Source organism: Streptomyces sp. NPDC029836 (genome assembly GCF_055574495.1).
This window is the reverse complement of the sequence record NZ_JBVHZI010000006.1, coordinates 57,672-113,998: the sequence shown is the minus strand read 5'-3', so window position 1 is coordinate 113,998 and position 56,327 is coordinate 57,672. Positions and strand designations below refer to the sequence as shown.

Genomic DNA, 56,327 nt, shown 5'->3' with positions numbered 1-56,327 from the left:
CGAGCAGTTCGGCCCACTGGTCGAGCCGTTCGTCGGCGGCGGCCTGGTCCTCGGGGGCGAGGCGGGGGTCGAGGCGGACGGCGTAGGCGAGCAGGGCGCCGACTTCGGTGCGGTTCATCGGTGGTGCTCCTGGGGGGTAATTCCGGCGGCGGTGGCGAACATGGCGGCGGCGTTGGCGGCCTTGCCCCTGCGGGGACCGGCGAGGGGGATCACGTCGGCTCCGGTGCGGGGCGGCGGGATGGTGCCGGGTGCGGCGGCCGGCGGGAGGTTGAGCCATGCCCGCAGGAAGTACCGGGCGTGGGAGACATCGCGCTTGCTGGCGGCTTTGACGGCGACGGCGGCGAGCATGTCGACCCCGGACCGCTTGAGCAGGGCGTCGACCTGGAACCACTCGCCGGGGCGCAGGTCCCATGCGGGGTAGACCTGGGCGGCGGTGATCTTGTCGACCAGGTCCCGGGCGAAGTCCGGCGGGACGCTGGTGGGCGCTCCTTCCCTCACTCCTTCATTCACTCCATCTATGGATGAGTGATGGGGCCCGGATTCCGGGCCAGTAGGGGCCCGGTTCTCGGACCACAAAGCGTCTTCGGGGTCCTGGGCCAGGGGCCCGGATTCCGGGCCGGTAGGGGGAGCCGTAGGGGCCTGAGTTTCGGGCCGGTAGGTGCTAGCGGCCCGAAATCCGGGCTCCTGAGCCTCGACCGGTTGGGGCCCGGGATTCGGGCCGGTAGGGCGGCGGTACCCGACGGCTCCGGGGATCTTGTAGCGGGCGGCGCGGCTTCCGGCGGCAGGCTGGTCGATGACCAGCTCGCCCGACTTGAGGGCGGCGTCGACGGCGGCCTGAACGGTTGAGCGGGCTCCGTTTACCCGGCGGACCAGCTCGGTCGTGCCCATGCGCACGGTGGCCGTGTCGTCGGTCGTGGCGTCGGCTACGGCGAGCATGACCACTCGTACGTTCCCGCGCGAGCGGCTGTGATTCCACACCCAAGCTTGAGCGTCGAGGGTCACGGGTGGGGCTCCTTCGGGGTGGGGCGCCCGGGGCGAGGGGCACGGGGGCCGGCCTCGCCCCGGGGAGGGCGCGGGAGTCAGTACGGGCGGGTACGGGCGGGCTGGTGCGCGTCGCACCGGAAGCCGCACGGGTAGGGCCGGGCGGGCGCGGCGCCACAGGTGGGGTTGCCGTGCTCGCAGGACGGCGGAGGATCGTTTCTGCCCCGACGGATGCTCACTGCTCGGCCTCGGCGGGCGCGGCCTCGATGGCGAGGGGCGTGTCGAGGTCCAGTTGCCCTGCCTGTACGGCGTTGGCGACCAACTCGCGCCCGTCGAGCGGCTGACGCTTCGATGCGCGGGTGAACGTCCACCGGTAGTAGCGGCTGCGGGTCGGCTTGATCATCACGCCCGGCACGTCATGAACCAGGCCCGACGTCGTGTCGGAGTACTGAGGAGATCCCGCCGCATCGACGGCGGCCAGGACGGCGGCGGCGAACGTCTCGTCGACGACGGTCTCGGTCCGCGCCGGGACGATTCGGTAACTCCAGTGGTCGGGGTAGGTGTCGCGCACCCACGCGGCGAACGCCTCGCGGTCGATGACCTGCGCTTCCGCCTCGCCCCCGACACGGGTCACGTTGGCGAACTTCGTGTCGTCGTCGAGCGTGACGTCGGCCTTCGTGCTGCGGGTGGCCTGGTACTGCTGGTCGAGCAGCTTCCCGGCCTCGCGGTTGACGTCCTCGTACAGGACTTCGGCTTGGTCGAGCTGGGCCCGCATCGCCTGGCGGCGGCGCAGGACGGCGGCAAGGTGTACCGGGTCGGGCGCCTCGACCTTCTTCTCGGTGACCGTCATCGCGCACCCCCGGCGGCCTCGATCTGGGCGCGGAACTGGTCGAGCTGGGCCGCGGTGGCCTGCTCGACGGGCAGGCCGTAGACGCGCTCGAAATCGGCGTCGAGGGTGACCAGGTGCGCCCGGCTAGCGGCGAGCCTGAGCCGCTGCTCGGCGTCGGCGGCGGCCTGCTCCGAGGTGACGGCGGAAGCAGGCACGGCGCCCTCGGCGGATGCGGAGTGCGGAACGCCTTCGGCCGGGGTGTCCTGCTGCCTGGCGCCCGGCTTGGTTCCCCCGATGGTGGCGAGGCGGGCGAGGTGCTCGCGGTCGGCCCCGGCGATCTGCGCCGCGTCGTACAGCTTTCGGACGGCGGTGACGTCGTGCGCCCCGTGTGCTTCGAGGATGTCGTCGAGCTGCGACAGGTACGGGCCGGGCGCGCCCTGCTGGCGGGCGGCGTCGACGATCGCGGCGAGGGCGGCCTCGTCGGTGGTGGCGAAGGCTTCGGCGAGGTAGTCGCGGGCGGGGCCGGCGGGTGCCTCCTCGGCGGGCCGCTGGATGACCGTGGCCTCCTGGCGGACGGGCGCGGTGGCACGCTCGACGATGACCGGGTTGCCTTCCTGGTCGACGACTTCGCCCAGTTCCTCAGGGGTGTAGATGGCGCCGTGCAGGACCTCGGGGCAGGCGGAGCGCACGGCCTCGGCTATGGCGCGGCTGCGGAGCATGGCGCGGGGGTACTTCTCCCACGGCTGGGGCTGGTTCTTCTGGTCGCGTGAGTAGGGGCGGCCGTTGCGCAGCTCGCACAAACCGGCGGTGACGGCGTCGTCGAGGGTCCACTCGATGACGGTCTCGTCGTCGGGGTCGTCGTGCCGCATGATGCGGACCTCGCACCGTTCGCGCTCCGACTTGATGCGGACGCGGTGGCCGGCGGTGCGGGCGCGGCCGAGCATCAGGTCGGCGGACTGGGTCGGCTTGCCCTTGATCACGTGAATGGTGGTGATGGTGGTGACGACGTCGAGGCCGAGTGCGCGGCCGTACTCCATTGCCCACAGGACGGATGCCGGCTGCTTGCGGTAGGCGTCCGGGAGGAGCGGGGTAGCCGCCAGGGACTCGCAGAACTGCCACGCCTCGTACGGGCTCATGTGGGAGAGGGAGAGGGCGCCGCCGCGCTGTACGGGGGCGAACGCGGCCGGGGTGTGAGCGACGGGGAGAGTGGTCACGGTCATGTGCGGGGGGTCCTGTTCTTGGCGTGGCGGGTGCTGGCGGCGAGCTTGGTAAGGCGGGTGGCGTACGTGATCGCGTCATCCGGGCTGAGCAGCACGTCGACTTGCGGGACGCTGGGCAGCTCGTCGAGTAGGGCCTCGCGGGTGGCGTCGGCCTGGGCGGCGCGCATGCACCGCTCGTACTCGGGCATGTCCGGCGAGCACTGGGCGAAGTCGAGGGCGTCGACGTGGGCGGCGTGCGCGGCGAGCAGGTAGCCGATACCGATGGGATCTTCGGCGTACGCGGCGGCAAGGTCGTCGAGCAGGGGCTCGAAGCGGTCGGCGACCGCGATGCGGATTTCGTTGCCGGAGGCATATACGGGAAGCAAAGCCGTCCCTTTCTGCTGTTCAGGCTGCCGAAGGCAGCGGAGCGGCGGCGGCCTGGGCGGCGCGCTCGGCGGCTTGGCGGCGTTCGATCCGGCGGAGGACCAGTTCGGCGGCGGGGTCGAGGCGCCCGGCGGCGCGGTCGCGGTCGCGACGGTCCCGAGCGATGTCGAGGACGCGGCGGGCGTTGATGAACGCCTGCTCGCGGCTGATCACGTCGCTCATGCGGCGGCCCGCCGGGCGAGCAGGGTGGCGGAGGTCAGGCCGTAGGCGCGCTCGATGGCGGCCAGGCCAGCAGGGCCGGGCGTGGTGCGGCCGGTGGCCCACCGGTATGCGGCCAGGTAGGACACACCCATGCGGCGTGCCATGTCGGCGGTGGTGTGGTCACCCCGGTTGTGCGCTGCGGAGAGCAGGGCGGCGGAGACGTGAGACATGGCGATTCCTTCCGTGAATCGAACTCGTTGGTTTTGATCCATGGATGGAACGTAGCACGTTTGTTTCACGTGCGAAATCCGTAGAGCGTGCAACTGTTTGGTCTCGAAACTAAGATCCAAAATTGGACGTAACCGGTCAGTAAGGGCGTTTTCGGCTCCGTACCGTGTACGCACAGTTACGCAGGTGACAGTGTCGGCGTGGGGTCGTATGCTCTGTTCGAAAGAGCGTTCGAGTTGGCCGAGACCCGGAATTCGTCGTTCCGCAGGCTGAGGGGGGATCCGGGCTATGCTCGTCGTCTGTTTTTGCCATGCCCACGTTTCACGCGCGATACATTTCACGCATGACACAAGATCCCGACGTGCACCCTGCGGTGCACACCCCCGCCACCTTCGTCGCCTGGCTCAGAACGATGATGGAGCGACGCGGGTACACCGGAATCGGCGCGCAACGCCGATTCGCGAAGGACTCCGGCCTCAGCCAGGCGACGCTATCCAGAACACTTCGAGCTGAGGGCGCGGCCGACGTACGCACCCTTATGACCCTGTCGGTCGCGCTGCGCGTTCCCCTGCCGGAACTGCTCGTAAGAGCCGGCGTGATCCAACAACAAGACCTCGACGCCCTGCGCCACGTGGCACCCGAACCACTCACCACAGAGCAGGCCGCCGCAGAACTCGGCATCACCAGCCCCGAAGGCATCGCCGCCTTCGACCGCACAGTCAGGGGCCTGCGCGCTACCGAGCCGCCAACCCAACAGCCCCACGCGCCCCCGCAGTAGCGCACAGCACCACCGAAAGGCCGTCACCGCCATGATGATCACCCGCGAACAGTTCGCCGCCGCCGCAGCCGGCGCGACCCTCCTGGGCAGCGTCGCCCTGGTCGTTCAGGGAGTCCGCAGTAACCCGCGCCCCGGGCGCAACTGCATGGTGATCCGATCGGCCTTCGGAGTTCTAGCGCTCGTGCACATCACCCGCAGCATCCGCGCGCGGCAGCATGCCGACACGGCCGCCGCCGCGAAGCACTGGGACGGCTACCGGCTTGGACTCAACCACGCAGGTCGCGGCCTGCTCGTTACCCCTTCCCCGGACATCGACGGCCAGGGCGCCCCCGCACAGGACGCACCTGACCACCTGTCCGCAGACCCCTCGCCGAAGTAGGCAGAGGGGCCCACCAGCCAGAAGGAACAGTGAGAAGCCTCAACACACCCCACACATTCCGGGGGGCACCTCCCCCCGAGGGCGAAGCCAATTGGCTCGCCTACCTGCGCGTATCCACGTGGCGCGAGGACAAGATCAGTCTTGATCTCCAGCGCACCGCCATCCAGGCATGGGAACGGCGCACCGGATGCCGCGTCATCGAATACGTCGAAGACCCCGACGTCACCGGCCGCAACTTCAAACGCAAGATCATGGGATGCATCCGGCGAGTCGAGGCTGGCGAAGCCAATGGCATCGTCGTCTGGAAGTTCAGCCGGTTCGGCCGCAACGACATGGGCATCGCGGTCAACCTCGCCCGGGTCGAAACAGCGGGCGGCGAACTCATATCCGCCACCGAAGACGTCGATGCGCGAACCGCTGTCGGTCGCTTCAACCGGCGGATCCTCTTCGACCTCGCCACGTTCGAAAGCGACCGCGCCGGAGAGCAGTGGAAGGAAACCCACCAATGGCGGCGAGCCCACGGCCTACCCGCCACCGGCGGCAAACGCCTGGGCTACATCTGGCACCCCCGCCGCATCCCGCACCCCACCGACCCCGGACAGTGGATGGTGCAACAGGAGCGGTACGAGATCGACGAAAACGCACGCCTGCACATAGAGGAGTTGTACGCGCGCAAGCTCGGGATGGGCCAGCCGGCCCCCGACGGGTACGGCAGTCTCGCGATCTGGCTCAACCAGCAGGGCTACCGGACAGGGGACGGGAACCCGTGGCGGGACGACAGCCTGCGCAGCTACATGCTCGCTGGGTTCGCCGCTGGCCTGCTTCGCATCCATCACCCGGATTGCCGATGCGACTACACCGCCAACGGCGGCCGGTGCACTCGATGGGTGCACATCGACGGTGCACACGAGGCGATCATCACCCCGGAGACATGGGAGCGATTTGAGGCCCACGTCGCCGAACGGCGGAGTATGGCGCCGCGGGCCCGGAATCCCACCTACCCACTGACCGGGCTTGCCCGATGCGGCCACTGTAGGGGAGGAGCCGGCGCCACGTCGGCACGCCGCAAGGAGGGGCAGATCCTCGGCTATGCCCTGATGTGTGGCCAGAGCCGCAACGGCGCCTGCGATAACCCCGTATGGGTCCAGCGGTACATAGCGGAGGACGAGGTACGCGCGTGGCTCGCCCGTGAAGCGGCCGACCACGTGGACAACGCCCCGCCCGCCCCCGTGCCGACCGCGCCGGACAATTCGGCATTGCGTGATGCTCGGGACCGTGCGCGGCTGGAAGCGGAGCACACCCGTACGACCACGGCGCTTACCAATCTCGCCGTAGACCGGGCCATGAACCCGGAGGCATACCCGGACGGCGTCTTCGAGGCCGCGCGGGAACGTCTTGTCAAGCAGAAGGCCGCCGCCGCCGAAGCGTTGGAAGCGCTGGCAGTGGCAGCAGCAGCCCCCGCCCGAGCCCAGCTGATTCCGCTCGCCGTGGGCCTGCTCGAAGAGTGGGACTCGTTCGAGCACGCAGAGAAGAACGGCATCCTGCGATCGCTGGTCCGACGTGTCGTTCTCACGCGCGGGGCCAAGGGGAAAAAGGGCCTGGAGGGTAGCGGTCAGACCGTGGTCACCGTGCACCCCGTATGGGAGCCGGACCCGTGGACCGAGCACTCCCAGTAGTAGGACAACTTGTTCACTAGTCGTAGCCACTCGTTTTACACGTCTCATCTCTCGACGAGGCCGCCGAGTTCAGCACCAAGGCCCTGGACGCCCTGCGCCAGCCTCTGGAGGCGGGGCACGTGGTCATCGCCAGGGCCGCCGGAGTCGTACGGCTGCCGGCCAGGTTCCTGCTGGTGCTCGCGGCCAACCCCTGTCCCTGCGGGAGGCACACGGCGCTCGGATCCGGCTGCGAATGCCCCGCCTCGGTGGTGCGGCGCTACCAGGCCCGGCTCTCCGGTCCCCTGCTCGACCGGGTGGACCTGCGGGTCCGGGTCGAGCCGGTCACCCGCTCCGACCTCCTCGGCCGGGGCGGCAGGGGCGAGAGCAGCGCGGCCGTCGGCGACCGGGTCAGGGAGGCCCGTGAGCGGGCCGCCGGCCGGCTCGCCGAGACGCCGTGGAAGCTCAACAGCGAAGTCCCCGGGCACGAGTTGCGCACCCGTTGGCCCGCCGGACCGGGCGCCCTCGCGGCGGCCGAGCGGGACATGGAACGCGGGCTGCTCACCGCCCGGGGGCTCGACCGGGTGCTGCGGGTCGCCTGGACCGTGGCCGACCTGCGGGGCCGGGACCGGCCCGACGCGCTGGACGTGGCCGCCGCGCTGGAGCTGCGCACCGGGATCCCCCGTGGCGCGGTACTCGCCGCGGAGGTGGCGTCGTGAGCGCCGACGGGCGGGAGGGGGGCCGGGGGACGGGCGGGCTGCGCGGGCCTGACGGGCTGCGCGGGCCGAACGGGCCCGACGAGTTGGACGGGCTCCCCGGCCCGGGCGGGGCGAACGGGCTCCCCGGGCCGGATGGGCCGGATGGGCCGGACGCCGAACGGCTGGCCCGGGCCGCGCTGACCCGGGTCCTGGAGCCCGGGGACGAGCGCGGCGGGCGCTGGCTCCGGGACCGGGGCGCCGTCGGGCTGATGCGACTGCTGACCGGCCCGGGGCCGCAGGCCGCCGTCCTGACGGGAGTCGGACCGGAGCGGCTCGCGGGATACCGCAGACGGGCCGCCGCCGCCGATCCCCGGCGGGATCTCGCGCAGGCCGCGGCGGCCGACTGCAGGTTCGTCTGCCCCGGCTCCCCGGAGTGGCCGACCCAACTCGACGACCTGGGCGACGCGCGGCCCGTTGGCCTGTGGCTGCGCGGCAGGCCCAACCTACGGACCTGGGCCCTGCGTTCGGTCGCCGTCGTCGGAGCCCGCGCCTGCACCCCGTACGGGGCGCACATGGCGCAGAACCTGGCGGCGGGACTCGCCGAACGGGGCTGGGTCGTGGTGTCCGGCGCGGCGTACGGCATCGACGCCGCTGCCCACAGGGGCGCGCTCGCCGCGGGCGGAGCCACGGCGGCGGTACTGGCCTGCGGGGTGGACGTGGCCTACCCGCGCGGACACGCCGAGTTGCTCGGGCGGATCTCCGGCCAAGGGCTCGTCCTCGGCGAACTGCCGCCGGGCAGCCATCCCACGCCGAGCAGGTTCGTGCTGCGCAACCGGGTCATCGCCGCCCTCACCCGGGGCACCGTCGTCGTGGAGGCGGCGCACCGCAGCGGCTCCCTGGTCACGGCCCGGCGGGCCCAACAACTCGGCCGCCTGACCATGGGCGTCCCCGGCCCCGCGACCAGCGGACTGTCGGGCGGGGTGCACGAACTCCTGCGCGGTGAGGCCCTGCTGGTGACGGACGCCGCCGAGGTCGTCGAACTGGTCGGCGCCATCGGGGAACTGGCGCCCGAGCGACGCGGCCCGGTGTTCGCCCGCGACCTCCTGGACCGCGACACCGCACGGGTGCTCGAAGCCCTGCCCGCCGGCCGGCCCGCGGACCTCGACGCGATCTCCCTCGCCGCGGGCACCGGCACCGATGAAGTCATCGGCAGACTGTACGAACTTCACTCCCTGGGGTTCGTCGAACGGCAGGGCGACGCATGGCAGTTGACCAGGCGTGGGCCGGGAGCGGGGGTGCAATCGGAAGCCACCCGGCGAGGCGGTCGTTGACCTGGGGCGTTCCGGTGAAAGAGTGACGGCGATGAGAGACGCGGTCTTCCCGGTGCCAGCCGCCGGGGCCGAGCGCAGGGCGCCGGTCCCGGGCCGCCCGCGCGAGTCCGGGCGCCCATACGGCCCCGCGTCATCCCGTACTCTTCGCGCACCGCGACACTTCCGTCACGCTACGCTCCCAAGGAATCCCGCTCCGGCAAAGGCGAAGCATGCCCCAGCACACCTCAGGGTCCGACCGCGCCGCTGTGCCCCCCGCTGCTCGTGGCAGCGTGCGGTCCACCGCGCCCTCGTCCCTGGAGGTCCTCTGGCGCTCATACAAGGACTCGGGTGACGAGCGGCTGCGGGAGCAGCTGATCCTGCACTACTCGCCGCTGGTGAAGTACGTGGCGGGCCGGGTCAGCGTGGGCCTGCCGCCCAACGTGGAGCAGGCAGACTTCGTCTCCTCCGGGGTCTTCGGCCTGATCGACGCCATCGAGAAGTTCGACATCGAGCGTTCCATCAAGTTCGAGACGTACGCGATCACCCGGATCCGCGGCGCGATGATCGACGAACTGCGGGCACTGGACTGGATCCCGCGCTCCGTGCGGCAGAAGGCGCGGGCCGTGGAGCGCGCGTACGCCACGCTGGAGGCCCAGTTGCGGCGCACCCCCTCCGAGGGTGAGGTCGCGGCGGAGATGGGCATCGCGGTGGAGGAACTCCACACGGTGTTCAGCCAGTTGTCGCTGGCCAACGTGGTGGCCCTGGAGGAGTTGCTGCACGTCGGGGGCGAGGGCGGTGACCGGCTCTCCCTGATGGACACCCTGGAGGACCACGCCGCCGACAACCCGGTGGCGGTGGCCGAGGACCGGGAGCTGCGGCGGTTGCTCGCCCGCGCCATCAACACCCTGCCCGAGCGGGAGAAGACGGTGGTGACCCTCTACTACTACGAGGGCCTCACCCTCGCCGAGATCGGCAACGTCCTGGGCGTCACCGAGAGCCGGGTCAGCCAGATCCACACCAAATCGGTCCTCCAGCTGCGCGCGAAGCTGGCCGATGTCGGCCGCTGAGCCGAACAGCCCGTGATGACCCCTCGGAACCTCCGTAGAGTGGTCACGTGCCCAGGATTCGAGCGGCCTCCGTGGCCGAGCACCGGTCGATGCAGCGCGGCGCCCTCTTGGACGCCGCTCGCTCCCTGCTGTCCGAAGGCGGGACGGAAGCGCTGACCTTCCCCGCCCTCGCGGAACGCACCGGCCTCGCCCGGTCCTCCGTGTACGAGTACTTCCGGTCGCGCGCGGCGGTCGTCGAAGAGTTGTGCGCCGTGGACTTCCCCGTCTGGGCGGCCGAGATCGAGGCCGCGATGGAGTCGGCGCAGACGCCGGAGGCGAAGATCGAGGCGTACGTGCGCAGCCAGCTGGGGTTGGTCGGGGACCGGCGGCACCGGGCGGTGGTGGCGATCTCCGCGAGCGAGCTCGACGCGGGCGCGCGCGAGAAGATCCGTGCCGCACACGGCGGCCTGGTGGCGATGATCGTGGAGGCCCTGGCGGCGCTGGGGCAGAGCGAGCCGCGACTGGCCGCGATGCTGTTGCAGGGCGTCGTCGACGCGGCGGTGCGTCGTATCGAACTCGGCGCCGCGGAGGACCCGGTCGTGGTCACCGAAGCCGCCGTCGCCATGGCCCTCCGGGGCGTCCGCGGCTGAGGTCCCGGACCGGCTCGTGCCCGGGTCGGCGGCCCTTGAGCCGCCGGCCGACGCGGAGCTCCCACTCATGGCCCCGCTCCGTCGACCCAAGGCGAGCCCCCGCCCCGATGGTTCGCCGTGGCGAGTTCCCGCCCGCCGTTGCGGGCGGGGCCGGCTTCCCGTGCCGGCCGGAGACGACCGCGCCCCCTGCCACGGCCCGCGAGCGGTCGCCGGCGTGCCGGGTCACGACGGGGCCCGTCTGCCGGTGCCCGTGCAGGTGCAGGTGCAGGTGCAGGTGAGGCGTCGGCTCCGAGCTGTCCGGCAGGTTCGTCGGGAGAGGCACCGTTCGCCGTGTCCTCGCTGGAGCCCGGGGCGGTGCGCGGTGGTGACGCGGGCGGGTCGGGCGGCTCCGCCGGGTCGGTCGGGAGGAGGCGGGGGGTGGGGCGGGGGAGCAGCGTGAGCGGGTTGCGGTAGAGGTCCTCGCCCGCGAGCAGGCCCCAGTGGAGGCACGGGGTCGTGCAGTGGGAGCCCGCGGTGAGGACCGCCACGACCTGGCCCGCTTCCACCGTCTCGCCCTCCGCGACCAGCGGCCGGACCGGCTCGTAGGTGGTGCGCAGGCCGCCCGGAAGGGTCAGTGAGAGCACCCCGCGGCCGGCCACCGGCCCCGCGTGGTGGACCCGACCCGGACCGACGGCGCGCACCCGCGTACCCACCGGAGCGGACAGGTCGACGCCCCGGTGCCCGGCCGCGTACGGGGTCGGCGGCGGATCCCACCAGCGCGCCACGGACAGCGGCGGCGGTAACGGCCGTCCGCCCGGGGCCGGCGCCCCGGGCGGCGGGCCGACCCCGGGCGCCCGGGACACCGGCGCCGCCCGAAGGGGTGTCGGCGGGGGCCCGTTCCCCGTAGTCAGGGGCAGGGCGGTCAGGGTCAGGGTCAGGAGCAGGGTGAGCAGCAGTTTCGGCATGTCGCCCAGCGTCCCGCCTCCCCGGTCCCGGATCGGCGGGCCTGTGGACGGCCGGCGGAGTGTGGACAACGGCGTCACCCGGCATACCGGTGGGTCCCGTACACTTCTTGTGGCGATCCGGGTCACCGGGTCGACTTCGCACGCCCCAGCACCGACCCCTGGCAGGTCGGGTGAAAGCGCCTCTCGGTCCCTTTTCGGGGCAGGGCGCGTCGGGGCGTCAGGAATCAAACCGAGAAACCAAGGAGATGGCCATGGCCGTCGTAACGATGCGGGAGCTGCTGGAAAGCGGCGTCCACTTCGGTCACCAGACCCGTCGCTGGAACCCGAAGATGAAGCGCTTCATCTTCACGGAGCGCAACGGCATCTACATCATCGACCTGCTCCAGTCGCTGTCGTACATCGACCGCGCCTACGAGTTCGTGAAGGAGACCGTCGCGCACGGTGGCTCCGTCATGTTCGTCGGTACGAAGAAGCAGGCCCAGGAGGCCATCGCCGAGCAGGCGACCCGCGTGGGCATGCCGTACGTCAACCAGCGGTGGCTCGGTGGCATGCTCACCAACTTCTCCACCGTCTACAAGCGCCTCCAGCGTCTGAAGGAGCTTGAGGGCATCGACTTCGAGGACGTCGCCGCCTCGGGTCTCACCAAGAAGGAGCTCCTGGTCCTCTCTCGCGAGAAGATCAAGCTGGAGAAGACCCTCGGTGGTATCCGCGAGATGTCGAAGGTCCCCAGCGCCGTCTGGATCGTCGACACCAAGAAGGAGCACATCGCCGTCGGTGAGGCGCGCAAGCTCCACATCCCGGTCGTCGCGATCCTCGACACCAACTGCGACCCCGACGAGGTCGACTACAAGATCCCGGGCAACGACGACGCGATCCGCTCCGTCACCCTGCTCACCCGCGTGATCGCCGACGCCGTCGCCGAGGGCCTCATCGCCCGCTCCGGTGCCGCCACCGGTGACTCGAAGCCGGGCGAGAAGGCCGCTGCCGAGCCGCTCGCCGAGTGGGAGCGCGACCTGCTCGAGGGCGAGAAGAAGGCCGACGACGCCGAGGCCCCCGCCGCTGAGGCCGTCGCTGCCGACGCCCCCGAGGCCGACGCTCCCGAGGCCGAGGTCGCCGTCGAGGCTGCTGACGAGGCCCCCGCGGCCGAGGTCGAGGCCGTCGTCGAGGCTCCGGCCGCCGACGCCGAGCAGGCCTGACCCTCTGAGAGAGCCCGGCGTTCATCCGCCGGGCACTCGCAGCACGGACGATGACGGCGGGGGAGCCGCGCCACGAGCGCGACTCCTCCGCCGTTCACCCGTTGATCCACGACTTCGAGAGAGAATCACAGACTCATGGCGAACTACACCGCCGCTGACGTCAAGAAGCTCCGCGAGCTCACCGGCGCCGGCATGCTGGACTGCAAGAACGCGCTCGTCGAGGCCGACGGTGACGTCACCAAGGCCAACGAGATCCTGCGCGTCAAGGGCCTGAAGGGTGTCGCCAAGCGCGAGGGCCGTTCCGCCGAGAACGGTGCCGTCACCGCCCTGATCGCCGCCGACGCCACCTCCGGTGTGCTCGTCGAGCTCAAGTGCGAGACCGACTTCGTGGCCAAGAGCCCGAAGTTCCTGGCCGTCGCCGACCAGCTCGCCGCCCACGTCGCCGCCATCAAGCCGGCGGACATCGAGGCGCTGCTGGCGTCCGAGATCGAGGCCGGCAAGACCGTCCAGGCGTTCGTGGACGAGGCCAACGCCAACCTCGGCGAGAAGATCGTCCTGGACCGCTTCGCGTCGTACGAGGGCGCCTTCGTGGCCTCGTACATGCACCGCACCATGCCCGACCTGCCCCCGCAGATCGGTGTCCTGGTCGAGCTGGACAAGGCCGACGCCGAACTGGCCAAGGGCATCGCCCAGCACATCGCCGCGTTCGCGCCGAAGTACCTGACCGCCGACGAGGTTCCGGCCGACGTCGTCGAGTCCGAGCGCCGCGTCGCCGAAGAGGTCACCCGCGCCGAGGGCAAGCCCGAGGCCGCGATCGCCAAGATCGTCGAGGGTCGCGTCAACGGCTTCTTCAAGGACGTCACGCTCCTCGGCCAGCCGTACGCGCTGGACAACAAGAAGTCCGTCCAGAAGGTTCTGGACGAGGCCGGTGTCACCCTGAAGCGCTTCGCGCGCATCAAGGTCGGCATCTGAGTCCGTCCGTACGCGACGGACACCGGACCCCGGTAGGGTCTGAAGCAGTCGTCCGCGCACGCGCGAGACGACCGCAGATCTGACGAGGAGGCCATTGCCGAAGAGGGAACCGCGAGGACCCACCGGCAATGGCCTTCTTCGTATGTGCACGAGGAGATCCCCATGAATCAGGGCGTGGACCCCCACACCGCTTCCGACGACAAGAGCGACCACGGCAAGAAGGGTCGCCGCTTCATGCTGAAGCTGTCCGGCGAAGCCTTCTCCGGCGGCGGCGGACTGGGTGTCGACCCCGACGTCGTGCACGCCATCGCCCGTGAGATCGCGGCCGTGGTCCGTGACGGCGCGGAGATCGCGATCGTCATCGGCGGCGGCAACTTCTTCCGCGGCGCCGAGCTGCAGCAGCGCGGCATGGACCGCGCGCGGTCCGACTACATGGGCATGCTCGGTACCGTCATGAACTGCCTCGCCCTCCAGGACTTCCTGGAGAAGGAAGGCATCGACAGCCGGGTGCAGACCGCCATCACCATGGGCCAGGTCGCGGAGCCGTACATCCCGCTCCGTGCCGTGCGGCACCTGGAGAAGGGCCGCGTCGTCATCTTCGGCGCCGGCATGGGAATGCCCTACTTCTCCACCGACACCACGGCCGCCCAGCGTGCCCTGGAGATCGACGCCGAAGCCCTCCTCATGGGCAAGAACGGCGTCGACGGTGTCTACGACTCCGACCCGAAGACCAACCCGGACGCGGTGAAGTTCGACGCGCTGGAGTACAGCGAGGTGCTGTCCCGGGACCTCAAGGTCGCCGACGCCACCGCCATCACGCTGTGCCGCGACAACCGGCTCCCCATCCTGGTCTTCGAACTCCTCGCCGAGGGCAATATCGCCCGCGCCGTCAAGGGTGAGAAGATCGGCACGCTCGTGAGCGACCAGGGCACCCGGGTCTGAGCCCCGTGGCCGGGCCCTCACCGGGCCCGGTCCGGGCGGCCCGAACCGCCCCGCCCCGCCTGAACCATCCATATCTGACATGCAGGAGCACGTGGTGATCGAAGAAATCCTCCTCGAGGCCGAGGAGAAGATGGAGAAGGCCGTCGTCGTCGCCAAGGAAGACTTCGGCGCGATTCGCACGGGTCGTGCGCACCCGGCCATGTTCAACAAGATCGTGGCCGACTACTACGGCGCCATCACGCCCATCAACCAGCTCGCCTCCTTCGCGGTGCCCGAGCCGCGCATGGCGATCGTGACGCCGTTCGACGCGTCCGCCCTGCGCAACATCGAGCAGGCCATCCGCGACTCCGACCTCGGTGTGAACCCGAGCAACGACGGCCGCATCATCCGGGTGACCTTCCCCGAGCTGACGCAGGACCGCCGCAAGGAGTACATCAAGGTCGCGCGCACCAAGGCCGAGGACTCCAAGGTCTCCATCCGCGCCGTGCGCCGCAAGGCGAAGGACGCCCTCGACAAGCTCGTCAAGGACAAGGAAGCCGGCGAGGACGAGGTGCGTCGCGCCGAGAAGGAGCTCGACGACACCACCGCGAAGTACGTCACGCAGGTGGACGAGCTGCTCAAGCACAAGGAAGCCGAGCTCCTCGAGGTCTGATGAACGACTCTCCCTGGGCCACGGAGCCGGTTCCGGCGGGTCCCGCATACGATGCGCTGGTGGGCCCGCACACTCGGCCCATGCCCATCGTGCCCGATGCCGCCGGCCGTGCCTTCGACGACCGGGAAGCACGCGATCGGGGGGCCGCCTTCGCGGGCGGCCCCCCGCTCCGCGCCGAGACGCCGTTGCAGGAGCCCATGCCCAGCCCTCCGCCTCCGCCTCCGTCCTCGCAGGCACCGCAGGACGCCTCACCGCCTCCGCATAAGAAGCGCGCGGGGCGGGATCTGCGTGCCGCCATAGGGGTCGGCATCGGCCTCGGAGCGGTGATCTTCGCTTCGCTGTTCATCGTCAAGGCCGTCTTCGTCGGTGTCGTCGTCGTCGCGGTCGTGGTGGGTCTGTGGGAGCTCACCTCCCGGCTCCAGGAGAAGAAGGGCATCAAGGCGCCGCTGGTCCCGCTCGCGGTCGGTGGCGCCGCCATGGTCATCGCCGGCTACGTCCGCGGGGCCGAGGGTGCCTGGGTCGCGATGGCCCTGACCGCGCTCGCGGTCCTGGTGTGGCGGATGACGGAACCGCCCGAGGACTACCTCAAGGACGTCACCGCCGGCGTCTTCGCGGCCTTCTACGTGCCGTTCCTGGCCACCTTCGTCACGATGCTGCTCACGGCGGACGACGGCCCGCAGCGCGTGGTCACGTTCCTGGTGCTGACCGTCGTCAGCGACACCGGGGCCTACGCGGTGGGCTGGCGCTTCGGCAGGACGAAGCTGGCGCCGCGCATCAGCCCCGGGAAGACCCGCGAGGGACTGTTCGGCGCCGTGGCCTTCGCGATGGCCGCCGGCGCGCTGTGCATGGAGTTCCTGATCGACGGGGGCTCCTGGTGGCAGGGTCTGGTCCTCGGCCTGGCCGTCGCGGTCAGCGCGACCCTGGGCGACCTGGGCGAGTCGATGATCAAGCGCGACCTGGGCATCAAGGACATGGGCACGCTGCTGCCGGGCCACGGCGGCATCATGGACCGGCTCGACTCGCTCCTGCCGACCGCTCCCGTCGTGTGGCTGCTCCTGGCGGCCTTCGTCGGCACCGGCTGAGGTCCGCCGCTCCGCCGCTGATCGGCGGCCGATCCACCGGTCGCCGCGGTACCGGGGCGGCCGGTGGAGGAAAAGCCTCGACCGGGCCGGGCGGTTACCCTTGAAGGGCGCGCTGCTTCTGCGGCGCGCCTTTCGTCTTACAAGGAGTACCTGCCATGGCCCGCCCCGTTCCGGGAGAGCTCACCTTCGTCGCCCCTCGTGGGGTCAAGAAGCCGCCCCGGCACCTCGCCGACCTCACCCCGGCCGAGCGCCGGGAGGCGGTGGCCGCGATCGGTGAGAAGCCGTTCCGGGCCAAGCAGCTCTCCCAGCACTACTTCGCCCGCTACGCCCACGACCCGGCGGAATGGACCGACATCCCCGCGGCCTCCCGGGAGAAGCTCCAGCAGGAGCTGCTGCCCGATCTGATGAACGTCCTGCGTCACATCAGCTGCGACAACGACACCACGCGCAAGACCCTGTGGAAGCTGCACGACGGCACGCTCGTCGAGTCCGTGCTGATGCGCTACCCCGACCGGGTCACCATGTGCATCTCCTCGCAGGCCGGCTGCGGCATGAACTGCCCGTTCTGCGCCACCGGCCAGGCCGGTCTGGACCGCAACCTGTCCACCGCCGAGATCGTGCACCAGATCGTGGACGGCATGCGCGCCCTGCGCGACGGAGAGGTCCCGGGCGGCCCGGCCCGGCTGTCGAACATCGTCTTCATGGGCATGGGCGAGCCGCTCGCCAACTACAACCGCGTCGTCGGCGCCATCCGCCGCCTCACCGACCCGGAGCCCGACGGCCTGGGCCTGTCGCAGCGCGGCATCACCGTCTCCACCGTCGGCCTGGTCCCGGCCATGCTGCGGTTCGCGGACGAGGGCTTCAAGTGCCGGCTCGCCGTCTCGCTGCACGCCCCCGACGACGAGCTGCGCGACACCCTGGTCCCGGTGAACACCCGCTGGAACGTCCGTGAGGTGCTGGACGCGGCCTGGGAGTACGCCGAGAAGTCCGGCCGCCGGATCTCCATCGAGTACGCCCTGATCCGCGACATCAACGACCAGGCCTGGCGCGGTGACCTGCTCGGCAAGCTCCTCAAGGGCAAGCGCGTCCACGTCAACCTGATCCCGCTGAACCCGACCCCGGGCTCGAAGTGGACCGCCTCGCGGCCCGAGGACGAGAAGGCGTTCGTCGAGGCCATCGCCCGCCACGGGGTGCCCGTGACCGTACGGGACACCCGCGGTCAGGAGATCGACGGCGCCTGCGGCCAGCTGGCCGCCTCGGAGCGATAGGGCCGAAATTCGGCCATGGTCGATCACATTCGGACGCGGGGTACCCTGTGGCCGAACCAATTTCATATTCCGACAGGGGAGCGCCACAGCGCTGAGAGTGCGGTATCCGTCATCCGCAGACCCTCTGAACCTCGCCCCGGTCATTCGGGGTAGGAAGTTCGGTCACCACTCATGCTGTTGCGCCCTGCCCGGCGTCCGCTCTCGCAGAGCGCCGGGCAGGGCCGCGTCTTCTCCTGGTCATCCCAGGAGGAATCAACCAGTGAGCACCACCCAGAGGATCGCGGGCGCCGCGCTCGTGGCCGCGCTCGGCGTCACCACGCTCAGCGCCTGCGGCGGCGGCGACGCCAAGGACAGGACCGCCGGCGCGAGCGACGCCCCGAAGTCCAAGACGGTCACCCTCGTCTCCCACGACTCCTTCAACGTGACCGACTCGGTCCTGAAGGAGTTCGAGCAGCAGAGCGGCTACACCGTCAAGCGACTGAAGTCCGGCGACGCCGGCACGGCGCTCAACCAGGAGATCCTGACCAAGGGCTCCCCGCGCGGCGACGTCTTCTTCGGTGTCGACAACACCCTGCTCTCGCGGGCCCTCGACAACGGGATCTTCACCCCGTACCAGGTCAAGGGCATGGACGGGATCAAGTCCGAGTTCATGCTCGACCCGCAGCACCGCGTCACCCCGATCGACTCCGGTGACATCTGCGTCAACTACGACAAGCAGTACTTCGCCGACAAGAAGCTCGCCCCGCCGCAGACGCTGGACGACCTGGTCAAGCCGGAGTACAAGAACCTGCTGGTCACCGAGAACGCGGCGACGTCCTCGCCCGGTCTCGGCTTCCTCCTCGCCTCCGTCGGCAAGTACGGCGAGGACGGCTGGAAGGACTACTGGAGCAAGCTCAAGGCCAACGGCGTCGAGGTCGTCGACGGCTGGGAGCAGGCCTACAACGAGCGCTTCTCGGGCTCCGCGGGCGGCAAGAAGGCCAAGGGCGACCGTCCGCTGGTCGTCTCGTACGCCTCCAGCCCGCCGGTCGAGGTGCTCTACGGCGAGCCGCAGCCGGCCGAGGCCCCCACGGGCGTCTCCACCGGAACCTGCTTCCGCCAGGTCGAGTTCGCGGGCCTGCTGAACGGCGCGAAGAACCCCGAGGGCGGCAAGGCGCTCCTCGACTTCCTGGTGAGCAAGAAGTTCCAGGAGGACATGCCGCTCCAGATGTTCGTGAACCCGGTGGTCAAGGACGCGCAGCTGCCGGAGGTCTTCACGAAGCACGGTGTGGTGATCGAGAAGCCGGAGAACGTCACTCCGGACGCCATCGCCAAGAACCGTGAGCAGTGGGTCAAGGCATGGTCCTCGCTCGTCGTGAAGTAGCACGCGGGAGCTCCCCGAAGGAGGGCGGGCGGACCACCGCCGTCAGGCTGGGCCTGATGGTGGTGCCGCTCGTCTTCTTCGGGCTGTTCTTCGCCTACCCCGTGGCCGCGATCGTCGGCCGCGGGCTCAGGACGGACTCCGGTTGGCAGTTCGGTCGGATCGGCGAGGTGCTGGCCCGGCCCGACATCGCGGACGTGCTGTGGTTCACCACCTGGCAGGCGCTGGCCTCCACGGTGCTCACCCTGCTGATCGCGCTGCCCGGGGCGTACGTCTTCGCCCGCTTCGAGTTCCCCGGCAAGCAACTGTTGCGCGCGGTGGTCACCGTTCCGTTCGTGCTGCCGACGGTGGTCGTCGGCACGGCGTTCCTCGCGCTGGTCGGGCGCGGCGGACTGCTGGACGAGCTGTGGGGAGTCCGCCTGGACACCACGGTTTGGGCGATCCTGCTGGCGCACGTCTTCTTCAACTACGCCGTCGTCGTCCGGACGGTCGGCGGCCTGTGGGCCCAGCTCGACCCCCGTCAGGAGGAGGCGGCCCGGGTCCTCGGCGCGGGGCGTTACGGGGCGTGGCGGCGGGTGACGCTGCCCGCGCTCGGGCCGGCCGTCGCCGCCGCCGCGCTGATGGTCTTCCTGTTCACCTTCACCTCCTTCGGCGTCGTGCAGATCCTGGGCGGTCCCGCGTACTCCACCCTGGAGGTGGAGGTCTACCGGCAGACCGCGCAGTTGCTGGACCTGCCGACGGCCGCCGTCCTGACGATGGTGCAGTTCGTCGCGGTCGGCGCGATCCTCGCCCTGCACGCATGGACCGTGCGCCGCCGGGAGACCGCGCTGCGGCTGGTCGACCCGGCGCGCACGGCGCACCGGCCGCGCGGCTGGGCCCAGCGGGGGCTGCTCGGCGGGGTGCTGCTGACGGTGGCGCTGCTGATCGTGCTGCCGCTGGGCGTGCTGGTCGAGCGGTCCTTCGACGCCCCCGGCGGCTACGGGCTCGGCTTCTACCGGGCCCTGCAGGACGCGGGCTCCGGCGGCGGAACGTTCCTGGTGCCACCGCTGGAGGCGATCGGGAACTCGCTGCGCTACGCGCTGGCCGCCACCGCCATCGCCCTGTTCATCGGGGGGCTCGCCGCCGCCGCGCTGACCCGGCGCGGGGGGCGCTTCGTACGCGGCTTCGACGCGCTGCTGATGCTCCCGCTCGGGGTGTCCGCCGTGACCGTCGGCTTCGGCTTCCTGATCACCATGGACGAACCCCCGCTGGACCTGCGGACCTCCTGGATCCTGGTGCCGCTCGCGCAGGCGCTCGTCGGGGTGCCCTTCGTCGTACGGACCATGCTGCCGGTGTTGCGGGCGGTGGACGGACGGCTGCGGGAGGCCGCCGCCGTACTGGGTGCCTCGCCGCTGCGGGCCTGGCGCGAGGTGGACCTGCCGCTGGTGCGGCGGGCGCTGCTGATCGCGGCGGGCTTCGCCTTCGCGGTGTCCCTCGGCGAGTTCGGGGCGACCGTGTTCATCGCCCGGCCCGACAGCCCGACCCTGCCCGTCGCCGTCGCCCGACTGCTGGGGCGGGCCGGTGAGCTGAACTACGGGCAGGCCATGGCCCTGAGCACGATTTTGATGCTGGTGTGCGCCGTGTCCCTGCTGGTGCTGGAGCGGCTGCGCCCCGACAAGACCTCGGGAGAGTTCTGATGACCCTGCTCCGTCTCGAAGGGGTGACGGTCCGCTTCGGCGAACGCGCGGTCGTGGACGACGTCGACCTGGAGGTCGCCGAGCACGAGACCGTGTGTGTGCTCGGACCCAGCGGGAGCGGCAAGTCCACCCTGCTGCGGGTGGTGGCCGGTCTCCAGCGGGTGTCGGCCGGCCGGGTCCTGCTGGCCGGCGCCGACCAGGCCGGGGTGCCCGTGCACCGGCGGGGCGTCGGGCTGATGTTCCAGGACCACCAGCTGTTCCCGCACCGCGACGTCGGCGGGAACGTCGCCTTCGGCCTGCGGATGCGCGGTTCCACCCGGCACGCCTACGAGGGCCAGGTCGCCGAGTTGCTGGAGCTGGTCGGGCTCCCCGGAGCCCAGGGCCGGGCCATCGCCTCGCTCTCCGGGGGCGAGCAGCAACGGGTGGCGCTGGCCCGGGCCCTGGCCCCCTCCCCGCGGTTGCTGATGCTGGACGAGCCGCTGGGCCAGCTGGACCGGGGGCTGCGCGAGCGGCTCGTCGTCGAACTCCAGGGGTTGTTCTCCCGGCTCGGCACGACCGTGCTGGCGGTGACCCACGACCAGGGGGAGGCCTTCGCGCTGGCCGACCGTGTCGTGGTGATGCGGGACGGGCGGATCGCCCAGGCGGGTACCCCGCTGGAGGTGTGGCAGCGGCCCGCTTCGGAGTTCGTCGCCAGGTTCCTCGGCTTCGAGAACGTGGTCCCGGCGACGGTGTCGGCGGGGGGCGCCGCCACCCCGTGGGGCGAGGTCCCCGTACCGGCCGGGTCGGCGGAGGGCGAACGGCGGCTGCTGATCAGGCCCGCCGGGGTGCTCCTGGGGGACGAGGGGTTGCGCTGCGAGGTGCTGTCCCGCACCTTCCGCGGCACGCACGTCGCGCTGTTGCTGCGGCCCGGGGCGGGTCCCGACCTGGAGGCCGAGTGCGGGCCGGTCGGGGCGCCGGCGGTGGGCGACCGGGTGTCGGTGGCCTTCGCCCCGGCCGAGGTGGTGCTGTTGCCGACGGGAACCGGCTGAAGCCCGGGCCCCGTGGTGCGGCGCTCCGCAGGCATCCGGTGGACCCCGGCGGAGGGCCGCGGCGACCGCCAGGGACGGTGGACCCCCGGCGGAGGGCCGCGGCGACCGGGTCAGTCGCGGATGCCGTCGCAGGCGATCGGCAGGTGGCGGGGGCCGCGCAGCACCGCGTTCTGACGGTACGTCGGCGGGTCCTCCAGCAGCCGCGGGTTCTCCAGCCGGCGGGCCAGCTCGCTCAGCGCCAGCTGGGCTTCGAGCCGGGCCAGCGGCGCCCCGAAGCAGCTGTGGATGCCGCTGCCCAGGCCGAGGTGCTGGATGTCCGCGCGATCGGGATCGAAGCGGTCCGGGTTCTCGAACTTCTTGGGGTCGCGGTTTCCCGAGGCGAGGACCAGCCAGAGCGAGGCTCCCTTCGGGATGGTCACGCCGGCGACCTCGATCTCGCAGAGCGTGGTGCGCTGCGGCAGCAACTGCACCGGCGGTTCGAAGCGCAGCAGCTCCTCGACGATGGGAACGGACAGTTCGGGGTCCTGACGCAGCCGCTCCAGGACGTCCGGGTGCCGGAGCAGGGTCAGCATCCCGTTGGTGATCAGGTTGACCGTGGTCTCGTGTCCCGCGATCAGCAGCAGCGCCGAGGTGCTCAGCGCCTCGATCGTGGTCATGGCGCCGTCCGGCCCGTCCGCGGTCGCCAGGTGCGACAACATGTCGTCACCGGGGTTCTTGCGGCGCTCCTCGATCAACCCGGCCAGGTACATGCCGAGTTCCATCCGGGCGTCGGCCGGAACGCGGCGCTTCGTCGGGTCGGCGTCCGGGTCCGGGTCGAGGCTGGCGGCGATGGTGTCGGCCCACACGTGGAAGCGCGGCTCGTCCTCGGGGGGTACGCCGAGCAGCCGGCAGATCACCGTGACCGGGAACGGGTAGGCGAACTGGTCGACCAGGTCGATCCGGTCCGGCGAGTCGGCCGCGACGATGCCGTCGATCAGTCCGGACACGATGCCACCCAGCTCGTCCCGCATGTCGTGCACCTTGTGCGGGGAGTGCGGCGGGCCGAAGGGCCGGTTCGTCATCCGGCGGAGCCGGTCGTGGTCGGGCGGGTCGAGCTTGAGGAACGACGGCGGCAACGTCGTCCCCTCCTCCTCGCCATCGGCGAGCGGGTCGCTCGCGGTCGAGGCCAGATTGGCGGCGTCGGAGCTGATCCGCGGGTCGTGCAGGAGGCTCTGGATCTCGTAGTACGTGCTGATCACGTACGGCCCGTCCCCGTCGTGGGCCACCGGCGTCTCGCGGAGCTTTTCGTACAGCGGATACGGATCTGCGCGGTTCGCGTAGTCCATGATCTCCCGCAGGATGGCTTGTGTCATGGCAGGTCCTCGTGCTCCTCAAGGTCCACGGGCCAGGGAGTGCGGTGCGCGTGCGGTCAGAGGCGGGCGGGGGTGAAGGTCATCTTCCGGTCGTCCGGGGAGTAACCGCTGAGGGTGATCGTCGGGCCGTGCGTCGGCACCGACGGGTCCGGGAAGTCCGCGGGCATCGGCTTCTGCCCCTCGGGCCTGCGGTCCACGGTCGGGAACGGCGGCGGGAACGGCGTCGTGGCCTCGATCATCTGCTGGTAGAAGGGCAGCCAGCGGCAGTTGTCGAAGGTCACCGCTCCGATCACGCGGCCCTGGTAGCCGTACACGCCGACGAAGTGCCGCTCGGCGCGCGAGCCCTGGGTGATCATGAGCTCGGTCCCCATGGAGGGCACCCCGACCGACTTGATGTTCACGCCGAACTGGGAGGACCAGAACGCCGGCACCCACATGTGGGGGCGGCGGTCCGCGCTCTCGCTGAGCATGTTGTGCGCCGCCGTCCCGGCCTGGGCCACGGCGTTGCCCCAGTGCTCCAGGGAGAGGAACTGGTACCCGAACAGGGCGTGCGGGGAACGGGCCACGTCGCCCGCCACGTAGATGTCGTCGGTGACGATGCCCCGGATGTCGAAGGCCCGACAGCCCGCGTCGCAGGCGATCCCGCGGGGGCCGGCGCCCAGTCCGGAACCGGCCAGCCATTCCGTGTTGCGCTGGGCGCCGAGGGAGACGACCACGACGTCGGCCTCGATCGTCGACCCGTCGGACAGGTGCGCGGCGCGGACCCGGCCGGCCGGGTCGCCCTCCAGGCCCGTCACCATGATCCCGGTGCGCAGGTCGACGCCGTTCTCGCGGTGCATCTCGGCCGCGACCTCGCCGATGACCCCGCCGAGCGCGCCGACCAGCGGCGCAGCCCCGCGTTCGGCGACGGTGACGGGCAGGCCGCGTTCCCGGCAGGCCGAGGCGATCTCGGAGCCGGTGAAGCCGGCCCCGATCACCAGCACCCGGCGGGGACCGGCCGCGAGACTGCGCTCCAGTGCGACGGCGTCGTCACGGGTGCGCAGGACGAAGACGCCGGTGAGCGCGCCCTCCTCCTCGTTGGGCCACGGCCTGGCCCGTACCCCGGTCGCGATGAGCAACCGGTCGTACTCCACCGCCTCGCCATCGGCCAGCAGGACCCGGCGCCCCGCCATGTCCAGCCCCGAGGCGGGCACCCCCAGCCGCCACTCGGCGCCGATGTCCCGGCGCCGGGGCAGCGCGGTGTGGTCCGCGGCCGCCTTGCCCAGCAGGACCTGTTTCGACAGCGGGGGTCGATCGTAAGGTTCGTACGGTTCATCGCCGATCATCGTCAGCGAACCGGTGAAACCCTTGTCGCGCATGGTCTCGGCGGCCCGTAGGCCGGCCAGGGACGCGCCGACGACGACGATGCGTCCGTCGCGCTTGAGCCGTTCCAGGTTCCCGTCAGCGCGCACCGTGCGCCTCCGGGGTGAGCGCCGACATGTCCCGATCTTCGAGCTCGATGAGGATGGCCCCCACGGGGCAGGCGGCGACGGCGCGCATGACGTTCTCGCGCTGCTCCTCGCCCGCCTCGGGGTTGTAGAGCAGCGATTCGTCGCCGTGCATGGAGAACACATCGGGGGCGAGGAACGCGCACTGTGCGTATCCCTGACAGCGGTTGAGGTCGACGACAAGCCTCATGAGGCACCAGCCCTTCCGTGGCCCGAACATCCCGTTCGTCCCCGAGCCCCCGCAGCTTCCCCATCCAATATGCACGGGGCGGGCGGGGTCCGCCTGCCGGGCCCGGGGCGGCCCGACGGGCGGCTAGCGCCGCGCGGAGCGCACGATGTAGGCGCCGACGATCAACGCCCAGGCGGGGAGGATCATCTCGCTCCAGGGCACGCCGGAGCCGATGACGATCAGGACCAGCCCGGTCACGTACCCGAGCAGGGCCAGGGGGCGCGGGAAGATCCCCAGCCGGCGTCCGATGCTGGAGGTCGCGAAGACGAAGACGGCCGCCATGCGCATCGCGTAGGTGGTCAGGATCGTGTACGCGTAGTCGCGTCCGAAGGCGGTGTCGGTGCCCTCCTGCAACACGGTGCCCGCGGCGCCGGCGGCGACGAACAGCGTGGCGACGAAGACGATGCCGCTGCCGAGGAAGACGGTGGAGACGAAACGGTCCTCGGCCTCGCCGGCATGGGCGCGCAGGGCGCCCATGAACCACAGGAACAGGATCCCGGCGAACGGCACGATCTCCAGGGCCAGCCGTACCGCCCACCGGTCATCGGGATCGACTCGGGCGTCGGGGGAGCCGCCTTCGGGAACGGCGACGCGCATCAGCGCGATCGCCACCGCGAGCAGTACCGCGAAGGCGATTCCGGCCGTGCCGGCGGCCCGGGGCGTGCGCAACCGCGCGGTCGTGGACTCCTCCATGGACCTCTCGCTCTCTCCCCCGTCCAGCAAGCGCCGGCGGCCGCCCGGCTGCCACCAGGGGGCGGCCGGGCGGGTGAGGGGAGAGCGGGAGCCGGTTTACCGCACCGGTTCGGGGACGGGCGCGGCGGGCGCCCCCGCCGCCTCGTCCTCCTCGGCCCCGTGCTTGCCGAACCAGGCCACGGCCACCGCTCCGGCCACCGCCAGGACGAAGCCGAGTACGGCCAGCCAGGCCAGTCCCGGCCGGGAGGCGTCGCCGAGCCAGAGCACGCCGATGGCGCCCGGGAGCACGGTCTCGCCGACGACCAGGGCCGCCGTGGCGCCGTTCACCGAGCCGATCTGCAGGGCGACGGTGTGCAGGTACATGCCGCCGAAGCCGGCCGCCAGGATCGCGTACAGCGCCGGGTCGCCGAGGAGGGCGCCCAGGTCGAAGGGGTCGACCCCGTTCAGGATGCGGACGCCGACGCCCAGCGCGCCGAAGCCGAGCCCGGACAGCAGACCCGCCAGGATCGCCGCGTTCCCGCCGAGGAGCCGGACGGCGACCGTGCCGCCGATCATCAGGAAGAGGGTGATCCCCAGCAGCCACCAGTGGGTGGACATCGGCGCGTGGTGACCGCCCTCGTGGCCCGCCGCCGTGGCCAGCAGGACCAGCGCCGTGCAGACGACACCGATGGACGTCCACTCCTTGCGGGTGAGGCGGATGCCGAGCATCTTCACGCTCAGCACGGCCGTGATCACCAGGTTGGCGCTGATCACGGTCTGCGAGAGGAAGAGCGGCAGCATCCGCGCGGCCAGCGCGCCGAGCCCGAACCCCACGAAGTCGAGGATGGTGCCGACGATGAACTCCCAGGTCATCGCGGCTTTGGCGGTGGAAGTCAGGTTGGGTCCGCCGTGCGCGGTCACCCCGGCGGCGGCCGGGGACATCCGGGCCGCCCGCCGCGAGCCCACGGCTTGCAGGACGGATCCCGTGCCGTAGCAGATGGACGCCGCGACAGCGGTCAGCAGGCCTATGAGCACAGAAGGCTCCGTTCACGTCTGGCAGGTTTTCGCGTTACCTCTGCCAGACGTGGGAAACGGACGCGAAGTTGCCTCCGGAGGTCAGCCCATTGCGGCGAGGGCCGCCGGAACCTCGTCCACCGAGTCCACCAGCGCGATCCGGGACTCCATCGCCCGGCCGCGGGCCAGCGCCGTGAGCAGCGGCCAGGCCGGCAGGTGCTCGGTCCAGTGCGTACGGTTCACCAGGACCATCGGGGTCGGTTCCCCGCGCGACGAGTAGTAGTTCGGCGTCGCGTTGTCGAAGACCTCCTGGACGGTGCCGGCCGCGCCCGGCAGGAACACCACGCCCGCGTTGGATCGGGCCAGCAGCCCGTCCTCACGGGTGGCGTTCGCGAAGTACTTGGCGATGTGGCCCGCGAACGCGTTCGGCGGCTCGTGCCCGTAGAACCAGGTCGGGATCCCGGTCGAGTCGCCGCCGTCGGGCCAGCGCTCCCGTACGGCGAAGGCCGCGCGGGCCCAGTCGGAGACCGACGGGACGAAGGAGGGGACCTCGGCCAGCAGCTCCAGCGCCTCGGGCAGCGCCTCGTCGGCGGCGGGAGCCAGGTAGGCGCCGAGGTTGGCGGCCTCCATGGCGCCGGGGCCGCCGCCGGTGGCGACGGTGAACCCGGACCGGGTGAGGTTTCGACCCAGCTCCGCCGCGCCGCGGTAGTCCGTACCGCCCCGGGCCATCGCGTGGCCGCCCATCACGCCCACCACCCGGGCGCCGGTCAGGTGCTCGCCGAGGGCGTCGGAGACGGCGTCGTCGTGAATGGAACGCAGCATCGAGGAGAAGACGTCGCCGTCGGTCCCGGTCTCCTGGAGCCAGGCGTAGGCCTGGGCGTCCGGGGTGGCCTCGTAGCCCTCGTCCAGGCCGGAGAACAGCTCCTCGGCGGTGTAGAGCAGGCCCCGGTACGGGTTGAACGGCAGGTCCGGTACCGGGGGGAAGACGAGCGCGCCGTCGGCGCGGACCTTCGCGGAGGCGTCGGGCTCCATCGGGCAGCCCAGAAAGACGGCCGTGGAGGTGTCGGCCGACAACAGCGCGAAGGTCCGCTCCAACAAATTGACCGACTGGATCCGGTAGCCGCTCAGGGAACCCCTGGCGACGACGCGGTCGAATTCGGCGAGCGTCTCGATCTCGATGTCTGCGTTGACCATTCGGCCCACACTAAGGGCCGTTTCCGTCAGCGCGTCAACGCCAGGGACGTCAGTTGCGCCACACCCCAGCTGAGCGGAAGGCACACCGCGAGCAGTGCGCCGGCCCGCACCGTGGCGGCCGTACGCAGCACCGTTCCGGGGGTTCCGAGGTCGAGGAGGGCGGCCCGGGCGGCCGACCGGGACTGCCTGGACTCGACCGCCGATGTGAGAAGGGTCGCGGCCGCGCACAGCGCCACCAGGGTCGCGGCCGGCCAGGTCAGGGGACCCAGCGGGGGGAGCGGCCCGGTGCCGTCGCGCAGGGCCAGGGCCGTCAGGACGGCCACGGCGACCGCGCACAGCACCCCGAGGGGGCGACCCAGCCGGGGCGCCTCCTCCTGCAGCGCCCGTCCGGCCAGCAGCCGCAGCGCGCCCGGGCGGGCGGCCTGTACGAGCGTTCCGCAGGTGTAGGCCAGTCCGGGTCCGGCGAGGGCGAGCCCGGCGACGATCAGGGCCCAGCCGGCCGGCATCGCGGCGCCGTCCGGGCCGGTGTAGGCCTCGACGGACAGTCCGCACGCGGTGAGCGCGACGCCCCACGGCACCCCGGTCAGTGGGGCGGCTCCGGTGGGCGCGGCCCGGTGGCGCAGGGAGAGGGCCGTGGCGACCGAGGCGGTCAGCGGGATCAGGGCCAGCAGGGTCAGCGCGGCCGCCACGGGCAGCGGCTGCTCGGCGTGCAGCAGCCGGGCGCCCGCCCCGTCGAAGGGCAGCCCGGTCAGCTCGCCCCTCAGGTGCAGGAACGCGGCCAGGGCCAGGAGGCTGCCCAGGGTGCAGGCGACGGCGGTGGAGACGGCCGCGGCGAGACCGAGGCGTACGGGTCCCAGTCCGACGGCGTCCAGCCCCTGCCGGGGCCGGGTCGCCGGGTCGGTCCGGGCCACCGCCACGGCGAACTGCACCGTGGCGGCCAGCGGCACCAGGGCCCACAGCAGGCGGGGGAACGATCCGGCGGGCCGGTCCATCGCCCCCGCGAGGACGTACAGGAAGAGGAACCCGGTGCCGGCCGACGCGGCGGCGACGAGCAGCCGCCGCATCTGTACGAGGGGCCGGGAGCCGCGGGCTAGGCGGAGAGCGAGCACGCGGCCTGGTCCTCCGTCGCCTGAGGGGGTGTGGCCGCGGCGGAGGCCGGGCGGCCGTCGAGCAGGGCCGTGGTGCGGTCGGCCGCGGCGGCGGTCTCCTCGTCGTGGGTGGCCAGCAGCACGGTGATGCCGTGCGAGCGGGCCGCCGTGGTGAGGGTGCGCAGCAGCAGGGACCTTTCGGCGCGGTGCAGGGGAGCCGTCGGCTCATCGGCGAAGAGCACGGTCGGCTCGGCGGCGAGGGCCCGGGCCAGGGCGACCCGCTGGGACTCGGCCCGGGTCAGTGCGCCGGGGCGCTTGCGGGCGAAGGCGCCGATGTCCAGGCGCTCCAGCCATTCGCAGGCGGCGTGCTTCGCGGCGCGGTGCGGGGCGCCGGCGAGCAGCAGGGGCAGGGCGACGTTCTCCCACGCCTTGAGCTCGGGCAGCAGCTGCGGCTCGGGCCCGATCCACGCGAACCGGTCGCGGCGCAGGCGCTCGCGGGTCAGGGCTCCCATGGTGTGGACGGGAACGCTGTTGAACCAGACCTCGCCCTGTTCGGGGACCAGCTGTCCGCTCAGGCAGCGCAGCAGCGTCGTCTTCCCGCTGCCGCGGGGTCCGGTCACGGCGAGGATCTCGCCCTGCCGGACTTCCACGGAGACCCCGATCAGGCCGGGGGAACCGCTGTGGGAGTAGTGCAGGGACCGTGCCCACAGGACGTCATTGTCAGGCGGGGCAGTGTCCGGTGGAGCCACCATGGCGTACACCTCCGTCCGGGGGAACGAAGCGGAGCCCTTTCAGTCACTGGCGCCGCAATGAGATGTAAAGAGATGAACCGCTTGGATGGTGACAGCACACGGCCCGGACCCTCGCGTTCTCACTCGAACGGAGGATCCGGGCCGTGTGTTCGGACCAGTCGTGCTCGGACCGGACGGTCGTGCCGGGTGCTGCTACAGCTTGGTCCACGCCTCGGTGAGCACCGAGCGCAGGATGCCTTCGATCTCGTCGAAGGTGCCCTGGTCCGCGATCAGCGGCGGGGCCAGCTGGATGACCGGGTCCCCACGGTCGTCGGCGCGGCAGTACAGGCCGTTCTCGAAGAGCGCCTTGGAGAGGAAGCCGTAGAGCACGCGCTCCGTCTCCTCGTCCGTGAAGGACTCCTTGGTGGCCTTGTCCTTGACGAGCTCGATGCCGTAGAAGAAGCCGTTGCCGCGGACGTCGCCGACGATCGGAAGGTCGTGCAGCTTCTTCAGGGTGTTGAAGAAGTTGCCCTCCTGGTCCAGCACGTGCTGGTTCAGGCCTTCCTTGTCGAAGATGTCGAGGTTGGCGAGCGCCACCGCGGAGGACACCGGGTGTCCGCCGAAGGTGTAGCCGTGCAGGAAGGTGTTGTCGCCCTTGTAGAAGGGCTCCGCGAGGCGGTCCGAGATGATGCAGGCACCGATCGGGGAGTAGCCCGAGGTCATGCCCTTGGCGCAGGTGATCATGTCCGGCACGTAGTCGAACTTGTCACAGGCGAACATCGTGCCGAGGCGGCCGAACGCGCAGATCGTCTCGTCGGAGACGAGGAGCACGTCGTACTCGTCGCAGATCTCGCGGACGCGCTGGAAGTACCCGGGCGGCGGCGGGAAGCAGCCACCGGCGTTTTGCACCGGCTCCAGGAAGACGGCCGCGACGGTGTCGGCGCCCTCGAACAGGATCTCCTGCTCGATCTGGTCGGCGCACCAGCGGCCGTAGGCCTCCGGGTCGTCGCCGAAGATCGGGGCGCGGTAGATGTTGGTGTTGACCACCTTGTGCGCGCCGGGGACCAGCGGCTCGAAGGGGGCCTTGAGGGCCGGCAGGCCGGTGATGGACAGGGCGCCCTGCGGGGTGCCGTGGTAGGCGACCGCACGCGAGATGACCTTGTACTTGGTGTGCTTGCCCTGGAGCTTGAAGTACTGCTTGGCGAGCTTCCAGGCGGTCTCGACGGCTTCGCCGCCACCCGTGGTGAAGAAGACCTTGTTCAGGTCACCGGGGGCGTAGTGGGCGAGGCGCTCGGCGAGCTCGACGGCCTTGGGGTGCGCGTACGACCAGATGGGGAAGAACGCGAGTTCCTGGGCCTGCTTGTAGGCGACCTCGGCCAGTTCCTTGCGGCCGTGACCGGCGTTGACCACGAACAGGCCGGCGAGGCCGTCCAAGTAGCGCTTGCCCTTGTCGTCCCAGATGTAGGTGCCCTCGCCCTTGACGATGGTCGGGACGGGCGAGTTCTCGTAGGACGACATGCGGGTGAAGTGCATCCACAGGTGGTCGTACGCGGTCTTGGAGAGGTCCTGGCTCACGGTTATCTGGTTCCCCACATGTAGGTCTGCTTCTTCAGCTTCAGGTAAACGAAGCTTTCGGTTGATCGCACGCCGGGGAGCGTGCGGATCTTCTTGTTGATCGTTTCGAGCAGGTGGTCGTCGTCCTCGCAGACGATCTCCACCATCAGGTCGAACGACCCCGCGGTCATCACCACGTACTCGCACTCGGCCATGTCGGTCAGCGCGTCGGCCACCGGGTCGAGGTCTCCCTCGACGTTGATGCCGACCATGGCCTGGCGTCGCAGGCCCACGGTGAGCGGGTCGGTGACGGCGACGATCTGCATGACTCCCTGGTCGAGCAGCTTCTGTACGCGCTGGCGTACGGCCGCCTCGGACAGGCCGACGGCCTTGCCGATCGATGCATAGGGACGGCGACCGTCCTCCTGCAGTTGCTCGATGATCGCCAGGGACACAGCATCGACCGAAGGGGACGGTTGTCTGTTCCTGGAATCTGCGCTTCGACTGACCACGACCTCACTGTGCACGAGGAGTCGTCTGTTCCGCAACCCGTAGGCGATGAAATCCGTTGTGCGAGGTCTTCGATTACGCGGATTTCGTAGTTCGGTGTGTCTGGCTCTGTCGAAAGCGTCACCCGAGGGGCTAGGCTGGGGATTCGTCTCAATCATTGGACATGTGATCAGGAGAGTGGCTGTAGTGACCACCGAACTGCGTCGTCTGCGCAACTACATCGGCGGGGAGTTCAAGGACGCCGCCGACGGGCGGACCACCGAGGTGGTCAATCCCGCCACCGGCGAGGCGTACGCGACGGCCCCCCTGTCCGGCCAGGCCGATGTGGACGCGGCCATGGCCGCCGCCGCTGCCGCCTTCCCGGGCTGGCGCGACACGACCCCGTCCGAGCGGCAGAAGGCCCTGCTCAAGATCGCGGACGCCTTCGAGGCGCGCGCGGACGAGCTGGTCGCCGCCGAGTCGGAGAACACCGGCAAGCCGCTGGGCCTGACGGCCAGCGAGGAGCTGCCGCCGATGGTGGACCAGATCCGCTTCTTCGCCGGCGCCGCCCGCCTGCTCGAAGGCCGTTCCGCCGGCGAGTACATGGACGGGATGACCTCGATCGTCCGCCGCGAGCCGGTCGGCGTCTGCGCGCAGGTCGCGCCGTGGAACTACCCGATGATGATGGCGGTGTGGAAGTTCGCCCCGGCGATCGCCGCAGGCAACACCGTGGTGCTCAAGCCCTCGGACACCACCCCGGCCTCCACCGTCCTGATGGCGGAGATCATCGACTCGGTGCTGCCCAAGGGCGTCTTCAACGTCGTCTGCGGTGACCGCGAGACCGGCAAGGCCATGGTCGAGCACTCCACCCCGGCGATGGCCTCCATCACCGGCTCGGTGCGCGCGGGCATGCAGGTCGCCGAGAGCGCGTCCAAGGACGTCAAGCGCGTCCACCTGGAGCTCGGCGGCAAGGCTCCGGTCGTGGTCTTCCAGGACGCCGACCTCGCCAAGGCCGTCGAGGACATCGCGGTCGCCGGCTACTTCAACGCCGGCCAGGACTGCACCGCCGCCACCCGCGTGCTCGTGCACGAGTCGATCCACGACGAGTTCGTGGCCGCGCTCGCCAAGGCCGCGTCCGACACGAAGACCGGGCAGCCGGACGACGAGGACGTGCTCTACGGCCCGCTGAACAACCCGAACCAGCTCAAGCAGGTCGCGGGCTTCATCGAGCGCCTCCCCGCCCACGCGAAGGTCGAGGCGGGCGGTCACCGCGTCGGCGACAAGGGCTACTTCTACGCCCCGACCGTGGTCTCGGGCCTCAAGCAGGACGATGAGATCATCCAGAACGAGGTCTTCGGCCCCGTCATCACCGTCCAGTCCTTCACCGACGAGGCGCAGGCCCTGGACTACGCGAACGGCGTCGAGTTCGCCCTCGCCTCCTCCGTGTGGACCAAGGACCACGGCCGCGCGATGCGGATGTCCAAGAACCTCGACTTCGGCTGCGTGTGGATCAACACCCACATCCCGCTCGTCGCCGAGATGCCGCACGGCGGGTTCAAGAAGTCCGGCTACGGCAAGGACCTCTCCGCCTACGGCTTCGAGGACTACACCCGCATCAAGCACGTCATGACCTCGCTCGACGGCTGATCACGGCACGCTTCACGGCACGCCTCGCGGCACGCCGGTCCGGGGCGGTGATCACACTGATCACCGCAGGACTCCGAAGGGGCGGGCAGTAGACACCTTGTCTATTGCCCGCCCCTTCGGCGTGTTCGAGGCTGTGCGCATGCCTGAACTCGCCTTCTCCCGCCGCGCGGCGCTGCGCGGCCTCGGTGCCGCGGGCCTGCTAGCCGCGCTCACCGGCTGCGGTGTGCCCGCCGCCTACGTCCCCCAGGAGCGACGCCGTGGCGAGGACGTCTCCGCCCGGGACCGGAGCGTCGCCTTCTCGAACTGGCCCCTCTACATCGACACCGGCGAGGAGGACGAGGAGAGCCGCCCGACGCTGGACGCCTTCTCCGAGCGCACCGGCATCGAGGTCCGGTACACCGAGGAGATCAACGACAACGACGAGTTCTTCGGCAAGATCAGCCCGGCGTTGATGAACCGGCAGGCCACCGGCCACGACCTCGTCGTCGTCAGCGACTGGATGGCCGCCCGCTTCGTCCACCTGGGGTGGGCCCAGGCGATGGACCGCTCGACGCAGGCCAACGTCACCCGGTACCTGGACCCGCAGCTGGGTTCCCCCGCCTTCGACGAGGGCCGGCTGCACACCGTCCCCTGGCAGTCGGGCATCACGGGCATCGCCTACAACCGCAAGGCGTTGGGTCGCGAGATCAAGTCGGTGAAGGACCTCTGGAAGCCGGACCTGGCGGGCAAGGTGACGCTCTTCTCCGGGCTCGACGAGTCCTTCGCGCTGCTGATGCAGGGCAACGGCGTCGACATCACCCGGTGGACCGAATCGGACTTCCACCGGATGTGCGACCAGGTCGAGGAGTTGGTGCGCAAGAAGCACATCCGACGCTTCACCGGCAACGACTACACCTCCGACCTGTCCAAGGGGGACGTCCTGGCCTGCCAGGCCTACTCCGGCGACGCCATCCAGCTCCGGGCCGACAACCCCGACATCGAGTTCGTCGTCCCCGAGGAGGGCGCGGAGCTCTGGGCGGAGAGCCTGCTCATCCCCAACCTCGCCCGGCACAAGGCCAACGCCGAGGCTCTCGTCGACCACTACTACGACCCCGAGGTGGCAGCGGAGCTGGCGGCCGCCGTCAACTACGTCTGCCCCGTGCCCGCCGCCCGCGAGGTGCTCGCCGGCTCCCCGGACAAGGAGACCGCCGAACTCGCCGAGAACCCGCTGATCTTCCCCGACGAGGACATGCGCGAACGCCTGGTCGTGGCCCGGGACATCTCCTCGGCCGAACGCCGGAACCTCGCCCGGCGCTGGAACTCCATCGTCGGCCTGTGAGCCCGACCGGGCCGCCCTGCCAAGAGTCCCGCCGCGCCCATGATCCCCGCCCCACCCTGAATTGAACACGTTCATGAAATTGGCTGAACATGTTCAATTCCGGGAGTAGGGTGGCTTCCATGAGCGAGAGAAGCGCCCTTGAGCGGCGGATCCGTGCCTGGCTTGCCCTGTTCCTCGTCTGCCTCGTCCTGAGCGGGGTCACCGCCTTCCCGCTCGTCACCGAGCTCCGGTGGGCCAATGCCCTGGTCTCCAACGAATGGCTCCAGCGCGTCGGTGACGGCCTCATCCGGGCCGATGCCGAGTACCCCTTCCTCCTCTACGGCACCGACTGGCTGGCCTTCGCCCACTTGGTGATCGCCGTCTTCTTCTACGGGGTCCACCGCGACCCCGTGCGCAACATCTGGATCGTCGAGGCCGGCATGGTGGCCTGCGCCGGCATCATCCCGCTGGCCCTGATCTCCGCCCCCGTCCGGGGCATCCCTTTCTGGTGGTCGGTCATCGACATGTCGTTCGGCGTCTTCGGGGTGATACCGCTGCTGATCCTGCGCCGCATGATCAAGCGCCTGGAAGCCCTGTCGGCCGGAGTCCCACCCACCGCAACCCCGCGCACCGCAACCCCGTCCACCGGACCCTGGGCCACCGACACCCCGTCGGCGTCGGTGCCGGCACCGACGCCGCGGGCGCAACCCCAGTCGTAACCCCGGCCCACGACCGACTACTTGGTGAATGCCGCGTACACGATGGCCTCGGCGACCTTGTTCATGTTCCGGCCCTTGGCGTCGGTGGAGTTCACCGAGTAGACGAGGGTGCGCGACAGATCGCGGGTCCCGCCGATCAACGTGTTGTAGCCGTGCCGACCGCCCGTCTTGCCCCACGCCTCCTTGCCGCCCGGCAGGGCGAACCGCTTCATGCCGGCCGTCAGTTCCGCGGGCTGCCCGGTCTCGAAGTCCGGCACGGCGGGCACCGTGAACATCTCCTCCAGCTGAGCCTTCGGCACCAGGCGGCCGCCGAACAGGGCCTTCGTGAAGAGCTCCAGGTCCGCCGTGGTCGATATCAGGTCCCCGGCGGCCCACTCCCGGGACGAGCCCCACACGGAGACGTCGACCAACCTCCGGCCGCCGTCGGGCAGCGGCACCGCCTGGTAGCCCCGGTTGTGCGCACCCGGTATGCGGGTCCCGGTCCGACTCGGCAGCGAAGTGTCCCGCAGGCCCAGGGGCTTGAGGATCCGGGTGGTCACGGCCTTCTCGTAGGACGTGCCGGTCGCCCTCTCGATCAGTACGCCCAGGATCGTGTAGTCGATGTTCAGGTAGTGCTGCCTGGTCCCCGGGTCGAACTCCGGGCCCTTGGCCACGGCGTTGGCGATGAGGGCGCGCGGATCCTCCACGTCGAACCGGTGGGCGTACGCCTCCTCGAAGGTGTCGCCCGGGCCGTCGGCGGAGCGGATCCCACTCGTGTAGTTCAGCAACTGCCGCACGGTGACCGGCTTGAACGATGCCGGCAGCAGGCCCGGCAGGTACTCCTGCACCGTTCCGTCCAGGCGCAGGCGGCCCTCGGCGGCCAGCTGGAGCACCACCGCCGAGGTGAAGGTCTTCGTCACCGACCCGGCCCGGAAGCGGCCCTCGGCGATCACCGGGCGCCCCGTACGGATGTCCGCGACGCCGGAGCTGCCCCGCCAGTCGCCGCTCGCGCCGCCCACCCGGACCAGTGCGGCCGTCGCCCCCTCGTGCCGCGCCCCGAGGCCCGCGATGGCCTGCTCCAGCGCCGCCGCGTCGGGCAGGGTGGAGAACGTGGGCGGCGCGGTGGTGGCCGCCGACGCGGTCGAGGACGTCGATGCCGGCGCGGCGGCGTGCGCGACCGCCGGGCCGGACGCGATCCCCATGAGCAGGGCGGCGGCGATCAACGTGGTGCGGGTCGTTGCGTTCATGGTGGTTCCCCCCGTGGTGTGGTCAACGGGGCTCGCTGCCCCGATGACCACCATGTTGCTGCGCACAGGGGTGGTGGCGAATCACCGGTGAGAGGGGTCTTCAGCGGTACGACAACTCCCCGACGCGGGGGAGTCGACACCCCGCCCCCTCACTCCCGAGAGGGAGAACCCAACGCCCCGAACCCGCCCGCCCCGGAGGCCACCGTCCCGGCCCCCGCCGCTATCAGCCCCGTCTCGTACGCACAGATCACCGCCTGGATCCGGTCGCGCAGCCCCAGCTTCGCCAGCACGTTCCCCACGTGCGACTTCACGGTGTGCTCGCTCACCCCCAGCGCCACCGCGATCTCCGCGTTCGACAACCCCCGCCCCAGATGCAGCAAGGTCTCCCGCTCCCGGGCCGTCAGCGCCTCCAGCCGCCGTGCGGAAAGCTCCCGGACGGCCGACGGCCGGGCGGTCGCCGCCGTGTACTCCTCGATCAACCGCCGCGCCACCGAAGGCGCCAGCAGCGACTCGCCCGCCGACACCACCCGTACCGCGTGCACCAGGTCGTCCCGTCGGACGTCCTTCAGCAGGAACCCGCTCGCGCCCGCGTGCAGCGCCTCGTACACGTACTCGTCCGAGTCGAAGGTCGTCAGCATCACCGTCCGGCACGTGCTGCTCGCCGTGATGCTGCGGCAGGCCTCGATCCCGTCCAGCACCGGCATCCTGATGTCCAGCAGGGCCACGTCCGGGGCCAGTCGCGCCACCGCCTCCACGGCCGCCGCCCCGTCCCCGACCTCCGCCACGACCTCGATGTCCTCCTGGACGTCCAGGATCATCGCGAAGCCGCTGCGGACCAGCTCCTGGTCGTCGGCCACCACCACACGGATCGTCACGTCCCCACCTCCAGCGGCGACGTTACAAGAGCCACCCGCACCACGAACCCGGTGCCGCCCGGCCCCGGCCCCGACCAGGCCGTTCCGCCGTGCGCGGCCGCCCGTTCGCGGATGCCGATCAACCCGTGCCCGCCGGGCGACCCCGAGCCGGGCGACCCCGAGCCCGGCGTCGCCCCGCCCGGGCCCCGACCGTCGTCCGCGACGGTCACCGTCAGCTCCGTCGGCCCGTACTCCAGTCGTACGTCCACCGAAGCCGCCCCGGCGTGCTTGACCACGTTGGTCAACGCCTCCTGCACCACCCGGTGCACCGTCGCCTCCAGCGCCGCGGGCAGGTCGCGGACCGCGCCCGTCCGCTCGTACGACACCCTCGGCCCGCTCGCCCGCACCCGGTCCAGCAGGGCGGGCAACGCCCCGATCCCCGGCTGCGGCGCGCGCGGGGCCGACTCGTCCGTGCGCAGCACGCCCAACATGGTGCGCAGCTGCGCCATCGCGTCCCGGCCCGTCTCCGCGATCGCCTCGAAGGCCGCCTCGGCGCGGGCCGGAGCGCGGCGTACCGCCACCGGACCCGCCTCGGCCTGCACGATCATGATGCTGACCGCGTGCGAGAGGATGTCGTGCATCTCCCGTGCGATGCGCGCCCGTTCGCGGGCCGCGGCCTGCTCCGCCTCGATCCGGTTCGCCCGCTCCAACTGCTCCGCCCGGTCCTCGACGGCGGCCGTGTAGGCCTGCCGGGTGTGCCGCGATCGGCCCAGCGCGTACGCGGAGCCGCCCACGAACAGGGTGAAGACCAACTCGCGGGCCGTCCCGGTGTTCCAGTGCACGGCGAGGCAGGCCGCCACCACGACGGCCGCGGACACCGCCAGCCTGGTCCGCCGCGGGCAGCACACGGCCACGGTGTAGAAGGCGACCAGCGGACCGTAGGGCAGCGGTTGCCCCGGCCCGTCCATCCCCAGGTTGTAGCCGAAACCGACGGCGGAGATGACCGCCAGGACCGTCACCGGAGCCCGCCGCCGCCAGATCAGCGGCAGCAGGCCGGCCGTCGTGAACGCGTACGCCGCCCAGCTCTTCGGCGATCCGCCCGGCTGGTCCGGCAGCACGAACGGCATGCTGGAGACCAGCTGCACCAGCAGCGTCAGCCCCAGGTCCTGCCACCGGGGATCGGCGCGCCGAACCCGCTCCGTCAGCCCGCGTATCACCCGGGTGTCAGCGGCCGAGGCCGGCGCGCACGGCCGCCAGCGCGTCCAGCCGGTTCGTGGTGATCGAGTCCACGCCGGCCGCCACGAGCGCCCGCATCGACCGCTTGGTGTCCGGGGTCCACGCCGAGACGAGCAACCCGTCGCGGTGCAGGGCCTCCGTCAGCTCCCGGTCGACCAGCCCGAACCGGTAGTTGAGCCAGCGCGGCCCCACCGCGTCGATCAGCACCCGGCGCGGCGGCGACAGCGTCGTCCAGGTCAACGCGATCTCCGCCCCCGGGTCGGCGGCGCGCACCGCCAACATGGTGCCGGGCCCCGCGCAGTAGTACGTGCGCTCGCCCGCCCCGCACTCGCGCACCAGGCCGACGACCGCGCGCACGGCCTCCGTCGAGGCGCCGGGCAGGTCGAGCATCAACCGGCCGGCCCCGGCCGCCATCAGGGCGTCCCGCAGGGTCGGGACCCGGCCCTCCGTCAGCTCCTTGAGCTGCGGGGCCGTGACGTCGTCGAGCCGTACGTCGTGGCCCCACAGCCGCTGCAGGGTCTCGTCGTGGAGCAGGACCGGTACCCCGTCGCGGGTGAGCCGGACGTCTACCTCCACCGCGTCCGCCCCCAGGGCGAAGGCGGAGCGGACGGAGGCGAGGGTGTTCTCACGGAATCGGTAGGGGTCGCCGCGGTGCCCGACGGCGGTGAGGGTGCTCATGCCCCCATTGTCGGGGCAGGTGCGAGCAGTTGGGTCAGCGCGCGAGCCAAGCGGCGGTGTACGTGTCGATCTCGGCGCTCAGCTCCGCCTTGCCGGCCGGGTCCAGGAAGGAGGCCTCGACGGCGTTCTTCGCGAGTTGGGCGAGTCCCGCCTCGTCGAGGTCCAGCAGGCGGGCGGCCACGGCGTACTCGTTGTTGAGGTCGGATCCGAACATCGGCGGGTCGTCGCTGTTGATGGTGACGAGGACGCCCGCGGCCACCATCTCCTTCACCGGGTGCGCGTCGAGGTCGGTGACGGCGCGGGTGGCGATGTTGGAGGTCGGGCAGACCTCCAGCGCGATGCGGTGCTCGGCGAGGTAGGCCAGCAGCTCCGGGTCCTGGGCGGAGGTGGTGCCGTGGCCGACGCGCTCGGCGCCCAGCTCGTGGATGGCGTCCCAGACGGTCTGCGGTCCGGTGGTCTCGCCGGCGTGCGGCACGCTGTGCAGTCCGGCGGCGCGGGCCCGGTCGAAGTACGGCTTGAACTGCGGGCGCGGGACGCCGATCTCGGGGCCGCCCAGCCCGAAGGAGACCAGGCCCTCGGGGCGCAGGTCGACGGCGAGCCGGGTGGTCTCGGCGGCCGCCTCCAGTCCGGCCTCGCCGGGGATGTCGAAGCACCAGCGCAGCACGACGCCGAGCTCGGTCTCGGCCGCCTTGCGGGCGTCCTCGATGGCCTCCATGAAGGCCTTCTCCTCGATGCCGCGGCGGGTGGAGGAGTACGGGGTGATGGTCAGCTCGGCGTAGCGGATGTTCTGCCGGGCCATGTCACGCGCCACCTCGTACGTCAGCAGCCGTACGTCCTCCGGGGTACGGACCAGGTCGACGACCGACAGGTAGACCTCGATGAAGTGGGCGAAGTCGGTGAAGGTGAAGTAGTCCGCGAGCGCCTCGGGGTCGGTGGGGACCTTCGAGTCGGGGTGGCGGGACGCGAGTTCGGCCACGATGCGCGGGGAGGCCGAGCCGACGTGGTGGACGTGCAGTTCGGCCTTGGGCAGCCCGGCGATGAAGGGGTGCAGGTCGGGCATGGATGCCTCCGGAAGGACGCGGGTGCGGTCAGGTCCGCTTCATCGTAGGCAGCGCCCGGGGGTGTCGGCGGCAGCGCCTAGCATGACTGTACGAAAAGGGGGGCGCCGCATGACCGACCAGAGCCCGGAACCGAGGGACCCGTGGGCGCCGCCCGAGCAGCCGGCGCCGTACCCCGGCAACGCGCCGGCGAGTCCGGCCGGCCCGCCGGCGCCACCGGTGCACGAGCAGGTGACGATGACCGGGATACCCGGCGGGCCCGGCCCCTCCGGGTACGCCCCGCCCGCGCCGTACGGGTCCCCGACGACCCCGATGCCCGCCGCGCCGGGTCCCGGGGGGACGCCGGCCTACGGGTACCCGGCGCAGCCCGATCCCGGTGGCCCGGGGTACGGGTACCCCTCGTACTCGGCGCCCGCGCCCGGCGGGTACGGGTACCCGGGGCCGCCGGCGTACGCGTACCCGCCCCAGGCGCCGCCGGCGAGCAACGGCATGGCCGTGACCGCGCTGGTGCTCGGCATCCTGTCCGTGGTGCTGTGCGTGACCATGGTGGGCTCGATCGCCCTGGGCATCGCCGCGGTCGTCTTCGGCGCGCTGGGCTGGGGCAGGGCGAACCGCGGTCAGGCCGGCGGTGGCGGCATGGCCATGGCCGGCGTCATCCTCGGCTCCGTCGGCATCGTGCTGGGCATCGTCATGACCGTGGTGGTCTTCCTGGACACCGGCGACAGGGATTCGGGACGGTACGACGACGGCGAGCCGTCCTCGGTCTCGCAGGTCCGCGAGCGGGTCTGAGCGGGTGCGTCGGCCGATCCCGTGCGTCGGCCGATCCCGTGCACCGGCCGACCCCGTGCACCGGCCGACCCCGTGCACCGGCCGACCCCGTGCGCGGACGCGAGGGACGGTCCCGGTTCAGTCCGGGACGGCCGACAGCAGGGTCGCCACCATCCAGGGCCCGTCCGGCGCGCTCCGCGCCAGCGGTACCCAGCCGAGCCCGACCATCCGGGGGCAGGGGCAGTCCAGGTCCGGGTCCACCCCGAGCCGGGGTTCGCCGGGCGCCGGCGTGACCCGGAAGCAGACGGTCCACCCCGAGGGGTAGGGCGCCTCGTACGCCCGTCGCACCTCCAGGGCGCGCAGGCCGGTCTCCTCGGCGACCTCCCGCCGCACGGCCGCCTCCAGGTCCTCGCCGGGCTCCACGCCGCCGCCGGGCAGGGTCCAGTACTCCGGCCCGTCGTGCAGGCCGGACGGCCCCCTGCCGCGCTCGCGGACCATCAGGACGCACCCGTCCCGGATGATCACGGCAGCCACCCGCTGTCGCGCCGGCCCGCTCACGCGGCGCCCGCGCGCAACCGTTCCCGGGCTTCCATCAGGGCGAAGCCCAGCAGGTTCAGCCCGCGCCAGCGGGCCGGGTCCAGCGCCCGCTCGTCGTCGGCGGCGAGTCCGACGCCCCAGATCCGGTCCATCGGGCTCGCCTCGACCAGCACCCGCGTGCCGGTGCCCAGCAGGTAGGAGCGCAGGGCCTGGTCCGAGGCGAACTTGTGGACGCTGCCCTCGACGACCAGCGCGAACCGTTCCCGCACCCATGTGGCGTCGTCGAAGCCGCGCACCAGCCGCCCGGCCGCCTTCGCCTGCGCGGGGCTCTCGGCCTCCAGCGCGACCCGCTCCGCCGCCGGGTCCTCGAACAGCCGCGCCTTGCCGGCCATCATCCAGTGTTCGGCCGTGGCGTACCGGACGTCACCCACAGTGAAGGGGGACGGCCACCACTGGCTCAGGCAGCTCGGCCCCAGGCGCCCGTCGGGTCGTGCCCGGTGCCCCCAGAACGGCAGGTACTTGACCTTCTCACCGCGCCTGACCTGCTCGATCAACTTGTCGACCATCTCCATGCACGCGAGTCTGGCAGTCACCACTGACACTTCGTACGGGATTTCGGGTGTGCCTCGACACATGGTCGACCGATTCCGTCGCGTAATCAAAAGGCAACAACGGAATCCCTTGGCGGAGGGGAACACCTCTGCCAGGATCGGCACTCAATTCGAGCTGTAGCTACGGTTCGAGCTGTAGCTACGGAGAGCGTGAGAGCGTGATGGGTAACCGCTTCCAGGTCAAGGACCGCTTCGCGGACGGCGCGCAGTACATCGACGGGCAGCTCAGGTCCGGTACCTCGGGCCGCTCGCACACCATCGTCGACCCCGCCACCGGGGACGACGTCCTCACCTACGAACTCGCAGGTACGGCGGACGTCGACGCGGCCGTCGCCGCCGCCAAGCGCGCCTTCCCCGTGTGGTCGGGCGCCACCCCGGGCGAGCGGTCGGACGCCCTGCACCGGCTGGCCGCCGTACTGGCCGAGCAGGCGGACGACTTCGCCCACGCGGAGTCCCTCCAGTGCGGCAAGCCGCTCAAACTGTCCACGGAGTTCGACGTACCGGGGACCATCGACAACACCGCCTTCTTCGCGGGCGCCGCCCGCCACCTCCAGGGCCAGGCGGCCGCCGAGTACTCGGGCGACCACACCTCGTACGTGCGCCGCGAGCCCATCGGCGTCGTGGGCTCGATCGCCCCCTGGAACTATCCGCTCCAGATGGCCGCCTGGAAGATCCTCCCGGCCATCGCCGCGGGCAACACCATCGTCCTGAAGCCCGCCGAGCTGACCCCGCTGACCTCCCTGATGTTCGCCCAGGCGGCGAAGGAGGCGGGACTGCCCGACGGTGTGATCAACATCGTCACCGGGGCCGGCCGGGACGCGGGCGAGCACCTCGTCGGCCACCCCGACGTGGTCATGACCTCCTTCACCGGCTCCACCGCCGTCGGCAAGCGGGTCGCGGAGATCGCCACCGCCACCGTCAAACGGCTCCACCTGGAGCTCGGCGGCAAGGCGCCCTTCCTCGTCTTCGACGACGCCGACCTGGAGGCCGCCGCGCACGGCGCGGTCGCCGCCTCGCTGATCAACACCGGCCAGGACTGCACGGCCGCCACCCGCGCCTACGTCCAGCGTCCGCTGCACGACGCCTTCGTCGCCCGGGTCGCCGAGCTGATGGAGACCGTCCGCCCGGGCGACCCCTTCGCGCCGGGCACCGACCTCGGCCCGCTCGTCTCGCACGCCCAGCGCGACCGGGTCGCCGCCTTCGTGGAGCGGGCCCGCGCCTACGCCACCGTCGTCACCGGCGGTGAGATCCCGACGGGCGAACTCGCCGACGGCGCGTACTACCGGCCGACGCTGATCACGGGCGCCGCGCAGGACAGCGAGGTCGTCCAGTCCGAGATCTTCGGCCCGGTCCTGGTCGTGCTGCCCTTCGACACCGACGACGAGGGCCTGGACCTGGCCAACGACACCCCCTACGGGCTCGCCGCGTCCGCCTGGACCCGCGACCTGTACCGGGCGAACCGGGCCACCCGCGAGATGAAGGCGGGCTGCGTCTGGGTCAACGACCACATTCCGATCATCAGCGAGATGCCGCACGGAGGCTACAAGGCGAGCGGCTTCGGCAAGGACATGAGCTCGTACTCCTTCGAGGAGTACACGCAGGTCAAGCACGTGATGTACGACAACACCGCGGTCGCCGCGAAGGACTGGCACCGCACGATCTTCGGGGACCGATAGCCGAGTACCGCCTGACCCGCGGCACACCCATCCCGAAAGGGCAACGCGCATGGAGCAGTACGAGCCCGACCGTCTCTCGGCGGCGCAACTCGCCGCGATGCGACGCAGTCTGACCAGCGGGCGCGGCGCCCTCACCCGCCGTTCCCTGCTGCGCGCGTCCGGAGTCGGCGCGCTCACCCTCGCGGGCCTGTCCGCCCTCACCGCCTGCGGGATCCCGCCCGCCAAGCGGGAGGGCGACACCGCGGCGGCCTCCGACGACCACTCGGCGCGGGAGAAGGAGCTCACCTTCTCCAACTGGACCGAGTACATGGACACCAGCGACGACGAGAAGAGCCGTCCGACGCTGGAGGAGTTCACCAAGCGCACCGGAATCAAGGTCAAGTACACCGAGGACATCAACGACAACGTCGAGTTCTTCGGCAAGGTCCGCCCGCAGCTGGCCGCCGGCCAGGACACCGGCCGCGACCTGATCGTCGTCACCGACTGGCTCGCCGCCCGCGTCATCCGGCTCGGCTGGGCGCAGAAGCTCGACCCCGCGAACCTGCCCCACGCCTACGCCAACCTGATCCCGCAGTTCCGCAGCCCCGACTGGGACCCGGGCCGCTCCTACAGCTACCCCTGGACCGGCATCGACACCGTCATCGCCTACAACTCGAAGGCCACCGGCGGCAGGACGGTCGACTCCGTCACGCAGATGCTGGACGACCCCACCCTCAAGGGCCGCGTCGGCTTCCTCACCGAGATGCGCGACAGCGTCGGGATGACCCTCCTCGACCAGGGCAAGGACCCGGCGAAGTTCACCGACGCCGACTTCGACGGGGCGATCGGCCGGCTCCAGAAGGGCGTCGACACCCAGCAGATACGCCGCTTCACCGGCAACGACTACACGGCCGACCTCGACAAGGGCGACCTCGCCGCCTGCCTCGCCTGGGCGGGCGACGTGATCCAGCTCCAGGCCGGCAACCCGGACATCAAGTACGCCATCCCCGCCCCCGGTTACATCACCTCAAGCGACAACCTGCTGGTCCCCGCCAAGGCCCGGCACAAGGCCAACGCCGAGAAGCTCATCGACTTCTACTACGAGCCGCCGATCGCCGCCCAGCTGGCCGCCTTCATCAGCTACGTCTGTCCGGTCGACGGAGTCAAGGAAGAACTCGCCGCGATCGACCCCGCGCTCGCGGACAACCCGCTGATCGTCCCGGACAAGGCGATGGCCGCCAAGGCCCACGCCTTCCGTTCCCTGACGAGCGAGGAAGAGACCGCGTACGAGGAGAAGTTCGCCAAGCTCATCGGCGCCTGACGGATCCGCCTCCCGCACGGTGCACCCCCTTGCGCACCCGTGCCTCCCGCCCCTTCCGACGAAACCACCGAAGGCCCAGGCCCATGACTGACAAGTCCGCGAGCGGGGACGTCCGCCTCGCCGGTATCAGCAAGCACTACGGATCCTTCACCGCGGTGCACCCGCTGGACCTCACCATCCCCCAGGGCTCCTTCTTCGCCCTGCTCGGCGCCTCGGGCTGCGGGAAGACCACCACCCTGCGCATGATCGCCGGCCTGGAGGAACCCTCCACCGGCACGGTCAGCCTCGGCGAACGCGAGGTCACGCACCTGCCGCCGTACAAGCGCCCGGTCAACACCGTCTTCCAGAGCTACGCGCTGTTCCCGCACCTCAACATCTTCGAGAACGTCGCGTTCGGGCTGCGCCGCCGGGGCGTGAAGTCCGTCAAGAAGCAGGTCGACGACATGCTGGAGCTGGTCCAGCTCGGCCAGTTCGCCCAGCGCAAGCCCCACCAGCTGTCCGGCGGCCAGCAGCAGCGCGTCGCCGTCGGCCGGGCCCTCATCAACCACCCCCAGGTCCTGCTGCTCGACGAGCCGCTCGGCGCACTGGACCTCAAGCTGCGCCGCCAGATGCAGTTGGAGCTCAAGCGCATCCAGACCGAGGTCGGCATCACCTTCGTCCACGTCACGCACGACCAGGAGGAGGCCATGACCATGGCCGACACGGTCGCCGTGATGAACGGCGGCCGCGTCGAGCAGTTGGGCGCCCCCGCCGAGCTCTACGAGAACCCGCGGACCACCTTCGTCGCCAACTTCCTCGGCACCTCCAACCTCATCGAGGCGGACGTGCTGGAGGCGGGCGCCGCGGACGTCACCGTCGGCTCGGCCGGCTCCCGCCTCAAGGTGCCCGCCGCACGATGTTCGACCACGCCCCGCGCGGGCGGAAAGCTCCTGGTCGGCGTACGCCCGGAGAAGATCTCCCTGGTCCACGCGGACGAGGCGCACACCATCGCCGCGGGCCGCAACACCGTCGCCGGCCGCATCGCGCACTCCTCCTTCATCGGCGTCTCCACCCAGTACGTCATCGACAGCCCCGTCTGCCCGGAGCTGGAGGTGTACGTGCAGAACATCGAGCGCGACGCCCGCCTGGTCCCCGGCGCCGAGGTCGTCCTGCACTGGAACCCGGAACACACCTTCGGCCTGGACGCCGCTCAGTCCATGCTCGCCGGGACGACGGGCGACGCGGGCGTCGAGACCGTCGAGACCGTCGAGACCGTCGAGGAGAGCGCGTGAGCGCCACGACCGCGCCGCACCGGGCGCCCGCCCCGGCCGCGCCGGAACCGCCCGCGCACAAGCCCGCGCTGCGCAAGCGACTGGTCCCGTACTGGTTGCTGCTCCCCGGCATCCTGTGGCTGCTCGTCTTCTTCGTGCTGCCGATGGTCTACCAGGCCTCCACCTCGGTGCAGACCGGCTCCCTCGAAGAGGGCTTCAAGGTCACCTGGCACTTCAGCACCTACTGGGACGCCTTCACCGAGTACTACCCGCAGTTCCTGCGCTCCCTGCTCTACGCGGGCACCGCGACCGCGCTGTGCCTGCTGCTCGGGTACCCGCTGGCCTACCTGATCGCCTTCAAGGCCGGCCGCTGGCGCGGGCTCCTGCTGGTCCTGGTCATCGCCCCGTTCTTCACCAGCTTCCTGATCCGCACCCTGGCCTGGAAGACGATCCTGGCCGACGGCGGCCCGGTGGTCGCCGCCCTCAACGGCGTCGGCTTCCTCGACGTCACCAGCTGGCTCGGCATGACCGAGGGGGACCGGGTCCTCGCCACCCCGCTCGCGGTGGTCTGCGGTCTGACGTACAACTTCCTGCCGTTCATGATCCTGCCGCTCTACACCTCGCTGGAGCGCATCGACACCCGCCTCCACGAGGCGGCCGGCGACCTGTACGCCCGCCCGTCCACGGTGTTCCGCAAGGTGACCTTCCCGCTGTCGATGCCCGGCGTCGTCTCCGGCACCCTGCTGACCTTCATCCCGGCCAGCGGCGACTACGTGAACGCCGAACTGCTCGGCTCCACGGACACCCGGATGATCGGCAACGTCATCCAGTCGCAGTACCTGCGGATCCTCGACTACCCCACAGCGGCCGCGCTGTCCTTCATCCTCATGGCCATCGTGCTGATCATGGTCACCGTCTACATCCGCCGAGCGGGAACGGAGGACCTGGTCTGATGAACAAGCCCCTGGCCTGGCTGCGCCGTCATCTCGTCGTCATCGCGGGACTGTGCACGCTCTCCTACCTGATCCTGCCGAACCTCGTCGTCACGCTGTTCTCCTTCAACAACCCCACCGGCCGGTTCAACTACTCCTGGCAGGAGTTCTCGCTCGACGCCTGGAAGGACCCCTGCGGGGTCGCCGACCTGTGCGGCTCGCTGTCGCTGTCCCTCCAGATCGCCCTGTGGGCCACCATCGCCGCGACCGTCCTCGGCACCGCCATAGCCTTCGCGCTCGTGCGCTACCGGTTCCGGGCGCGCGGCGCGGTCAACTCGCTGATCTTCCTGCCGATGGCCATGCCGGAGATCGTGATGGCGGCCTCGCTGCTCGCGCTCTTCCTCAACATGGGCATCCGGCTGGGCTTCTGGACCATCCTGATCGCCCACGTCATGTTCTGCCTGAGCTTCGTCGTCGCCGCGGTCAAGGCGCGCGTGCTGTCCATGGACCCGCGCCTGGAGGAAGCCGCACGCGACCTCTACGCGGGCCCGGTGCAGACGTTCCTGCGGGTGACGCTGCCCATCGCGGCGCCCGGCATCGCGGCGGGAGCGCTGCTCTCCTTCGCGCTCTCCTTCGACGACTTCATCATCACCAACTTCAACTCGGGCAACACCGTCACCTTCCCCATGTTCGTCTGGGGATCGGCCCAGCGCGGTACGCCCGTGCAGATCAACGTCATCGGCACGGCGATGTTCGTCATCGCGGTGCTGGTGGTCCTCGCCGGCCAGATGGTCGGCAACCGCCGCAAGAAGGCGCAACCGAAGTAGACCCCTGTAGGGAGTTGGAAGACATGGCCCCAGTCGCCATGCGTAGTGTCGCGAATTCTCTTTCCGAAGCGAAGCCCGTCCCGTACTGGCTCGACGACCCCGGCAAGCCCGCCCCGCAGCCCGCCCTCACCACCGACGAGCGCTGCGACCTGCTCGTCATCGGCGGCGGCTACAGCGGCCTGTGGACCGCGCTGCTCGCCAAGGAGCGCGACCCGGGCCGGGACGTCGTCCTGATCGAGAGCAAGGAGGCGGGCTGGGCCGCCTCCGGGCGCAACGGGGGCTTCTGCGCCGCCTCCCTCACGCACGGCTTCGCCAACGGGCTGGCCCGCTGGCCCGAGGACCTCGCCACGCTGGAGGAGATGGGCGCCCGCAACCTCGACGCCATCGAGGAGGCCGTCGCCCGCTACGGCATCGACTGCGACTTCGAGCGCACCGGCGAGATCGACGTGGCGACCGAACCGCACCAGGTCGAGGAACTGCGCGAGCTGCACGAGGAGGCCCGCCGCCTCGGTTTCGGCGACGGCTCCACCTGGCTGGAAGGCGACGCCCTGCGGGCCGAGGTCGACTCGCCGACCTTCCTCGCCGGCCTCTGGGACCGCGAGGGCGTCGCCATGCTCAACCCGGCGAAGTTGGCCTGGGGCCTGAAGCGGGCCTGCCTGGACCTGGGCGTACGGATCTACGAGAACACCCCCGGCCTGAAGCTGGCCCCGGCCGGCGCCGCGATGACCGTACGCACCCCGTACGGGGTGATCCTCGCGCGCCGGGTCGCGCTCGGCACCAACATCTTCCCGTCGCTGGTCAAGCGGATCCGGCCGTTCACGGTCCCGGTGTACGACTACGCGCTGATGACCGAGCCCCTGACGCCGGAGCAGCTCGACGCCATCGGCTGGCGGAACCGGCAGGGCCTGGGGGACAGCGCCAACCAGTTCCACTACTTCCGGATCACCCCGGACCACCGGATCCTGTGGGGCGGCTACGACGCGATCTACCCCTACCGGGGCAAGCTCGACTCCGAGTACGACCACCGCCCCGAGACCTACCTCAAGCTCGCGGAGCACTTCTTCACGGCCTTCCCCCAGCTCGAAGGGGTGAAATTCAGCCACGCCTGGGGCGGCGCCATCGACACCTGCTCGCGGTTCTCCGCCTTCTTCGGCACCGCGCACTCCGGCAAGGTCGCCTATGCGGCCGGCTACACCGGGCTGGGCGTGGGCGCCACCCGCTTCGGCGCGGACGTGATGCTCGACCTGCTGGACGGCGTCCCCACCGAGCGCACCCGGCTGGAGATGGTGCGCTCCAAGCCGATGCCGTTCCCGCCCGAGCCGTTCGCCTGGACCGGGATCACCCTGACGAAGTGGTCGCTGGCCCGCGCGGACGCCAAGGGCGGTCGCCGCAACCTCTGGCTCAAGGCGATGGACCGGCTGGGACTCGGCTTCGACAGCTGACGCGCGGCGCGCCCGCCCCATCCCGCGCCCCCGGCGCGCCGGCCGTCCGGGTGCGGCGATCGACGGGCGGCGGATGATCAACGGATGAACCGACCGCCGTACGCCGGGCGCACGCACGATCACCGTGTGACCCGCTTCACCACCACGGAGTAACCCAACCCGCGTCATACCCGGGCCCGGCCCCGCTCTCTCCGGTTGAGACCCCCTCACCGCACGAGACGAACGGAGGCCGGGCGATGACGCTCGCGGGCATCAAGACGGCAGTGGAGTGGCTGGTATCGGTGGCGCCGGACCCCGACGCCTGCCGCTGGGAGTGGGAGCGCAACCCCCTCGGGGTCACCCTCCTCCCGGCCGGCCGGAGCTGGGACGTGCTCATCCTCCCGGGGGAGCTGGGGCGGGCCGCCCTGGACGTCCTGCGCCTGTTGTCCGGCCGGCCGGGGCCGGTGTTGGCCGACTTCGGGGACTCCCGGGTCGGCTTCTTCGTACCCCCGGGGACGGCCTCGCGCTGGCTCGGCACCGGCGTACGGGGAGCCGGGCCCGGCAGCTGGATCGTGGTCCCGTACCCCGGCCGGGCGACCGGCGGGGTCCGCTGGCTGGTGGTCCCGGACGGCAGCGGCACCCTCACCGACCCGGCCGTCCTCGAACTCGCCATGCACGAGGCGGCGGCGAACGCGGCGGCCGCCGTCACCGGCGGTCCGCGGGAGGGTGAGGGTCGGAAGCCTTGACAAGCGCATTGGTCTGGACCATCTTGGGCGCCGCTGACCCCCTCCATCCCCCCATGCCCCGGAGGCAGTTGTGCGCAGAGCCTGGTCCATCCTTACGGCCGCCGCCCTGGCGGCGGCCGGCCTCCTCGCCGCGGGCCCGCCGGCCGCGGCGGCCGACGCCGATCTCGTACGCAACGGCGGCTTCGAGGCGGGCCTCGACGGCTGGAGCTGCTCCGGCGGCAGCGGAGCCACCGTCACCACCCCCGTCCACGGCGGAACCTCGGCGCTCCGGGCCACCCCGGCCGGCCAGGACAACGCCCGCTGCTCCCAGACCGTCACCGTCAAGCCCGACTCGGCGTACACGCTCGGCGCCTGGGTCCAGGGCGCCTACGTCTACCTCGGCGCGACCGGGACCGGCACCACCGACCCCGCCGTCTGGACCCAGAGCGCCGGCGCCTGGAAGCAGCTCACCACCAGCTTCCGCACCGGCCCCGCCACCACCTCGGTGACCGTCTGGACCCACGGCTGGTACGGCCAGCCCGCCCACCACACCGACGGCGTCACCCTGATCGGCCCGGACCCCGGCGGCCCGGGCCAACCCCAGCTTCCGGCCGCCCCCACCGGCCTGAGCGCGACCGCCGGCTCCGCCGGATCGGTAACCCTCGGCTGGGCCCCGGTCCCCGGCGCCGCCTCCTACCGGGTCCACCGCGCCGGCGTCTCCCCGCAGACCGCCACCGGCACCTCCGCCACGGTCACCGGCCTCGCCCCCGCCACCACGCACACCTTCCGGGTCAGCGCCGTCAACGCGGCCGGCGAATCCCCGCTCAGCGCCCCGGTCTCCGCCACCACGCCCCCCGACGGCGGTGGCCCGGGCGGTCCCGGCCTGCCCGCGCACGCCCTCGTCGGCTACCTCCACAGCAGCTTCGCCAACGGTTCCGGCTATGTACGGATGGCCGACGTCCCCGCCTCCTGGGACGTCATCAACCTCGCCTTCGGCGAACCGACCTCCGTCACCTCGGGCGACATCCGCTTCCAGCTGTGCCCCGTCGCCGAATGCCCGAACGTCGAGTCCCCGGCCGAGTTCAAGGCCGCGATCAAGGCCAAGCAGGCCGCGGGCAAGAAGGTCCTGATCTCCATCGGCGGCCAGAACGGCCAGGTCCAGCTCGCCACCACCGCCGCCCGCGACGCCTTCGTCACCTCCGTCGGCAAGATCATCGACGAGTACGGGCTCGACGGCCTCGACATCGACTTCGAGGGCCACTCCCTCTCCCTCGCCACCGGCGACACCGACTTCCGCGCCCCGACCACCCCGGCTATCGTCAACCTGATCGCCGCCGTGAAGACCCTCAAGGCCAAGTACGGCCCCGACTTCGTCCTGACGATGGCCCCGGAGACGTTCTTCGTCCAGCTCGGCTACCAGTTCTACGGCTCCGGCCCCTGGGGCGGCCAGGACCCGCGCGCCGGCGCCTACCTCCCCGTCATCCACGCCCTGCGCGACGACCTGACCCTGCTCCACGTCCAGGACTACAACTCCGGACCGATCATGGGCCTGGACAACCAGTACCACTCCATGGGCGGCGCCGACTTCCACATCGCCATGAACGACATGCTGCTCACCGGTTTCCCCGTCGCCGGCAACACCGCCCGCGTCTTCCCGGCCCTGCGTCCCGACCAGATCGCCATCGGCCTCCCGGCCACCACGAACGCCGGCAACGGCCACACCTCCCCGGCCGAGGTGACCAAGGCGCTGGACTGCCTCACGAAGAAGCAGAACTGCGGCACCTACCAGACCCACGGCACCTGGCCGGCCCTGCGGGGCCTGATGACCTGGTCCATCAACTGGGACCGTTTCGGCGGTTGGGAGTTCAGCCGCAACTTCGACACCTACTTCGGCGGCTGACCCACCACGTCCCCCACATCGGGCCGCGACCTTCCGGGGTCGCGGCCCCCGGCCGTTCCGGGCGGGGACGCCCGCGACCCGCGCAACGCCCTCAGTCCGGTTTGCGGGCTCCGGGGGAGGGGTGACGGTACGACACCGCCAAGTGGACGCCGGTGAGGAGGGGGGCGCAGAGGAGGAGGCTGGCCAGGACGTCCAGGGGCCAGTGGAAGCCGCGCAGGATCAGGCCCGTCGCGGTCAGGGCGGTCAGGGCGGCGGCGAGGGGCAGGGGCCGGGCACGGCGTGCGTAGGGGGCGACGAGCAGGGCCGCGCCCACGTAGGCCGTCAGCGCGGTGGCCGTGTGGCCCGAGGGGAAGTAGCCGGCGGCCCAGGGCTCCAACGGGCCCGGCCGGGCGGTCCACTCCTTGAACGGGATGACGAGCGCCGGCACCAGGGCCATCGCCACGCCGGCCGCGAGCGGCCCGCGGCGGTCCCCGCGGCGCAGGGCGTACGCCATCGCGACCATTAGCACGGGCAGGGCGACGGGCACGTTGCCCAGATCCGCGAGGGCCTCGGTGACCCCGTCGGGGACCGTGCGCACCAGCGCGCGACTCAGGGCCCGATCGGACGTCAACAGCGGCCCGTCCACCAGGACCTGCCAGGTGATCAGGGCGAAGAGGAGGGGGCACAGGCCCACGAGGAGGAGAATGGCCGGCCGTCCCGGAACAGGGGGGATGGTTCCGGGACGGCCGCCCGGATCGGGTTGTCGCGCGCCCCGGGGGGTTTGGGGCGGACGGTCGTCCGATCGGTGAGGAGTGTGCGCGAACGCATGCCCAGTACGGCGCTGGGGAAGCCCGGTACTGGTGTCGTCCTCGGTTTCCCGCGAACGGTCTGTCTCACTCATCTGCAGAAACCGTACGCCAACGGAAGGGGGGCCGACAGCGGGAACGCGCTCCCGCCATCGGCCCCGCACAGCTTCTTCACAGTGCCCGACCGTTACCGCCGGTAGGGTCGAAATCTTACGACCGGACGTTCCAGTCGTTCGATCAGATGCCCGTGGCCGGTTGGGCCGGGGCCGGCGGCCGGAGTGTGGATCAGGCGTGCTTCACGCGTGGATCAAGCGCGGATCAGATGCCCGCGAACGCGGTCTCCAGGATGTCCAGGCCCTCGTTCAGCAGGTCCTCGCCGATGACGATCGGCGGGAGGAAGCGGAGCACGTTGCCGTAGGTGCCGCAGGTGAGGACGAGCAGGCCCTCGGCGTGGCAGGCCTTGGCGAGCGCGCCGGCCGCCTCCGGGTTCGGGGTCTTGGACGCGGGGTCCTTCACCAGCTCGATCGCGATCATGGCGCCGCGACCGCGGATGTCGCCGATGATGTCGTACTTCTCCTGCATGGCCGTCAGGCGGGACTTCATGAGGGACTCGATCTTCTTCGCCGCGGCGTTGAGGTCGAGCTCCTTCATGGTCTCGATGGAGCCGAGCGCACCCGCGCACGCCACCGGGTTGCCGCCGTAGGTGCCGCCCAGACCGCCGCCGTGGACGGAGTCCATCATCTCGGCGCGGCCCGTCACGGCGGCGAGCGGCAGGCCGCCCGCGATGCCCTTGGCGGTGGTGATCAGGTCGGGGACGATGCCCTCGTCCTCGCACGCGAACCACTGGCCGGTGCGGCAGAAGCCGGACTGGATCTCGTCGGCGACGAAGACGATGCCGTTGTCGTTGGCGAACTTCACGATCGCCGGGAGGAAGCCCTTGGCAGGCTCGATGAAGCCGCCCTCGCCGAGGACCGGCTCGATGATGATCGCGGCGACGTTCTCCGCGCCGATCTGCTTGCTGATCTGGTCGATCGCCTGGGCGGCGGCCTCGGGGCCGCAGTTCTCGGCGCCGGTGGGCCAGCGGTAGCCGTAGGCGACCGGGACGCGGTAGACCTCGGGGGCGAACGGACCGAAGCCCTGCTTGTACGGCATGTTCTTCGAGGTCAGCGCCATCGTCAGGTTCGTACGGCCGTGGTAGCCGTGGTCGAAGACGACGACCGCCTGGCGCTTGGTGTACGAACGGGCGATCTTGACGGCGTTCTCGACGGCCTCGGCGCCCGAGTTGAACAGCGCCGACTTCTTCGCGTGGTCACCCGGGGTCAGCTCGGCGAGGGCCTCGCAGACCTCGACGTAGCCCTCGTACGGCGTGACCATGAAACAGGTGTGCGTGAAGTCGGCGAGCTGCGCGGAGGCGCGGCGCACGACGGCCTCGGCGGAGGCGCCGACCGAGGTCACGGCGATGCCGGAACCGAAGTCGATCAGGCGGTTGCCGTCGACGTCCTCGATGATCCCGCCGCCCGCGCGGGCCGTGAACACGGGGAGTACGGAGCCCACGCCGCCGGCCACCGTCGAAAGGCGGCGGGCCTGCAGCTCCTGCGACTTGGGGCCGGGGATCGCGGTGACGATGCGGCGCTCCTGCGGGACAGCGGTCATAGGGGGCTCCTGGGGGGTGTTTTCGGACGCACTTGTGTCTTTGTCCGCAGGTTAGGTCCGGGGGAGGGGGTAAGGCATGCGCCGTTCGGGAGTGGTGCCGGTGTGTCCTTGTCCGTGACGGCCATAGGAACGAATGCGGCGGTGTCCGGTGGATGTCTCGTGGATCATGCCCGGCTACGGGCCGAAGGGCGGGGCCGGGCACTAGATTGAGCGCCGCAGCGCAGCGCACGGCACGGGTACGGCACGGGTAGGGGGCAGGGGTTCATGGACACCGACGGTGCGTACGAGGGACGGGCGACCCGCGCGGGGCGGGTGCCGCGGCCGGCGGGGGAGGCGGGCGGGGTGCCGCCGGTGCCGACGCGGCCTCCGGGTTCCGTGCGTGGGGCCGGTGCGGCTTCGCCCTTCGCGGACTGGCTCCGCACACCAAGGCCCACGGCGGAGCCGGGGGTGTGGCGGCGGGGTCACGTTGCCCGAGCCGACGAGGAGCCGGTGGACGCCCCCGCGCGCGCGTTGCTGAGCGGCGCCGTCATCTCCATGCTGGCCTGCGCGCTGATCTGGTCGCTCCTGAGCAACAACTACGTGCCGTACTGGAGGGTTCCGCCTCGCTTGGTCACCCCGAATGACTGGTGGCCCCCCCTGGGGCGGGATCCGATGCTCGGCACGGCGGGTGATGCCGCCATGCGGGTGTACGAAACGTTGGTCGTGGCAGGCCTGCTCTACGGATTCGGCAAACTCGGCGCGTGGCCGACCGTCTGGCGGCGGCTGGTCGTCACTCGCGGCCGACCGTTCCAAGGATTTGCCGCAGCGCTGGGCGCCCTGATCACCATCGCGCTCGTAGCGGGCGATGTCGTACCGCTGCGGAGTCTCGTCTTCTCCGTACTGCCGGTGGAAGGCGTCGGCCGGGAACGTTCCCAGTTTCTCGTGGACAGCGCCCAAACCGCCATCTATGTGCTGGTCGTCCTGTTCTTCGCCTGGTGGGGCCTCTACCGGCCGAAAGCCGCCCCGGCGATCGACGCTCAAGGAAGCCGACAGGCTCCTCCCGGCGAACCCGATGCGTCCGAGGATCCATCACGGTGGCCACAGGTTCGGCGGGAAGGGCTTGGGGACGTTGCCGATCGGCTTGAGGGGGAAGTGGTCGGCGGGCGGATGAACGATGTCGACTACGCGCGGATTCGGCGGGCCTGGGAGTCCGTGCGGGTGGATCCGTCGCGGCGGCAGGCGTTCGCCGAGGCCGTGCGGGACAACGGGGCCGGGGCCTGCGTGCACCCGTCCGGGGCGCGGGACCTGCCCGTGCGGGCGGCGCGGCACGACCTGCTGGTGGGGCAGGTGCTGCTCGGGACCGTCGAGGACGGCGAGCGCAACCCCTACGCGCGCCGCGGCACCGCCCTCGCCCTCGATCCCGGGGTGCTCGGGACCTCCCTGCTCGCCGTCGGCCCCTCCGGCAGCGGCAAGACCTCCCGGCTGGTGAGGCCGGTCGTGGAGAGCCTCGCCCTGCAGGCGCTGGCCGGGCAGGTCGCGGTCGTCGCCGTCGGCGCGGCCGGGGCCGAGCTCGGGCCCGACGCGGCGTACGACGTCGTCGTGCGCATCGGGGATCCCGGCTCCCTCTACGACCTCGACCTCTACGGCGGCGCCGCCGACCCCGACGAGGCCGCCACACTCCTCGCCGAGGCCCTCGTCGGGGACGTTCCCGGTGTCGACGTGCGCCGCGCCGCCACCGCGCTCGCGCAGCTGCTGGGACCGTTCCACGCCGCCCACGGCCGGTTCCCCGCCGTGCCCGAGCTGCGCGAGCTGCTCGACGGGCTGCCGCCCGCCCTCGCCGCGCTCCGCCGCGCGCTGGAGGACGCCGAGGGCGCCGGGCGGCCCGCCATGCTCCGCGAGCTCGACGCCCGGAGCCGTCAGCACGGCGCCCACGGCGACCCCGGCCCGGCCCTCGCCGACCGGCTCGCCCTGCTCGACCGGCCCGCC

55 protein-coding genes and 1 pseudogene (2 of these 56 cut by a window edge) are annotated in these 56,327 nt (G+C 71.3%); 29 read left to right on the top strand and 27 right to left on the bottom strand.

Features of this window, described 5'->3' with window-relative positions:
* The 7 genes from ACZ4XJ_RS19115 to ACZ4XJ_RS19085 all read right to left on the bottom strand — a co-directional run.
* On the bottom strand, positions 1-118 hold the start of the coding sequence (locus ACZ4XJ_RS19115) for a zinc finger domain-containing protein (protein ID WP_468496813.1). The gene continues 584 nt to the left of window position 1, outside the view; only the first 118 of its 702 coding nucleotides appear in the window; the start codon lies at positions 116-118; its stop codon lies beyond the left edge, outside the window.
* A complete protein-coding gene (locus tag ACZ4XJ_RS19110) occupies positions 115-498 on the bottom strand; it encodes a hypothetical protein (RefSeq protein WP_468496812.1) in 384 nt (127 codons plus the stop codon). Before ACZ4XJ_RS19110 ends, ACZ4XJ_RS19115 begins: the two co-directional genes overlap by 4 nt.
* A 718-nt stretch (positions 499-1,216) precedes the next feature.
* Positions 1,217-1,831, bottom strand: coding sequence for a hypothetical protein (locus ACZ4XJ_RS19105; protein WP_468496811.1), 615 nt, complete (start codon positions 1,829-1,831; stop codon positions 1,217-1,219).
* The gene (locus ACZ4XJ_RS19100) at positions 1,828-3,030 is read right to left on the bottom strand and encodes a recombinase RecT (RefSeq protein ID WP_468496810.1); all 1,203 of its coding nucleotides are present in this window, start codon (positions 3,028-3,030) and stop codon (positions 1,828-1,830) included. Before ACZ4XJ_RS19100 ends, ACZ4XJ_RS19105 begins: the two co-directional genes overlap by 4 nt.
* A complete protein-coding gene (locus tag ACZ4XJ_RS19095; protein ID WP_468496809.1) occupies positions 3,027-3,395 on the bottom strand; it encodes a hypothetical protein in 369 nt (122 codons plus the stop codon). Before ACZ4XJ_RS19095 ends, ACZ4XJ_RS19100 begins: the two co-directional genes overlap by 4 nt.
* A gap of 19 nt (positions 3,396-3,414) precedes the next feature.
* Positions 3,415-3,615, bottom strand: coding sequence for a hypothetical protein (locus ACZ4XJ_RS19090; protein ID WP_468496808.1), 201 nt, complete (start codon positions 3,613-3,615; stop codon positions 3,415-3,417).
* A complete protein-coding gene (locus ACZ4XJ_RS19085) occupies positions 3,612-3,824 on the bottom strand; it encodes a helix-turn-helix domain-containing protein (RefSeq protein ID WP_468496807.1) in 213 nt (70 codons plus the stop codon). The genes ACZ4XJ_RS19090 and ACZ4XJ_RS19085 overlap by 4 nt, the downstream gene beginning before the upstream one ends.
* A gap of 341 nt (positions 3,825-4,165) precedes the next feature.
* Here ACZ4XJ_RS19085 and ACZ4XJ_RS19080 point away from each other — a divergent pair, with 341 nt between their 5' ends.
* From ACZ4XJ_RS19080 to ACZ4XJ_RS19050, 7 genes and pseudogenes are all read left to right on the top strand, one after another.
* Complete coding sequence (locus ACZ4XJ_RS19080) at positions 4,166-4,600, top strand: helix-turn-helix domain-containing protein (RefSeq protein WP_468496806.1); 435 nt, start codon at positions 4,166-4,168, stop codon at positions 4,598-4,600.
* Positions 4,601-4,631: 31 nt separating this feature from the next.
* Positions 4,632-4,979 carry a hypothetical protein gene (locus ACZ4XJ_RS19075; RefSeq protein WP_468496805.1) on the top strand — a complete coding sequence of 116 codons (348 nt, stop codon included), beginning with the start codon at positions 4,632-4,634 and terminating at the stop codon, positions 4,977-4,979.
* Positions 4,980-5,008: 29 nt separating this feature from the next.
* A complete protein-coding gene (locus tag ACZ4XJ_RS19070) occupies positions 5,009-6,655 on the top strand; it encodes a recombinase family protein (protein WP_468496804.1) in 1,647 nt (548 codons plus the stop codon).
* A 50-nt stretch (positions 6,656-6,705) separates the two neighbouring features.
* Positions 6,706-7,350: pseudogene (locus tag ACZ4XJ_RS19065) on the top strand (ATP-binding protein); the annotation flags it as partial.
* A 38-nt stretch (positions 7,351-7,388) separates the two neighbouring features.
* Complete coding sequence (dprA, locus tag ACZ4XJ_RS19060; protein ID WP_468496969.1) at positions 7,389-8,660, top strand: DNA-processing protein DprA; 1,272 nt, start codon at positions 7,389-7,391, stop codon at positions 8,658-8,660.
* 209 nt (positions 8,661-8,869) lie between these two features.
* Entirely contained in the window at positions 8,870-9,706 is an 837-nt protein-coding gene (gene whiG / locus ACZ4XJ_RS19055) for an RNA polymerase sigma factor WhiG (RefSeq protein WP_362875901.1), read from the top strand.
* Positions 9,707-9,777: 71 nt separating this feature from the next.
* The gene (locus ACZ4XJ_RS19050; protein WP_362875980.1) at positions 9,778-10,335 is read left to right on the top strand and encodes a TetR/AcrR family transcriptional regulator; all 558 of its coding nucleotides are present in this window, start codon (positions 9,778-9,780) and stop codon (positions 10,333-10,335) included.
* A 65-nt stretch (positions 10,336-10,400) separates the two neighbouring features.
* On the opposite strand, the gene ACZ4XJ_RS19045 is transcribed toward ACZ4XJ_RS19050, so the two are convergent.
* Positions 10,401-11,279: a M23 family metallopeptidase gene (locus ACZ4XJ_RS19045; protein ID WP_468496803.1), complete on the bottom strand. Its 879-nt coding sequence runs from the start codon at positions 11,277-11,279 to the stop codon at positions 10,401-10,403.
* A gap of 251 nt (positions 11,280-11,530) precedes the next feature.
* Here ACZ4XJ_RS19045 and rpsB point away from each other — a divergent pair, with 251 nt between their 5' ends.
* The 9 genes from rpsB (at position 11,531) to ACZ4XJ_RS19000 (ending at position 21,452) form a co-directional block, all read left to right on the top strand.
* Complete coding sequence (gene rpsB / locus ACZ4XJ_RS19040; protein WP_468496802.1) at positions 11,531-12,475, top strand: 30S ribosomal protein S2; 945 nt, start codon at positions 11,531-11,533, stop codon at positions 12,473-12,475.
* Positions 12,476-12,610: 135 nt separating this feature from the next.
* A complete protein-coding gene (gene tsf / locus ACZ4XJ_RS19035) occupies positions 12,611-13,447 on the top strand; it encodes a translation elongation factor Ts (RefSeq protein ID WP_468496801.1) in 837 nt (278 codons plus the stop codon).
* A 162-nt stretch (positions 13,448-13,609) separates the two neighbouring features.
* Positions 13,610-14,389, top strand: coding sequence for a UMP kinase (pyrH, locus tag ACZ4XJ_RS19030; protein ID WP_362875905.1), 780 nt, complete (start codon positions 13,610-13,612; stop codon positions 14,387-14,389).
* A gap of 94 nt (positions 14,390-14,483) precedes the next feature.
* Positions 14,484-15,041 carry a ribosome recycling factor gene (gene frr / locus ACZ4XJ_RS19025; RefSeq protein ID WP_362875981.1) on the top strand — a complete coding sequence of 186 codons (558 nt, stop codon included), beginning with the start codon at positions 14,484-14,486 and terminating at the stop codon, positions 15,039-15,041.
* Positions 15,041-16,123, top strand: a complete 1,083-nt coding sequence (locus tag ACZ4XJ_RS19020) for a phosphatidate cytidylyltransferase (RefSeq protein WP_468496800.1) — start codon at positions 15,041-15,043, stop codon at positions 16,121-16,123. Before frr ends, ACZ4XJ_RS19020 begins: the two co-directional genes overlap by 1 nt.
* Before the next feature lie 155 nt (positions 16,124-16,278).
* Complete coding sequence (rlmN, locus tag ACZ4XJ_RS19015; protein ID WP_362875907.1) at positions 16,279-17,391, top strand: dual-specificity RNA methyltransferase RlmN; 1,113 nt, start codon at positions 16,279-16,281, stop codon at positions 17,389-17,391.
* A gap of 259 nt (positions 17,392-17,650) precedes the next feature.
* Positions 17,651-18,751, top strand: a complete 1,101-nt coding sequence (locus ACZ4XJ_RS19010; RefSeq protein ID WP_468496799.1) for a thiamine ABC transporter substrate-binding protein — start codon at positions 17,651-17,653, stop codon at positions 18,749-18,751.
* Between the two features lie 56 nt (positions 18,752-18,807).
* On the top strand, positions 18,808-20,424 hold the full coding sequence (locus ACZ4XJ_RS19005) for an ABC transporter permease (RefSeq protein ID WP_362875909.1): 1,617 nt from the start codon (positions 18,808-18,810) through the stop codon (positions 20,422-20,424).
* A complete protein-coding gene (locus ACZ4XJ_RS19000) occupies positions 20,424-21,452 on the top strand; it encodes an ABC transporter ATP-binding protein (RefSeq protein WP_468496798.1) in 1,029 nt (342 codons plus the stop codon). The genes ACZ4XJ_RS19005 and ACZ4XJ_RS19000 overlap by 1 nt, the downstream gene beginning before the upstream one ends.
* Before the next feature lie 110 nt (positions 21,453-21,562).
* On the opposite strand, the gene ACZ4XJ_RS18995 is transcribed toward ACZ4XJ_RS19000, so the two are convergent.
* The 10 genes from ACZ4XJ_RS18995 to ACZ4XJ_RS18950 form a co-directional block, all read right to left on the bottom strand.
* Positions 21,563-22,804 (bottom strand): cytochrome P450, encoded by a 1,242-nt coding sequence (locus ACZ4XJ_RS18995; RefSeq protein ID WP_468496797.1) that lies wholly within the window; start codon positions 22,802-22,804, stop codon positions 21,563-21,565.
* 56 nt (positions 22,805-22,860) lie between these two features.
* Positions 22,861-24,255 carry an NAD(P)/FAD-dependent oxidoreductase gene (locus ACZ4XJ_RS18990; protein ID WP_468496796.1) on the bottom strand — a complete coding sequence of 465 codons (1,395 nt, stop codon included), beginning with the start codon at positions 24,253-24,255 and terminating at the stop codon, positions 22,861-22,863.
* Positions 24,245-24,481: a ferredoxin gene (locus tag ACZ4XJ_RS18985; RefSeq protein WP_362875913.1), complete on the bottom strand. Its 237-nt coding sequence runs from the start codon at positions 24,479-24,481 to the stop codon at positions 24,245-24,247. The genes ACZ4XJ_RS18990 and ACZ4XJ_RS18985 overlap by 11 nt, the downstream gene beginning before the upstream one ends.
* Before the next feature lie 123 nt (positions 24,482-24,604).
* Positions 24,605-25,213, bottom strand: coding sequence for a hypothetical protein (locus tag ACZ4XJ_RS18980; protein WP_362875914.1), 609 nt, complete (start codon positions 25,211-25,213; stop codon positions 24,605-24,607).
* Positions 25,214-25,309: 96 nt separating this feature from the next.
* A complete protein-coding gene (locus ACZ4XJ_RS18975; RefSeq protein ID WP_468496795.1) occupies positions 25,310-26,227 on the bottom strand; it encodes a DMT family protein in 918 nt (305 codons plus the stop codon).
* 81 nt (positions 26,228-26,308) lie between these two features.
* On the bottom strand, positions 26,309-27,400 hold the full coding sequence (locus tag ACZ4XJ_RS18970) for an LOG family protein (protein ID WP_468496794.1): 1,092 nt from the start codon (positions 27,398-27,400) through the stop codon (positions 26,309-26,311).
* A 26-nt stretch (positions 27,401-27,426) separates the two neighbouring features.
* Positions 27,427-28,509: a hypothetical protein gene (locus ACZ4XJ_RS18965; RefSeq protein ID WP_362875917.1), complete on the bottom strand. Its 1,083-nt coding sequence runs from the start codon at positions 28,507-28,509 to the stop codon at positions 27,427-27,429.
* Positions 28,491-29,240, bottom strand: coding sequence for an ABC transporter ATP-binding protein (locus tag ACZ4XJ_RS18960; protein ID WP_468496793.1), 750 nt, complete (start codon positions 29,238-29,240; stop codon positions 28,491-28,493). The genes ACZ4XJ_RS18965 and ACZ4XJ_RS18960 overlap by 19 nt, the downstream gene beginning before the upstream one ends.
* A 192-nt stretch (positions 29,241-29,432) precedes the next feature.
* Entirely contained in the window at positions 29,433-30,812 is a 1,380-nt protein-coding gene (locus ACZ4XJ_RS18955; protein ID WP_362875919.1) for an aspartate aminotransferase family protein, read from the bottom strand.
* Positions 30,797-31,300, bottom strand: a complete 504-nt coding sequence (locus ACZ4XJ_RS18950) for an Lrp/AsnC family transcriptional regulator (RefSeq protein ID WP_281207348.1) — start codon at positions 31,298-31,300, stop codon at positions 30,797-30,799. The genes ACZ4XJ_RS18955 and ACZ4XJ_RS18950 overlap by 16 nt, the downstream gene beginning before the upstream one ends.
* Before the next feature lie 169 nt (positions 31,301-31,469).
* Here ACZ4XJ_RS18950 and ACZ4XJ_RS18945 point away from each other — a divergent pair, with 169 nt between their 5' ends.
* The 3 genes from ACZ4XJ_RS18945 (at position 31,470) to ACZ4XJ_RS18935 (ending at position 34,925) form a co-directional block, all read left to right on the top strand.
* A complete protein-coding gene (locus ACZ4XJ_RS18945; RefSeq protein WP_362875982.1) occupies positions 31,470-32,909 on the top strand; it encodes a gamma-aminobutyraldehyde dehydrogenase in 1,440 nt (479 codons plus the stop codon).
* Between the two features lie 139 nt (positions 32,910-33,048).
* Positions 33,049-34,227 carry a polyamine ABC transporter substrate-binding protein gene (locus tag ACZ4XJ_RS18940; protein ID WP_468496792.1) on the top strand — a complete coding sequence of 393 codons (1,179 nt, stop codon included), beginning with the start codon at positions 33,049-33,051 and terminating at the stop codon, positions 34,225-34,227.
* Between the two features lie 119 nt (positions 34,228-34,346).
* Complete coding sequence (locus tag ACZ4XJ_RS18935) at positions 34,347-34,925, top strand: hypothetical protein (protein ID WP_468496791.1); 579 nt, start codon at positions 34,347-34,349, stop codon at positions 34,923-34,925.
* Between the two features lie 17 nt (positions 34,926-34,942).
* Here ACZ4XJ_RS18935 and ACZ4XJ_RS18930 read toward each other — a convergent pair whose 3' ends face one another.
* From ACZ4XJ_RS18930 to ACZ4XJ_RS18910, 5 genes are all read right to left on the bottom strand, one after another.
* A complete protein-coding gene (locus ACZ4XJ_RS18930) occupies positions 34,943-36,151 on the bottom strand; it encodes a serine hydrolase domain-containing protein (RefSeq protein WP_468496790.1) in 1,209 nt (402 codons plus the stop codon).
* A 149-nt stretch (positions 36,152-36,300) separates the two neighbouring features.
* Positions 36,301-37,026, bottom strand: coding sequence for a response regulator (locus tag ACZ4XJ_RS18925; RefSeq protein WP_468496789.1), 726 nt, complete (start codon positions 37,024-37,026; stop codon positions 36,301-36,303).
* Positions 37,023-38,222 carry a sensor histidine kinase gene (locus ACZ4XJ_RS18920; protein ID WP_468496788.1) on the bottom strand — a complete coding sequence of 400 codons (1,200 nt, stop codon included), beginning with the start codon at positions 38,220-38,222 and terminating at the stop codon, positions 37,023-37,025. The genes ACZ4XJ_RS18925 and ACZ4XJ_RS18920 overlap by 4 nt, the downstream gene beginning before the upstream one ends.
* Positions 38,223-38,229: 7 nt before the next feature.
* Entirely contained in the window at positions 38,230-38,919 is a 690-nt protein-coding gene (locus tag ACZ4XJ_RS18915) for a glycerophosphodiester phosphodiesterase (RefSeq protein WP_383991302.1), read from the bottom strand.
* Positions 38,920-38,953: 34 nt separating this feature from the next.
* Positions 38,954-39,979, bottom strand: a complete 1,026-nt coding sequence (locus ACZ4XJ_RS18910) for an adenosine deaminase (RefSeq protein ID WP_362875926.1) — start codon at positions 39,977-39,979, stop codon at positions 38,954-38,956.
* 109 nt (positions 39,980-40,088) lie between these two features.
* Between ACZ4XJ_RS18910 and ACZ4XJ_RS18905 the strand changes: the two genes are divergently transcribed.
* Positions 40,089-40,766, top strand: coding sequence for a DUF4190 domain-containing protein (locus tag ACZ4XJ_RS18905; RefSeq protein ID WP_362875927.1), 678 nt, complete (start codon positions 40,089-40,091; stop codon positions 40,764-40,766).
* Positions 40,767-40,883: 117 nt separating this feature from the next.
* On the opposite strand, the gene ACZ4XJ_RS18900 is transcribed toward ACZ4XJ_RS18905, so the two are convergent.
* A complete protein-coding gene (locus ACZ4XJ_RS18900) occupies positions 40,884-41,279 on the bottom strand; it encodes an NUDIX domain-containing protein (protein ID WP_468496787.1) in 396 nt (131 codons plus the stop codon).
* 20 nt (positions 41,280-41,299) lie between these two features.
* A complete protein-coding gene (locus tag ACZ4XJ_RS18895; RefSeq protein WP_468496786.1) occupies positions 41,300-41,854 on the bottom strand; it encodes an NADAR family protein in 555 nt (184 codons plus the stop codon).
* Between the two features lie 200 nt (positions 41,855-42,054).
* Between ACZ4XJ_RS18895 and ACZ4XJ_RS18890 the strand changes: the two genes are divergently transcribed.
* The 8 genes from ACZ4XJ_RS18890 (at position 42,055) to ACZ4XJ_RS18855 (ending at position 51,924) form a co-directional block, all read left to right on the top strand.
* On the top strand, positions 42,055-43,569 hold the full coding sequence (locus ACZ4XJ_RS18890) for a gamma-aminobutyraldehyde dehydrogenase (RefSeq protein ID WP_362875983.1): 1,515 nt from the start codon (positions 42,055-42,057) through the stop codon (positions 43,567-43,569).
* A 49-nt stretch (positions 43,570-43,618) separates the two neighbouring features.
* Entirely contained in the window at positions 43,619-44,869 is a 1,251-nt protein-coding gene (locus tag ACZ4XJ_RS18885) for a polyamine ABC transporter substrate-binding protein (RefSeq protein WP_362875930.1), read from the top strand.
* A gap of 83 nt (positions 44,870-44,952) precedes the next feature.
* Positions 44,953-46,140, top strand: coding sequence for an ABC transporter ATP-binding protein (locus tag ACZ4XJ_RS18880; protein WP_468496785.1), 1,188 nt, complete (start codon positions 44,953-44,955; stop codon positions 46,138-46,140).
* Complete coding sequence (locus ACZ4XJ_RS18875) at positions 46,137-47,072, top strand: ABC transporter permease (RefSeq protein WP_468496784.1); 936 nt, start codon at positions 46,137-46,139, stop codon at positions 47,070-47,072. Before ACZ4XJ_RS18880 ends, ACZ4XJ_RS18875 begins: the two co-directional genes overlap by 4 nt.
* Complete coding sequence (locus ACZ4XJ_RS18870) at positions 47,072-47,878, top strand: ABC transporter permease (RefSeq protein WP_362875933.1); 807 nt, start codon at positions 47,072-47,074, stop codon at positions 47,876-47,878. The genes ACZ4XJ_RS18875 and ACZ4XJ_RS18870 overlap by 1 nt, the downstream gene beginning before the upstream one ends.
* Before the next feature lie 23 nt (positions 47,879-47,901).
* Entirely contained in the window at positions 47,902-49,320 is a 1,419-nt protein-coding gene (locus ACZ4XJ_RS18865; RefSeq protein ID WP_362875934.1) for an NAD(P)/FAD-dependent oxidoreductase, read from the top strand.
* Between the two features lie 236 nt (positions 49,321-49,556).
* Positions 49,557-50,045 (top strand): hypothetical protein, encoded by a 489-nt coding sequence (locus tag ACZ4XJ_RS18860; RefSeq protein ID WP_362875935.1) that lies wholly within the window; start codon positions 49,557-49,559, stop codon positions 50,043-50,045.
* Between the two features lie 70 nt (positions 50,046-50,115).
* Positions 50,116-51,924, top strand: a complete 1,809-nt coding sequence (locus ACZ4XJ_RS18855) for a chitinase (RefSeq protein ID WP_468496783.1) — start codon at positions 50,116-50,118, stop codon at positions 51,922-51,924.
* Between the two features lie 91 nt (positions 51,925-52,015).
* Here ACZ4XJ_RS18855 and ACZ4XJ_RS18850 read toward each other — a convergent pair whose 3' ends face one another.
* Positions 52,016-52,597, bottom strand: a complete 582-nt coding sequence (locus ACZ4XJ_RS18850) for a phosphatase PAP2 family protein (RefSeq protein WP_362875937.1) — start codon at positions 52,595-52,597, stop codon at positions 52,016-52,018.
* Positions 52,598-53,027: 430 nt separating this feature from the next.
* Entirely contained in the window at positions 53,028-54,362 is a 1,335-nt protein-coding gene (gabT, locus tag ACZ4XJ_RS18845) for a 4-aminobutyrate--2-oxoglutarate transaminase (protein WP_362875938.1), read from the bottom strand.
* A gap of 264 nt (positions 54,363-54,626) precedes the next feature.
* On the opposite strand from gabT, the gene ACZ4XJ_RS18840 reads away from it, so the two are divergent.
* Positions 54,627-56,327: the 5' portion of an ATP/GTP-binding protein gene (locus ACZ4XJ_RS18840; RefSeq protein WP_468496782.1), read on the top strand. 675 nt of this gene lie beyond the right edge of the window; 1,701 of the gene's 2,376 nt are visible here — the first part of the coding sequence; it begins with the start codon at positions 54,627-54,629; its stop codon lies off the right edge, out of view.

Coding starts and splice junctions, on each gene's coding strand:
- ACZ4XJ_RS18885 (WP_362875930.1), top strand. CDS start 43,619: ATGGAGCAGTACGAGCCCGACCGTCTCTCGGCGGCGCAACTCGCCGCG.
- ACZ4XJ_RS18915 (WP_383991302.1), bottom strand. CDS start 38,919: ATGAGCACCCTCACCGCCGTCGGGCACCGCGGCGACCCCTACCGATTC.
- ACZ4XJ_RS19080 (WP_468496806.1), top strand. CDS start 4,166: ATGACACAAGATCCCGACGTGCACCCTGCGGTGCACACCCCCGCCACC.
- ACZ4XJ_RS19075 (WP_468496805.1), top strand. CDS start 4,632: ATGATGATCACCCGCGAACAGTTCGCCGCCGCCGCAGCCGGCGCGACC.
- whiG (WP_362875901.1), top strand. CDS start 8,870: ATGCCCCAGCACACCTCAGGGTCCGACCGCGCCGCTGTGCCCCCCGCT.
- ACZ4XJ_RS19100 (WP_468496810.1), bottom strand. CDS start 3,030: ATGACCGTGACCACTCTCCCCGTCGCTCACACCCCGGCCGCGTTCGCC.
- pyrH (WP_362875905.1), top strand. CDS start 13,610: ATGAATCAGGGCGTGGACCCCCACACCGCTTCCGACGACAAGAGCGAC.
- ACZ4XJ_RS19105 (WP_468496811.1), bottom strand. CDS start 1,831: ATGACGGTCACCGAGAAGAAGGTCGAGGCGCCCGACCCGGTACACCTT.
- ACZ4XJ_RS19020 (WP_468496800.1), top strand. CDS start 15,041: ATGAACGACTCTCCCTGGGCCACGGAGCCGGTTCCGGCGGGTCCCGCA.
- ACZ4XJ_RS18995 (WP_468496797.1), bottom strand. CDS start 22,804: ATGACACAAGCCATCCTGCGGGAGATCATGGACTACGCGAACCGCGCA.
- tsf (WP_468496801.1), top strand. CDS start 12,611: ATGGCGAACTACACCGCCGCTGACGTCAAGAAGCTCCGCGAGCTCACC.
- ACZ4XJ_RS18960 (WP_468496793.1), bottom strand. CDS start 29,240: ATGGTGGCTCCACCGGACACTGCCCCGCCTGACAATGACGTCCTGTGG.
- ACZ4XJ_RS18910 (WP_362875926.1), bottom strand. CDS start 39,979: ATGCCCGACCTGCACCCCTTCATCGCCGGGCTGCCCAAGGCCGAACTG.
- ACZ4XJ_RS18870 (WP_362875933.1), top strand. CDS start 47,072: ATGAACAAGCCCCTGGCCTGGCTGCGCCGTCATCTCGTCGTCATCGCG.
- ACZ4XJ_RS18890 (WP_362875983.1), top strand. CDS start 42,055: ATGGGTAACCGCTTCCAGGTCAAGGACCGCTTCGCGGACGGCGCGCAG.
- ACZ4XJ_RS18940 (WP_468496792.1), top strand. CDS start 33,049: ATGCCTGAACTCGCCTTCTCCCGCCGCGCGGCGCTGCGCGGCCTCGGT.
- ACZ4XJ_RS18980 (WP_362875914.1), bottom strand. CDS start 25,213: ATGGAGGAGTCCACGACCGCGCGGTTGCGCACGCCCCGGGCCGCCGGC.
- ACZ4XJ_RS19090 (WP_468496808.1), bottom strand. CDS start 3,615: ATGAGCGACGTGATCAGCCGCGAGCAGGCGTTCATCAACGCCCGCCGC.
- gabT (WP_362875938.1), bottom strand. CDS start 54,362: ATGACCGCTGTCCCGCAGGAGCGCCGCATCGTCACCGCGATCCCCGGC.
- rpsB (WP_468496802.1), top strand. CDS start 11,531: ATGGCCGTCGTAACGATGCGGGAGCTGCTGGAAAGCGGCGTCCACTTC.
- ACZ4XJ_RS19085 (WP_468496807.1), bottom strand. CDS start 3,824: ATGTCTCACGTCTCCGCCGCCCTGCTCTCCGCAGCGCACAACCGGGGT.
- ACZ4XJ_RS19005 (WP_362875909.1), top strand. CDS start 18,808: ATGGTGGTGCCGCTCGTCTTCTTCGGGCTGTTCTTCGCCTACCCCGTG.
- ACZ4XJ_RS18985 (WP_362875913.1), bottom strand. CDS start 24,481: ATGAGGCTTGTCGTCGACCTCAACCGCTGTCAGGGATACGCACAGTGC.
- ACZ4XJ_RS19000 (WP_468496798.1), top strand. CDS start 20,424: ATGACCCTGCTCCGTCTCGAAGGGGTGACGGTCCGCTTCGGCGAACGC.
- ACZ4XJ_RS18930 (WP_468496790.1), bottom strand. CDS start 36,151: ATGAACGCAACGACCCGCACCACGTTGATCGCCGCCGCCCTGCTCATG.
- ACZ4XJ_RS18895 (WP_468496786.1), bottom strand. CDS start 41,854: ATGGAGATGGTCGACAAGTTGATCGAGCAGGTCAGGCGCGGTGAGAAG.
- ACZ4XJ_RS18970 (WP_468496794.1), bottom strand. CDS start 27,400: ATGGTCAACGCAGACATCGAGATCGAGACGCTCGCCGAATTCGACCGC.
- rlmN (WP_362875907.1), top strand. CDS start 16,279: ATGGCCCGCCCCGTTCCGGGAGAGCTCACCTTCGTCGCCCCTCGTGGG.
- ACZ4XJ_RS18905 (WP_362875927.1), top strand. CDS start 40,089: ATGACCGACCAGAGCCCGGAACCGAGGGACCCGTGGGCGCCGCCCGAG.
- ACZ4XJ_RS18935 (WP_468496791.1), top strand. CDS start 34,347: ATGAGCGAGAGAAGCGCCCTTGAGCGGCGGATCCGTGCCTGGCTTGCC.
- ACZ4XJ_RS18880 (WP_468496785.1), top strand. CDS start 44,953: ATGACTGACAAGTCCGCGAGCGGGGACGTCCGCCTCGCCGGTATCAGC.
- ACZ4XJ_RS19045 (WP_468496803.1), bottom strand. CDS start 11,279: ATGCCGAAACTGCTGCTCACCCTGCTCCTGACCCTGACCCTGACCGCC.
- ACZ4XJ_RS18860 (WP_362875935.1), top strand. CDS start 49,557: ATGACGCTCGCGGGCATCAAGACGGCAGTGGAGTGGCTGGTATCGGTG.
- ACZ4XJ_RS18865 (WP_362875934.1), top strand. CDS start 47,902: ATGGCCCCAGTCGCCATGCGTAGTGTCGCGAATTCTCTTTCCGAAGCG.